Here is a 55,056-nt window from a genome sequence, read left to right as displayed (position 1 = left end):
CCCGGTCTTGAGCCGCATCTACGGCACCGCCTTTGCGAGCAAGGACGAGCTCGACGCCTACCTCACCATGATGGAGGAGGCCGAAAAGCGCGACCACCGCAAGCTCGGGCGGGAGATGGACCTCTTCCACCTGCAGGAGGAAGCACAGGGCAGCGTCTTCTGGCACCCGAAGGGCTTCGTCATCTACAATCAGATGGAAGCCTATATCCGCCGCCGCCTCAACGGGGCGGGGTACAAGGAGATCAAGACCCCGCAGCTCATCGACAACAAGCTGTGGGTGAAGTCGGGCCACTGGGGCAAGTTCCGCGAGAACATGTTCATCGTGCCCGACGAGATCCCCTCGACGGAAGGCGAGCAGCCGGAAATCTCGTCGGAGGTGAACTTCCTGGCATTGAAGCCCATGAACTGCCCCGCGCATGTCCAGGTCTTCAACCAGGGGATCAAGTCCTACCGCGATCTGCCGCTGCGGCTTGCCGAATTCGGCTGCTGCCATCGCAACGAAGCGCATGGGGCCCTGCACGGGCTGATGCGCGTTCGCCAGATGACGCAGGACGATGCGCACATCTTCTGCCGGGAAGACCAGATCCAGGAGGAGACGGAAGCGTTCTGCAACCTGCTGGACTCCGTCTACGAGGACATGGGCTTCACCGAAGTGAAGATCCTGCTCGCCACGCGTCCTGATACCCGGGCGGGTGACGATGCCGTGTGGGACATGGCCGAGAAGGGTCTCGGCGATGCCCTCGCGGCAACCGGCCGCAAGTTTGAGATCGCCGAGGGCGAGGGGGCGTTCTATGGCCCCAAGCTTGAGTTCCACCTCAAGGACGCCATCGGCCGATCCTGGCAGTGCGGAACGCTGCAGCTCGACTTCGTGATGCCGGAGCGGCTCGACGCTTCGTATGTCGCCGAGGACGGCTCGCGCCAGCGCCCGGTGATGCTGCATCGCGCGATCCTAGGATCGCTCGAGCGGTTCATCGCCATCCTCATCGAGAACCACGCCGGCAAGATGCCCATGTGGCTGGCACCCGTGCAGGTGGTGGTCGCGACCATCGTCTCGGATGCGGACGGGTATGCGCAAAAGCTCGTCGACCAGCTCAAGGCCGCCGGCATCCGGGCCGAGCTCGATACCCGTAACGAGAAGATCAACTACAAGGTGCGCGAGCATTCGGTCGGCAAGGTGCCGCTGATGTTCGTCGTCGGCAAGCGCGAGGCCGAGGAGGGCACCGTCTCGGTGCGCCGTCTCGGCAGCGAGGGCCAGGCGGTGCAGCCGTTCATGGACGCCATGGTGGCGCTGATGGCGGAAGCCGCGGCGCCCGACCTCAAGGCCAAGGCGGCCGCGGCCGCCTGACGCACACTGCCACGCCCCTCGTGGTTCGAGGGTCGCTGCGCTCCCGCCTCACCATGAGGGACTACTGATTGGTCACGAGATCTCAGTAGCCTCATGGTGAGGTGCGCCGGAGGCGCCTCGAACCACGAGGCGTGGCACTCTCACGAGAACGACGCATGACCCGCCCGTCCAACCGAGAACTCAAGGTCCTGACCCATCTGGGCGAGGAGAATGCCCTCGGCCCCGATGACTTCAAGGACGTCGGCGAGAAGGTGTTCTCGGGCATGCTGAAGAAGGGCTGGATCGTCCCGGCCGAAGGGCTGGACGGACGCTACCGCGCCACGATCAGGGGATTGACCGTCCACGAGGGCGAAATCATCTTCAAGGGGCGCTGGAAGCGCTGACCGGACCGGTCGGTCCATTTTCGATGAGGACCACCCATGGCCGACCCTATCGCTATCACCCGCACGATCGCCATCGATCCCGGTGAAATCGAGGAAAGCTTCATCCGCGCCTCCGGCCCCGGCGGGCAGAACGTCAACAAGGTGTCGAGCGCGGTGCAGCTGCGGTTCGACCTGATGAACTCGCCGTCGCTGCCCGAGCCGGTGAAGCGCCGGGTGGCGACGCTGGCGGGCAGCCGGTTGACCAAGGAGGGCGTGATCGTCCTCACCTCCAACAGCTACCGCACCCAGATGCAGAACCGCGATGCGGCCGTTGCGCGCCTGGTTGCGCTGCTGCGCGAAGGCGCGATCGTCCCCAGGCGCCGCATTGCCACCAAGCCGACGGCGGCCTCCAAGGAGAGGCGCCTGGCGGCAAAGGTGCGGCGCAGCGCGGTCAAGCAGATGCGGCAGGGGCCGGCGGGCGAGGAATAGGGGAGCCTATTCCAAAGCCGTGTCCGGTGGAATTTCAGCCGAGCAGGCAAGCACCACGCCATTCACCGCCTCGGTCTGCTCAGGAGTCGGCGTCAGCGTTTCCACCGCCTCCCACAGCCCGCGTGCTTCGACTTCGTCGCGGGCGCAGGCGCAATAGGCTGTGCAATAGGCATCGCTCGCGCCCGTATCCGTGCAGCCGATCTGGCACGTGCGGTTGAAGGAGTTGGTGGAGGCAGTGTGCGTGAACATGGTGTTGGCGGCCGGGTAGAGCACGGCCAGCAGCAGCGGCTGATGCACGAGATAGATCACGAGGCTCCAACGGCCCGCCGTGACCAGCGCGCGCGAGAAGGCGCCTTCGGCCCGCCACGCCCCGATGCGCTCCGCCCAGCCGCCGGCGAGGACGACACGGGTTATCCCCATGCCGGCGAGGGTGAGGCCGAACCAGGGGAAGATCGGCACCAGGTCGTTGGTCGGCGGCGGGACGGGCCAGAAACCGATCCACGACCAGATGCGCTCGGAAAATACCGGTGCGGTGAAGATGAGCGGCGCGCCCACGAAGAGCACCGCCAGAGCGAAGACGAGCCAGAGCGGCGCCCGCAGGAACGCGAGGCCCAGGACGCTGAAGAGCGTGATGGCGTGCAGGACGCCGAAATAGACGAAGGTCTCGGGAAAGGCGACGAGGGTGCCGGCGGTGACGAGGAGGGCTGCGCCGCCGATGATCGCCAGCCGCCGCCAGAAGGCCGGCCAGCGGATGCCCTTGCCGTGGGCGAGGACGAGGCCGACCCCGACGAGGAAGACGAAGCTGCCGAGGAGCGTGCGGGCGAAGGCGACCCAGACCGGCTGGGTGCTGACGTCGACGGGAATGAGCCAGAGATAGCTCAGGTCCCAGAAGAAGTGATAGACGACCACCCCGATGATGGCGACGCCGCGGACGGCGTCCACCAGGGCGAAACGGGGGCGGGCGGCGCCGCTTGCGTCAGGTGCGCGTGCGGCGCCGGCCACGGTCATTGCGAAACGGCGTCGATCTTGACTTTGCTCAGGAGCGTCGTCGGGTCTTCCTGGGCGGCCATCAGCTCGAAGAGCGACAGGCCCGCCTCGTCGAGGGCGGTTGCCGTCAGCGAAAGCGAGGTGTTGCCGCGCACGAACGCGGCGATGGCCGCACCGACGCTCGAGGCCTGCTCGTCGCCGCCAAGGACGCTCATCACCATGCCTTCGGCGACGCCCGCCATCATCGGGCGCATGCTGGCCGGATCGACGCCCTGCTCGGCGCCGGCGATCCCCAGGAGGATGTCGGAGAGCCCGGCATCGGTGAGATCGAGCCGCACGTCCTTGAGGGTGACACCGAGGCCGGCCATCGAGGCGACGGTGGTGTCGGTGGAGAAGAGCTCGGCGACCGCGTTGCCGACGGTGCCGGCGAGCTTGATCGTGGCGAGATTGGCGCCCTCGAAGGTGATGTCATTGACGGCGATCGTCTCGCTCGCCTCGTCCCATGCCAGGGCCAGGTTGAAGCCGACATCGAGCCGGTCGATGCCGGCGTCGATGAGCTGCTGGATCTGCGGGGCGCCACTGTCGGTCGGCAGGTCGATGATGACGTTGCTGGCAGAGCTCTGGATCGATGCCGGGATGCCGTTGACGTAGTTGGCGAGCGAAACGTCGAAGGCGCCGACATTGGCGGCGATGCGCGCGCCCGGATTTTCCGGATCGGGGATATCGAAATCCACGCCGGAGAACGAGAAACCCTCGAAGGCCGGGATGAGGCTGCGGGCGTTGGCCTCGAACCAGCTCTCGTCGACATCTTCGGGCGCATTGCGCAGGAGTTCGACCTGCCGCGAGAAATCGAAGCTCTTCAGCACCACCTCACCGATATTGAAGGTGCCGGCTTCCGGACCGCTTTCCACCGCGACCGCGATGTCGGAGATCGTGACCTGCGGATAGGTGCCGGGCACGAAGCCATCGACCGTCATGCTGCCGAGCGCGAAGGTCATCGGGCCCTCTTCGACCTCGCCCTCGCAATTGATCCCCTCGAAAGTCATGGGGGTGGATTCGAAGGCGGTGATCATGTCGGCATAGACCGTCAGGAACTTGGCGATCGTCGCCGGGGGCGGCTCCTCGCCGGAGGCTTCCATCTCGCTGGCGAGGGTCATGATCTCGGTGAGCGGGGTTTCGAGGGGACGGGCGCGGAACTCCTCGGCCGATGCGGCGCCGATATTGCAGGTCATGCCGTCGCCTGCGAAGGTTCCTCCCTCGAACGAGAGGTCGCGGTAGATGGTCTTGAACCCGGTATCGGCGCCGGGCTCGACGAAGCCGTAGAAGGCAAGGGTTGCGCCGATGTCGAAATCGGCGGCGCTCATGGCGCCGAACTCGATGGTGAAGTCCTGCGGACCCGTGCTCGTCAGGCCGCCGATGGTGGCCGAGGCGGCGATGCCGCCGGACACGTTCGAGAGCTCGACGTCGTTGTAGGAGAACTGCGTCGAGGCATCCGGATCGTCCGGAATCGTCACCGAAACAAGCACCTGCGGGATGACGATGCGGTCGGCCTCGAGGCGCGCCAGCTCCTCGGCATGGCCGGCGACATTGCCGGCGGTCAGGATATCGCGGATCGCGTCGGCGTCGAGGGTCGAACCTTCGGCGGTGATCTCGGGAATCTCGACCGCGATTTCCGGCGGGGCCGAGGGGGCGGACGTCTCCGCCGGCTCGGGGGTCTTGACCTTGTCCTGCGCGACTGCCGGCGCGGCGGCCAGCAGGAGCGCGCAGGCGATCGCCGGAAGGCGGCGCGTTCGGAACTCGAAGGTCATCTCGTCATCTCCTCTGCACGAGTTGCCGGCAATGTGTGTCATCGCGCCGGCGGCTGCAATAGCGGAACGCTGTACCTTCTCTCGCCGATCGAGGTGACAGAAGGGCGACAGCGGTGCGTCAATAAACGGCTGTCAGCACCTCGACCTCCTGGGGCGAGCCGGAGCGCACCTCGAAGTCGCGGTTGAAGACCGACTGGGCCTGTTTGGCGATCACCTGGTAGTCGCCGGCGGCGAGGACCGTCGAGGGAAAGGCGCCGAGGTCGGTGAAGAGGGTGGTGCCGTCCGGGGACTGCACGGTCCATTCGACGTCGGCGATGGCCTCGCCGCCCGGCTCGGAGACGAGCTTGAAGGAGATCTGGCTTGCCTGGTGGTAGAGGGTGGCGTCCGTCAGCTGGCCCGGCTCGACGCGCAGGTCCGCACGCACCACCGCATTGATGCGCCCGAAATGCGAGACGATGTGGTAGGTCCCGGCGTTGAGCGTGACGATGTCGTTGGGCGAAACGCCCTCGGCCACCAGCGTGCGTTCGGATTCCGATCCACCGGCGGTGAAGAGATCGAAACGCAGGAGATCGGAGGGTATCGGGATGTCGCCGGTCACCGCCGCGTTGAGGCGCAGCGCCCCGGCCTCGATGGCGATCGACTTGGCGTTGGCGCCGGGCGCGACCGTCATGGTGTCGCTGGTCTGGGCGCGGCCATAGGCGACGTGGACGACATACTCGCCCGGCGGCAGAGTGATGCTGGCGGTCGCATCCTCCGATTTGGCGACCATCGCGAGCTCGCCCTGGGCGTCGGGCGTGGTGTCGAACACGCGCCAGGTCAGGCCTTCGGTCACCTGCGCGCCCCCCGTCGAGATACTGGCGGTGAGCGTGACCGGCTGCGGCGCGTTGGTGAGGGCGCTGATGGCCTCGGTGGCGGTCGCGGCCGGGGAGGTCGTAGTGGGCGCGGCGGGCGCCGGCGCGTTCCGGTCCGGCCGGGGCCTCGGCAGCGGGGGCATCTCGCTCGCTTCCTGCGCCAGTACAGGAGCAGGCGATTCCAGCCCCGCCAGCAGCGCGCCGGCGACGAGGGCGACCATCAAGAACCCGAGACGCATGAACACTCCGCACACTCATCCTGCCCGGCGGAATTTGCCGCGCCCGCGCACGGCTTAGGCCGGGAATGGGGAAAACCTGTGTCACAGTCGTCGCCGGATTGGAACAGGGGTCGGCGCGGCAAACGCGGAAAAACTTGCGCTGCCATATGGGCGGCGCGGCGCAAACGTCGTATCCAGCGAAAAGCTGAATGCGAGGAGCAAGTTTATGGCCGAGAATACCGCCCTCAAGTCCTACCTGATGACCCGCCGCTCGGTGGGGCAGGCCTTTCTCAGGGAGCCGGGGCCGGACGCCGGGCAGCTCGAGGAACTGCTGACCATCGCCACCCGCGTGCCCGACCATGGCAAGCTCGCGCCCTGGCGGCTGGTGGTGTTCGAAGGGGCGGCGCGCGAGCGCGCGGGCGAGCGTTTGGCAGAGATCGTCGAGGCGCGCGAGCCGGCGGCGGACGCAGCGCGGCTCGATATCGAGCGCCGGCAGTTCCTGCCGGCGCCGCTCGTCGTCGGGGTCCTTTCGACGGCGAAGGAACATCCCAAGATTCCCCAGTTCGAGCAGCTGATCTCGGCGGGAAACGTGGCGTTCAACCTGGTGCATGCCGCCTATGCGCTGGGGTTCGCCGCCTCGTGGGTGACCCGCTGGTTCGCCTATGACGAGGAGGCCGCCGCGATGCTCGGGGCCGCGCCCGGCGAGCGGTTCGTCGGCTTCGTGCATATCGGCACGCCGGCTACGGCGATCGAGGACCGGCCGCGTCCGGTGCTTGGCGACATCGTGACGCGCTGGAACGGTTAACGTCACGTTAACCGTGGGTGGGGTTTGTTAATTCAATGTGAATCATTGGGGCATCCTGCTCGATGGGCGTCCAGCCGATAGCCGTGCCGCAGAGCCTCGCCCGCGTCCTCGACGCGGCGGGAACGCGCAGCGGCGTCGACTTCGGCTATCTGCTGCAGACGGCGATGCGCGAGAGCAGCCTCAATCCCCAGGCCAAGGCGCAGACGTCGAGCGCCGTCGGGCTCTTCCAGTTCCTCGAGGGCACCTGGTTGCAGGTGGTCAAGGAGGAGGGGCCCCGCCTCGGCTATCAGCGCTATGCCGACGCGATCTCGGTCGACCGCGAGGGCAACTACTATGTCGCCGACCCGCAGGCGCGCGCGCAGGTGCTCAAGCTGCGCGAGGATCCGCAGATGGCCGCCGACATGGCCGCGGCCTTTACCCGCTCCAACGGCGAGTACCTTCGCACCCGGTTCGGGCGGATGCCGAGCGCGGGCGAGCTCTACATCGCGCACTTCCTCGGAGCTTCGGGCGCGGAGCGGATGTTCAACGCGGGATTGCAGAACCCCGACCAGATCGCGGCCGAGCTCTTCCCGCGCCAGGCCGCGGCAAACCCGGCGATCTTCTATGCAAACGGGCAGCCGCGCACGATCCGCCAGCTCTACCAGGCGCTGGTCGCCAAGCATGAGGGCGTGACGCAGAGTCCGGCATTCGCGGCCCAGCAGATGGCGAGCCAGCCGACGGCGGCGCAACCGCAACCCGAAGTCGTTCCTTCGCGTTTCTCGCCGGCCGACATGTCATTCACCGGCCTCTTCCGCACCGAGCCGGAAGCCGCCGCTACCAAGCTGCCTGAGCTTGCCCCGCCGGGGGAAACCGCGGCAGACGTGCTCTTCACCACGCTTTTTGCGCGTTAGCTGCAAATCGCGGCATCGTTTTAATGGGCCATTAAAACGAGATGACGCAAATGGGCGACGCGGCAGAAGCCGCCAGAGAGGTGCGACATGGCCACCACCCGTTCCGAGAACCGGAGCGTCACGCAGTCCTTGCCGAAAGGCTGGATGATCATTGGCCTCGCCGGGCTATCGTGGGCAGGACTCATCGTCATCGCCCAGGGCGCCTCGGCACTCTTTCAATACATTGCCGCCACTCTTTGAATCGACCGCCATTGCCGCCGCGATGAGCGATCGATGGGTTTTGCCGTGAATACATGCCTCTGCCTTCGGGGATTCTCGCGAAATCGGGAATCCCCGCTTTTTTAGCGTCGAGAGAGCGGGCGGCGCTCAGGCGCAGCGCCATCGTTATGGTGAACCGTTCCTTAACGGCTTGCGGATAGCTTGACCGTCAATGGGGCCGGAGCGTGCGATGGTTGGTTACGACGAGTTCATTTGCCTGTCCCGGTCTCCCGACAGCGGAGAGCGGGGGATGGCGGCGCATCTGGCCGCGCTCGCCTATCTGCGCCATGACGGTCCGGCCGACGAGCATGCGGCGCTCTATGCATCGCTTTTCGGCTTCCTCGAGGACCGCTCGGTCAAGGTGCGCGCCTCCATGGCCTATGGCCTGCTGCACGCGCGTGAGGCGCCACGGCCGATCATGCTGGCGCTGCTGCACGACAGCGCGGTGATCGCGCGGGCGGTGCTGCAGTATTCGCCCGTGCTGGTCGATGCCGATATCCTGCCGCTCATTCCCGGATTCGACGAGGCGATGCTGCTCTGCGCAGCGCAACGCGCCCTGGTCAGCCAGCGCTTTGCGGCGGCGCTGATCGGGCGGGGGATGTGGGCCGTGACGATAAAACTCCTGCGGCGGGGCGAGGTCGCCATCGGCAGCGAGATGCTGCGGCATCTGGCGCGGGAGCAGGGCGGTGACGCCGAGATACGCGGGGCGTTGCTGAAACGCGCCGACCTGCCGGCCGACGCACGCCTCACGCTGGTGCGTATGGCGGCGGCGGCGCTGCGCGGGGCGCGGGTGGTCGCGGGGGCCATAGCGCCCGAACGGCTCGAGCGCCTGCTGCGCGACGCGACCGATACGGCGCTGACTGGCATCGGCGAGCGGGAAGCTGCCGGCGACGGCTCCACCTACGCGGCGGGGCTGGTCTCGGGCGATGCGGTCAACACCCGCGTTCTGCTCCACGCCATGGTCAACGGCCACGTGCTGTTCTTTGCCGCCTGTTGCTCCGAACTTGCCGAGATGCCGGAAGGCAAGGTGCTGACCATCCTCGAAAGCGGCAGCCGCGCCGCGCTCAACGCGCTCTTTGCCCGTTGCGGGCTTGCCGAGGGCGTGCGCAACCTTCTCGCCCGGCTCATCGGGCATGCCCGATCGGTGGACCTGGCCGACGACATCGCTGCCCGCCACTACGTGGTGACAGCGCTGACCGAGGAGCTGATCGGCGAGCACGAGGGCGACATTCCGGACGACCTTGCCGAGGCGTTCGCCTATCTCTGCGAGCAGAACGTGCTGCTGGCCCGCCGCGCCGCACGCGGCGTGATGTCGACCTTCGCCGGGGAAGCGTCGACAGCGCTCACCATCGACGTCGAGGAACGCCTGGCGCTGCCGGCGGCTTAGAGCTCTTCAAAGATGAATAGAATCAGCGGCTCTGGCGCCTCCCTCCCCCTTGAGGGGAGGGATCGAAGGTGGGGGTCGTTCAATGGGTCACCGATGGACCCCCACCCCCAGCCCCTCCCCTCAAGGGGGAGGGAGGCCGACCGGTGGGACAAGCCTGCCTGGGGTCAAAGCCGCCAGGGCATCTCCGCCCGCGCCAGTCTCGGTCAATGCGCTCGCTCTCCAACCGTATCAGGATTGTCTCTTAAACCTCCAACCTTGAAGGCGAAGAAGCCCGCGGTAAGGACAATGGCCAGCATCCCGATATTGTGCAGGTATTTGGGCAACGGCTCTACCTCGCCAACAAGCGGAAAATAGGTGAAGGCCAGCACGCCACGGCTGAGCAGGTAGCCCAGTGCTACAGCTGCAGAGTGCCTCACTGTCCAGACATCCCGCTTCCTTATCCGGATGATCATGCCCAGGATGATGATTGCCGAACCCAGCCCGACCGCCACGCCGATCCAGCCCTCCGCGAAATTGCCCGGCACAGCCACAGCGAACGTCATTGCCAGCACCACAAAAGGGTTCATACGGCCGGTTGGTATCGACCGGGCGCCCACTTTGCGGCGGCCTATCAGGACGGCCGCCAGAAAACACGCCGCGACCAGGAGCCATGAAACAACCAGTTGGGTCTGCGAGGCACTTTGCGATCCGGGGTCCGAGATGATCAATGCAGCCGATCCCACGTAGGAGATGGCTGCAACGATCGTTCCGAAGGGACGCAGCCAAGGCGCTTCCGCACGCTTGGGCCACCAGGCTTCCGCCACCGCCATGGGACCGGCGAAGCTGAAGATGATATGGCCGACGATGAAGTTGTAGGCGTTGTACGCGCTGATGCCGAGCGGGGCGATGAAGGTCGCCGATCTGTTCTCTTGCCAGCCGGCGTATCCGCCATACTGATCGGCAAACATGGACTGGTCGATTATGCAGGCCTGGAGTATCCCCAAAGCGGCGCAGAGCATCAACAGCGAAGGCCAGCCCCATCCGAAGCGCCGGGCAAGCTCGCGCACGAGCAAGGCGGGCGCCCCATAGAGCGCCATGAAAAAGACCAGGGCGAACAGGATAGCGCCGATATCGCCCGTGCTATCGGAGTATGCGGCCAGAAGCTCAGCGCCGATGGCGCAAAGAGCTGCCAAGGCCAGGACCTGGGCGCTGCCGAAAATCCAGTCCCTCACGCCACTCGCCTCCCCCTGTTTGTACTCCCCTCTGTCGCAGCGACGACTGCACTTGGCGTTCGGCGCAACGAGGCCGAACATTTGCCGGCGCCGCCATTTCCGCCGCCTCGTCCCCGACGCGGGCCATGCCCTCAGTACCTGAACTGTTCGATCAGCACGCGCTCTTCGAGGCTGGTGCCCGGATCGAAGAGCAGGGTGACCCCGGCCGCGCGGTCCTCGCGCACATGCACTTCGATGACGTTCTGGAACTCGACGTTATCGGCGACGGCGCTGACAGGGCGCTTGTCGGCCTCGCGGGTGCGGAAGGTGACGACGGCCCGGTTGTTGAGGATCGCGCCCCGCCAGCGGCGCGGACGGAAGGGCGAGATGGGCGTCAGCGCCAGGAGCGGCGAGCCGATGGGCAGGATCGGTCCGTGGGCGGAAAGATTGTAGGCGGTCGAGCCTGCCGGGGTCGAAAGCAGCACGCCGTCGCAAATCAGTTCGTCGAGCCGCGTCTCGCCATCGACGAGGATCTGGATCTTGGCGGCCTGGTAGGTGGAGCGGAAGAGCGACACTTCGTTCAGCGCCAGCGCCTTCTGGCGGTGCCCGGAGGCATCGATGACCTCCATGGCGAGCGGGTAGATCTGGGTCGCCTGGGCGGCGGCGAGGCGCTGGGGCAGGTCCTCGCGGGCGAAGTTGTTCATCAGGAACCCGACCGAGCCGAAGTTCATGCCGTAGACCGGGAGCTTGCGCTGCATGACCTTGTGCAGCGTCTGCAGCATCAGGCCGTCGCCGCCGAGTGCGACGATCGCTTCCGCCCCGTCGAGGCCCGCCTCTCCATAGACGGAGCGCAGGTCCGCTAGGGCAGCCTCCGCTTCCGGCGTGCCGCTGGCGACGAAACTGATCTTGCGGGGGGCGGTGCTCAACAGGTCCACTCCTCGTTGGCCCAGGCGGTCGTCGCGGGCGGCATCGGCGCGGACGCGCCGCGCTCTGCGCTTATCACGCCGGGGCGCGGGTTGCCAGACAGGCCAGTCGCGACTGGCGATCCTTGCAGCCGGACCGATGTGCGCCGAGATTGCAGTCGGCGTCATGTTTTCGAGGTCGGCCGGAAGTCGTTAACCGTCGAACAAAGTTGTTCCGAAAGAGATTTGCGTATCAACAATTTCTGATAGAAGTTGACGTTGTTGGTTAAACGCTCATTAATCACGTTTTCACCGGGTGCATGAGTGCGCGGATGAGCAGTTTCAGCGGGCCTGGCGAGGCCGGACTCTACCAGCCTGAACGAGGCGCCGCCCAAGCGGTGTGGCCTGTCGGCGGGCCAGCCGGCAGGGCTCGGGTGCGCAGTCACATCGATGCGGGCGGCAGTCCGCTCCATCTGATGAACGGGCAGCCGACGCCCGTGTTTCCCTCGCGCGACCGCATTCGGCAGCTGGCGCTGAAGCGCCTGTTCGATATCGCAGTCGCGCTCGCGGCCTTGATGGTGCTGGCGCCGTTGTTCTGCCTCGTTGCGGTCGCCATCCGGCTCGGCAGCCGCGGGCCGGTGTTCTTTCGCCAGACGCGCGAGGGATACGAGGGCAGGGCGTTCCGCATGTTCAAGTTCCGCACCATGCACGTCGAGGACTGCGACGTCTCCGGGGTGTCGCAGACGATCGAGGGCGATCCGCGGGTGACGGCCGTCGGCCGTTTCCTGCGCCGCACGAGCATCGACGAGCTGCCGCAGCTCATCAACGTGGTCCTCGGCGACATGTCGATCGTCGGCCCGCGCCCGCACGTTTCCGGGATGATGGCCGGCGGCATGCTCTATACCCAGCTCGTACCTTACTATTCCGCCCGGCTCGACATGCTGCCGGGCATCACCGGGTGGGCGCAGGCCAACGGGCTGCGCGGCACCACGCAGGATTCCGCCGTCGCCAAGGCGCGCATCGACTACGACATCGCCTATATCCAGAACTTCTCGCTGATGCTGGATCTGCGCATCATCTGGATGACGTTCCGACGCGAGTTCATCAGCGGCACCGGAAGCTGAACAGGCGCGGCGTGAAATCCCGGTCATGCCCCTGAATTTCCTCAGCCGGGCAAAACTCTTGCTCTTGCCGTATATCGCAGGAACCGTTGCTCGCAGGCGAGCGATGCGCGGAAAGCGCTTGCTCGCCAAGCCCTTGAGCGCATGCGCGCACGCCTCTATTTCACTAGGGTCCGCATTCGATCCACAAAAGGCGCCAACGCCGGGCTCGACCTGCCGGGCGTATCGGCACCATTTTAGGCTATTAGGCTCAAAGATCGGCGCCTGCATTCCATGTCGGCCCAGCCGACATTCGACGGAGTTCGTCCCTGATGGGTCAAGTCACCGCGCAGCCCCAGCTCAGCCACCTGCGTTTGCTGGAATCGGAGAGTATCGAGATCCTGCGCGAGGTGGCGGCGAGCTTCGACCGCCCGGTGATGATGTATTCCATCGGCAAGGACTCGAGCGTGCTGCTGCACCTGGCGCGCAAGGCCTTCTATCCTTCAAAGATCCCGTTCCCGCTGCTCCATATCGACACGACCTGGAAGTTCCGCGAGATGATCGCATTCCGTGACCGGATGGCGGAGGAGTACGGGTTCGATCTCATCACCCACACCAATCCCGATGGCCTGCGCGACAACATCAATCCGTTCGACCACGGTTCGTCGCGCTATACCGACATCATGAAGACGGCGGCGTTGCGCCAGGCGTTGACTGCCGGCAAGTACGACGCGGCGATCGGCGGGGCGCGGCGCGACGAGGAGAAGAGCCGCGCCAAGGAGCGCATCTTCTCGCACCGCAACGCCAGCCACGCCTGGGACCCGAAGAACCAGCGGCCCGAGCTCTGGCGGCTGTTCAACACGCGGCTCAATCCAGGCGAGAGCATGCGGGTGTTCCCGATCTCCAACTGGACCGAGCTCGACATCTGGACCTACATCTACGCCGAGGACATCCCGATCGTGCCGCTCTACTTCGCGCGGCCGCGCCCGGTGGTCGAGCGGCAGGGGACGCTCATCATGGTCGATGACGACCGGCTGCCGCTAGCCAAGGGCGAGACCCCGCGCGAGGAAATGGTGCGGTTCCGCACGCTCGGCTGCTATCCCTTGACCGGCGCGATCCGTTCGGACGCGGCGACGCTCGCCGAGATCATCATGGAAATGCAGGCGAGCCGAACCTCCGAGCGGCAGGGGCGGCTGATCGACAGCGACCAGGCCGGCTCCATGGAAAAGAAGAAGCAGGAAGGGTATTTCTGATGCTGCGGGCCACCACTCCGGCGCTGGAGGCAAGCGCCGACACGGACATCGCGCTCTGGCTCGAGCAGCAGACGGGCAAGTCGCTGCTGCGGTTCCTGACCTGCGGCAGCGTCGATGATGGCAAGTCGACGCTGATCGGGCGGCTGCTCTACGACAGCCAGCTGATCCTCGACGACCAACTCGCCTCACTCAGGAACGAAAGCCGCAACCGGCATGTGGGCGAGGAAGGGATCGACTTTTCGCTGCTGGTCGACGGGCTGACGGCAGAGCGCGAGCAGGGGATCACCATCGACGTCGCCTACCGGTTCTTTTCGACCGACAAGCGCAAGTTCATCGTCGCCGACACGCCCGGCCACGAGCAGTACACCCGCAACATGGCGACGGGCGCCTCCAATTCCGACCTGGCGCTGCTGCTGGTCGACGCGAGGAAGGGCCTCCTCACGCAGACGCGGCGGCACAGCTTCATCCTCTCGCTCATCGGCGTGAAGCACATCGTTCTGGTGGTCAACAAGATCGACCTCGTCGACTACTCGCAGGAGGTCTTCGAGACGATCGTATCCGATTACCGCGCATTCGCGCAGGAGCTGGGCTTCAAGACGCTCAATGCCGTGCCGGTCTCGGCCCTGCGCGGCGACAATATCGTCACCAGGAGCGAGCGCATGCCCTGGTACAAGGGCGAGCCGCTGCTGCCTTATCTCGAGGCCATCGAGGTCTCCGAGGATCGCGCAGTGCAGCCGCTGCGCTTTCCGGTGCAGTGGGTCAATCGGCCGAACCTCGATTTCCGCGGATTCTCGGGCACGGTCGCCTCGGGCGTCGTCGCGGTGGGTGACGAGGTGCTGGTGGCGGCCTCGCGCAAGCCGGCGGTGGTCAGGCGCGTCGTGACCATGGATGGGGACCTCGACCGCGCGGTGGCGGGGCAGGCGGTGACGCTGGTGCTCGACCGCGAGGTCGACATCTCGCGCGGCGACATGCTGGCGCATCCGGGCGCGGTGCCGGAGTTCTCCAACCAGTTCCAGGCGCGGCTCATCTGGATGAACGACGAGCCGGCTTATCCTGGGCGTTCGTATCTCCTCAAGATCGGCACGCAGCTGGTGCCGGCGACGATCACCGGGCTCAAATTCCGCACCAACGTCAACACGCTGGAAAAGAGCGCGGCCAAGACGCTGGAGCTCAACGAGGTCGGCACGGTGACCGTGGCGACGGACAAGCCCATCGCTTTCGATCCCTACACCGAGAACGGGCTGACCGGCGGCTTCATCCTCATCGACCGCATCTCCAACCGCACGCTCGGTGCCGGCACCATCGACTTCGGACTGCGGCGGGCGCAGAACCTCACCTACCAGACCTTCGACGTCAACCGGCAGGTGCGTGCGCAGATGAAGGCGCAGACGCCGCGCATCGTCTGGTTCACGGGGCTTTCGGGCTCGGGCAAGTCGACCATCGCCAACCTCATCGAGAAGCGCCTGACCGCCGAGGGCCGGCACGCCTATATCCTCGACGGCGACAACGTGCGGCACGGGCTCAACAAGGATCTGGGCTTCACCGATACCGACCGCATCGAGAACATCCGCCGGGTGGCGGAAGTCGCCAAGCTGATGGCCGATGCCGGGCTCATCGTCCTCGTCTCATTCATCTCGCCGTTCCGCAACGAGCGGCGCATGGCGCGCGAGATCGCGGGAGATATCGACTTCCTCGAGGTCTATGTCGACACGCCCCTCGAAGTCTGCGAGGCGCGCGACCCCAAGGGGCTCTATGCCAAGGCGCGGGCCGGCCAGATCAAGAACTTCACCGGCATCGACAGCGCCTTCGAACCGCCCGAGCGGGCCGATGTGGTGCTGAACGGGGCCGAGCACGATCCGGTCGAACTGGCGGACGAGCTTTATGGGCGGCTGACGGGGTAGGGGGCCGACGCTTTCCTCCACCAGATCCCCTAGGGGCGGATTGGGAGTGGGCACCCAAACACCCCAATCCCCCGGCTGTCATCCCGGCGAAGGCCGGGATCCAGCCCTGAACACATCAGCGAGCACAGGAGGAGCGGCCAAGCACGACCTGCCCGTTTCACACCCCTTGCGGAAGGAGCGGCATCTCAGGATGGGCCCCGGCCTGCGCCGGGGTGACATCGGAGTGGTGGTGGGGCTGGTGCATAAGCCGCAGGCCGTGCAGGTATTGGTCCCGGTCTTCGCCGGGTTGAAAACCCGTGGGGCTATCCTAAGCCTCCTGATAGTACCCGCCATACTTGCGGTAGTAAGCCGTCTTCGGTTCGTCCTGCTGGTTGAGGGCGGTGACGATGGGCGTTTCGGGCCGCTTGGCCTGGGTAAGGCTTTCGATGGCCTTGCGGGTGTCGTTCTGTGCGGTCGAGGCCCATTTGGTCACGAAGACGATGCTGTCGGCGAAGGGCGCCACGTAGAGGCCGTCGACGATCGGGTCGATGGGCGGGGTGTCGAGGATGATGATCTCGAAACTCGACCGGGCAGCCTCGATCAGCTTGCCGAAGGAGGCGCCGGCGAGGAGTTGGTCGGTCGGAACGTCGCTCTTGCGGGCGCCGACGATCACTGTCGCGTCGGTCAGTTGGTCCCTGGAGACGACGGAGATGAGGTCCATCGGCCCGGAGCCCGAGGGGCTGAGGTAGTCGTGCAGCCCGTGCGACGGCTCTATGCCGAGCTGGCGGTGGATGCTGGGCTTGCGCAGGTCGCAATCGATGAGGAGCGTGCGCCGGCCCGAAAGCGCATAGGAGCGGGCGAGCGCCAGTGAAAGCGTCGACTTGCCCTCGCCGGGCGCGGTCGAGGACACCATGATCACCCGCCCGCCTTCGCCAGCCGGAGCGGCTCCCGCGCGCGCCTGCTGGTCGACGACGGTGCGGATACGCCGGATCGCCTCGGCGAAGGCCGAGAGCGGCGCGTTGACCATCAGATCGGACGGGCCGCCTTCCGGCTGCGGTTTGGCGCGCGGGACGGCCGAGGCGACGCGGAACCTCAGCACCGACTCCATCTGCGCCTCGGTGGTGAAGCCCCCGATGAGGTTCTCGTAAAGGAACGCCAGCGCGACGCCGAACCCGAGCGCGCCCAGAGCGGCCAGCGCCAGGATCAGCGTCTTGTTGGGGAAGGACGGCAGTTGCGGGGCGAGCGCGGGCGAGACGATGCGGCTGTCGGCGATCTGCAGGTTGATCTGCGCCTCGAGGTTCCGGGAGCGCGATAACAGCTGCTGGTACTGGCTGCGGGCGATCTCGGCGTTCTGCTGCAACGCGTAGAGTTCGGCAAGCGTCCCGGCGGGGAGCGCGGAACCCAGTACGTCCCGACGCAGATCCAAAGCCGTGGGCGACGTTTCCTCCAGTCCCGGAAGCTGGGGCTCGATCGCCTCGCGGCGCGCTTCGGGGACCGGCTGGATGTGGGTTTCGACGAAAGCATCGAGGGCGCCTTTGGACGCGGCGATCGCGTCGCGTGCCTCGATGATGCGCGATTGCAGGATGTCACGAGAGGCCTGCGTGCTCGCGATCTTGGCGGAGAGCTGATCCTCGATATAGGCGCCGGCAATCGCATTGGCGAGGCGGGCCGCCATCTCCGGGTCCTGTGAGCGCGCCTGCACGGCGATGAGGTAGGTCATGCCCCGGCGCTGGACCGAGAAGGCGTCACGCAGCTTGCCGAGGGTTGCGTTGAGTATGTCCTCTTCGCTCGGCCGGGGCGGTTCGCCGAGGCGCAGCAGGTTCATGAGGCGCGTTCGCAAGCCGGCGGAGGCGCCGAATTCCTCGTTTAAGAGCAGGTTCTGCGAAGCGATGACCTTCAACAGGATGCTGTCGGAGCGCAGGATTTCGACCTCGCTGTCGATGCGGGCATTGTCGGCCGATGTCGCGTTGAGCTGCGCTTCGGGTTGCAGGAGATTCTTGTGGCTGGGGTCGACGAGGATGAGAGCGGCGGCCGAATAGATCGGCGTCAGCGTGAAGGCGACGATGCCGGCAGCGCCCACGACCACCAGGAACGTCAGCGCGATCAGCCGCAACCGCCGTCTCAGGAACCCCAGAATGCCGCGGATATCGATCTCGCTGTCGTCCATGGGGGCCTCGGAGGAGATATGCTCTAGGTGCCGGTCTCGGCGGCGGTGGCGTAGATGAACTGGGCCTGTCCGTCCTCGGTCAGGCGCAGCGCCGTCAGGGTGCCGGTAGCAAAGGCGGCGGTATCGACGCAGACGCGCTTTTCGGTCACCACAGGCCGCGAGGAGGGAGTGTGGCCGTGGACGACGAAAGTGTCGAGGTCGGCTTCGCCGTCGAAGAACTCGTCGCGGATCCAGAGGAGGTCGTCCTCGGATTGCTCGGCGAGCGGCAGCCCGGGCCGCAGGCCCGCATGGACGAAGCACGTGCGCGGCAGCACCAGTGCCGCCGGCAGGCTGCGCATCCACGCCACATGCTCGCCCGGGACATGGCTTTCGAGCAACGCCAGGCGTTCGCGCGCCGTGCGGGTGACGAACCGGTTCACATCGATGCCGTAGGAAGCGAGCGTCTCGACGCCGCCGTACTGGAGCCAGGACGATTCCGGCACGGGGTTGTCGAGGAACGACAGCATCATCACCTCGTGATTGCCGGCAAGGCAGATGCGACGGAAGTCCTGCGGCAGGGGCTTGCCGAGATAGTCCAGCACGCCCGATGAATCCGGGCCACGATCGACGTAGTCCCCCAGGCAGACAATGAGCTTGTCGCCCTCGATGCCGCGGGCATCCTCGAAAATCCTGTCATGCAGCAGGCGCAATTGCGCGAGGCAGCCATGCACGTCGCCGATGGCGTAAACGACCGCCGGCCAGCTCGCGCTCGCGAGGCGCTGGCGGGGTTGAGGCGGGGGAGCCGGCTGGCCGCCCCCGCCGAAGAATCTGCCGAGCACGGCAATCATCGGGCGAGTATCCCGCGTCCGGCGCGCGCCGTGGCGGCGCTATCAAGCACCAGGCCGGCAAGAGCCGGGGCAATCCGCGTGCCTGCCTGCGGCATGCTCTTCAATACCCCCAAAAACACGAACCGCCGCCCCAAACAGGCGTTCCACAAGCGTTGTGGCCGGTCTCGGCCCTTCGGGCAAGAGGATTGCGGCCGGGTCCAGGCAAAAAAGGCGGGAACGGTGAATCCCACAAGGCCTTGCCCCGCAGACCGACCAATGTTAGCCAGCAGGGCGAGCCGGTATAGCTCAGTTGGTAGAGCACCTGATTTGTAATCAGGGGGTCGCGGGTTCGATCCCTGCTGCCGGCACCAGACATCCGCGCTATTTGGCGCGCGGAATTTCCCCAACATTGCTAGGAAAGGCCTTGAGCATGATTCATGCCGGCGAGAGGCTGTTCATCGTCACCGGTGGGCCGGGGTCGGGTAAATCGACCCTGCTCGCTGCGGCGGCGGCAGCTGGATACATCACGGTTCCCGAGGCAGGGCGGGCGATCCTGCAACTGCAGGTCGCCATCGGCGGCACGGCCGTTCATTGGGCGGACCGGGCGACCTATGCCGAGCTGATGCTCGACAGGGAGATGCAGAATCACCGGGTTCATGCGGAGACGGGGCGGGTGACCTTCTTCGACCGGGGCGTGCCCGATCTTCTCGGCTATGCGCGCCTCTGCGATCTTGTCCGGCGCGATCATTTCCGCAAGGCGGCCGAGCTCTTCCGCTATAACCGCAAGGTGTTCATTGCGCCGCCCTGGCGCGAGATCTATGCCAACGATACGGAACGCAAGCAGGATTGGAACGAGGCGGTGCGCACCTATGAAGCGATCGGAGCCGGCTACGACGAGGCAGGATACGACCTTGTGGAGCTGCCATGCGTGCCGGTTGCCGAACGGCTCGCCTTTCTCGTCGAGCATGTGACGTATGGATGAGCCGGAGCGCCTGCCGATCGTCTATGTCGATGCCGACGCCTGCCCGGTCCGCGAAGAAACGATCCGCGTCGCCGGCCGGCACGGGCTGATGGTCGTGATGGTGTCCAATGGCGGCATCCGTCCCTCGCGCGATCCGATGGTGCGGGTGGTGACGGTGCCGCAGGGCGCCGATGCGGCGGACGACTGGATCGTCGCCGAGGCGCGGGCCGGCGACATCGTGGTCACAGCCGATATCCCGCTTGCCGGCAGGGCGCTGGACAAGGGCGCTCTGGTGCTGGCGCCGACGGGCAAGCCGTTCACGCCCGCCTCCATCGGCATGGCGCTGGCGATGCGCGATCTCAAGCAGCACCTGCGCGAAACCGGCGAGATCAGGGGGTTCAATCCCTCGTTCTCGGCGCGGGACAGGTCTGCGTTCCTGGGTGCGCTGGACCTCATGGCGCGGCAGGCGAAATCGCACGCGCAGCAGGCGCGGCGAACCGATTATTAACCATAATCGCAAAATGTGGACACGCCCTTTCTTGAGAGCGAGTCCTCCCGGTGTCCTGTGCGCGTCTTGCGGTTGCGTTGTCGGTTTTGGCGATGATTGCGGGAGGGTGCGCCAAGGCTCCCGAACAGCGCGATCTGGAACTGGCGGCAGCGCCGCCGCTCAGGGCCTACCAGCCGATTGACGCAACGCTTGCCACAGCTAGCATCGGCGTGACGCCACCGAGGGTTCCCGGAATGCAACCCATGCCTCCCAAGGTCTTCACGCACAGCACGCTCGCCGGACGTACCCTGTCGGTCGCCTCGGCCAGCGAGATCGCGCTCGTGCCGGGCGAGGTGATCCTCACCTTCGATGACGGCCCGCGTCCCGGCAAGACGGAGGCCATTTTGGATACCCTCGACACCTTCGGGATCGGCGCGACGTTCATGATGCTCGGCACGTCCGCCGAACGGCATCCGGACCTCGTGCGTCTCGTCGCGCAGCGCGGTCACACCATCGGCACGCACACTTACGACCATGCCGATCTCTCGCAGTTGAGCAATGCCGAGGCGATGGCCGAGATCGCGGCGGGCGAGGAGGCGGTGGCAAAGGCGCTGGGACGTGCGCCGTCGCCGTTCTTCCGCTTCCCATACCTCGCGCAGACCGGCTTTCTGCGCACGAGCCTCACGCAATCGAACGTCGTCGTGCTCGACGTCGATATCGACAGCAAGGACTATTTCTCCGAGACGCCGGCCAGGGTAATGGAGCGCACGCTGGCGCGGCTCGATGCGCGCGGCAGCGGCATCATCCTCTTCCACGATATCCATGCGCGAACCGTCGCCATGCTCCCCGATTTTCTCGCCGAACTCGACAGGCGCGGCTATTCGGTGGTGCGGCTGACGGCCAAGCCGCAGGGTGTGTTCGGCCGTGACGTGATCACTGCGCAGGGCCCTCAGGAGCCGTCGTCGTTCCTGCGCCTGAACTAGGCATTGCATAGCTGATCAACTATCCGATTTTCGGAGTAAGGGCTGTTTACGCGCTCATATGAAGCGTGAGAATTCCCCAGCGCTGGGAGCATGCTTATTTTCGTCTTGACCGATGCATAGCTCTCCGGCTATACGTTTACTCATAGCCAGCGGGGTATCGGTTTGGAAATGTCGAACGCGCCCGACGTGCTCTTCAGGACTTTGGCTGACCCGACGCGGCGGGCTCTCTTCGAGCGCCTGTGCCGTGAGGGGGAAAAGACGGTCGGGGCGCTGACGTCGCGGGCAGGGGTCTCGCAGCCGGTCGTCTCGAAGCACCTCAAGGTGCTCAAGGAGGCGGGGCTCGTGCGCGACCGTCACGAGGGACGGCAGACGCATTACAGCGCCCAACTCGGTGCCCTGGCTCCGCTCGTCGATTGGACGAGCGAGATGGCGGGGTTTTGGCAGAGCCGGTTCGACGACCTCGAGGACCTGCTGAAGAGAATGGACCAATGAACGAAACCGGCCCGGCCGGCGTAAGCGCGGGCGATCGCTCCGCTCCGGTCCCCGGCCCAAGGAGACGCAAATGAACTGGAACAAGTGGATACGGCAGATTCACCGCTGGCTGGCCATCGCCTTCACCGTGACCGTCATCGTCACGTTCATCGCCCTGTCGCAGGAGGATCCCGTCGTCTGGATCTCCTACGTGCCGCTGCTGCCGCTTGCCCTGTTGCTGTTGACGGGTCTCTATATGTTCGTGCTTCCCTATGCTCTCAAATGGCGCGCGAGCCGCGCCGGCGAATAGGAGCGGATGATGGCCGCAGCAGCAAAGAAGTCGAAGACGCCCGCAAAGCAGGCCGAATGGAAGGCGCCGACCGGGGAGCCCGTTCTCCTCTCGGGCGGCAATCCCCAGATCCCGAAGGGGGACGGCGACGCGCCGGTGCAGGCCTATATTGCGGCCATGCCGGGGTGGAAGAGCGACATCGGGCGGCGCATGGACGCGATCATCGAGCTCGTGGTTCCGGGCGTCGAAAAGGCGGTCAAATGGAACACGCCGTTCTACGGCGTCGAGAACCCTGTCTGGTTCCTCTCCTATCACTGCATGACCAAGTACATAAAGGTCACGTTCTTCGATGGTTCGTCTCTGGAGCCCATGCCGCCCGTCACGTCCAAATACGAGAAGGTGCGCTATCTCCACATCTTCGAGGACGAGCCGCTTGACGAAGCGCAGTTCGCCGACTGGGTGAAGCAGGCCAGCAAACTGCCGGGCGAGCGGCTGTAGGTGCGTTCGGGCGGCCGGTCCGCACCGAAGGCGCAGATACGCAAGAGGTTGGAAATGGGAAAGATGGACAAGGCAGCAGGCCCGGCCTCCGAACTTATCGACGCAAGGATCGCAGAGTTGGAGGATTGGCGCGGCCAGACGCTCGCCAGGCTCCGCAGCCTCATCAGGCAGGCCGATCCCGACGTCGTCGAGGAGTGGAAATGGGGTAAGCCCGTATGGTCGCACGACGGTCTCATCTGCACCGGCGAGACGTACAAGAGCGTCGTAAAGACGACCTTCGCCAGGGGCGCGGCGCTCGAGGATCCGTCCGGCCTCTTCAATTCCAGCCTCGAGGGTAACACCAGGCGTGCCATCGATTTCCGCGAGGGCGAGGCGATCGACGAGGACGCGTTCAAGGCGCTCGTTCGCGCCGCCGTGGCGCTGAATACGTCGGCGTAGCCGCCACCAGATACCGCAGGGGAGCAGAAGTCCATGACCGAGGCCGAGACGCGTTCCGCCGTTGTCGAGCGCGAGATCCCGCATCCGGCGGAAAAGATCTGGCGCGCCCTCACGCAGCCGCACCTCATGGAGGAGTGGCTCATGAAGAACGATTTTCAGCCGAAGGTCGGCCACCGTTTCAATCTGCGCGGGGAGTGGGGCGGCGTGCTGGACTGCGAGGTTCTGACCATCGAGCCGAACAGGACGCTCGCCTACACCTGGAACTTCGCGCACGAAGACGCGGCCTATGCTCTCAAGAGCGTGGTGACCTTCACGCTGACCCCGACGGGTACGGGCACCCGCCTGCGCGTGGAGCAGGCAGGCTTCCGGCCGGAGCAGAAGCAGGCTTTCGGCGGCGCCAGGGCCGGATGGCAGCAGTTCCTCGCCAATCTGGAAGAGACCCTGGCGCGCATCGACTGAAGCTTGTCGAGCACGGGCGGCAGGCGTTCGCGCCTTAACCTTACCCAATTCGAAATCCCCCGCCGCCCATTTCGCTCAAATCGCGGCGGTTTTAAGTTCGCTTTTACCTTACGCGTTTAGTGTCTCATTCGTGTTGAGTACCTGCGTACGAGTGAGCTTATGAGTATCCGCGTATCCCGTAGGACGTCCAAGACCGTCGTGGCGATCGCCAGTCTGATGGTCGGCGCCGTGACCTTGTCGGGGTGTACCGCTCTCGGCAGCCGCACCTTCGGCGACCCGGTGACCACCGGCTCGAGTGCGCAGTCCACCCCAAGCAATCTGGGCCAGCCCATGCCATCGAGCCTCGGCGCACCATCCATGCAGGTGGCCGAGAGCCAGTTCCTGCCGCCTGCCTATGTGGGTGGGGGTGGCGGCATGGTGCAACCCGGATTTGCCGCTCCCATGGCGCCCTCGGCGCCATTCGCGACCGGGGCGGGCGCCGCGCCGTCCGTCTCAACCCAGGACCTGCCAGCATTGAGTTCATCCAACACGGGATTTCCGCAAGCCATGCCCGCACAGCAGCCTCTTGCGCCGGTCGCAGCCCAGCCTCAGTCCGCTGCTCTCGGCGCCCCTCCGTCCGCCCTCGGTTCGACTCCGTCGAGCCTCGGCGCTCCGCCCTCCAATCTCGGGACCCTCCCGGTCAACAGCTCGGTTCCGCAGGCGGCCACGCCCAGCGCCACCACCGCGCCGGGTGGCACCTATACCCACACCATCCAGAGCGGAGAGTCGCTCTACACCATCGCGCGCCGTTACGACGTGACCACGCAGGCGCTGGTGCAGGCCAATGCGCTCTCCTCGCCGGATCGGATCGTGGTCGGCCAGAAGATCGTCATTCCGGGGCGGGCAGATCTCCTCGCCACGCGCGCTCCGGCTCCCGCCGCTGCGACGACCGAGGTGGCGACCGCCAGCCCGATCGTGACCCCGACGCCGGCCCAGCCGTCGACGGCGGCGGTCTCCGATGCAAGCGTCCTCAACTCGGCCGCAACGCCCGCCCCGGCGGCGACTGCTCCCGCCCAGCCGACGCAGGTCGCGTCCGCGCCGGCCGGAGAGCCCGCCATGTCGGGCGCCGACAAGTTCCGCTGGCCGGTCAGCGGCCGCGTCATCACCGACTTCGCCGGTTCCAAGGGCACGGGCATCAACATCGAGGTGCCGGAAGGCACCGCGGTCAAGGCCGCCGAGAACGGCACCGTCATCTACACGGGCTCGGGCGTTGAGGGCTACGGCAACCTCGTGCTGGTGCGCCACCCCAACGGGTACGTCTCGGCCTATGCCCACCTGCAGTCGATCAGCGTCAGCCGGGGCGCGGTCATCAACCGCGGCGACACCATCGGCGCCGCCGGCATGACGGGCTCGGTCAGCCGTCCGCAGCTCCACTTCGAACTGCGCAGGGGCGCGACGCCCGTCGATCCGGTGCCGATGCTGGCGGGCTAAAAGGCCGAGCACTCTTTTGCGAATTGCGGGATCCCCGGTCGAAAGGCCGGGGATTTTCGTTTTGGAGTTGACATGTCGGTGGTGTGGCATACGTTACATGTAACGATGGGGTGAGCCATGACCAATTCTGCTCGCGAGAGAGTCCAAAAGCATAGGGAAAAGTTACGCGCCGCAGGATTGAGGCCAGTGCAAATATGGGTGCCCGACACCCGCCGGCCAGGATTTGCCGAAGAGGCCCGCCGGCAGGCGCGCCTTGTTGCCAAGGCGGATGCCGCCGACCGGGACCTGCAAGACTTTATGGACGCAGCGCTCGATGACCTCCTGGATGATCACAAGCCGTGAGGCGAGGTGATCTTGTCACCGTCGTTGTGCAGGGGGACTTCGGCAAGCCGCGGCCTGCGCTCGTCATTCAGTCGGATGCCTTCGGCGAGGACATCACGTTCAATGTCACCGTTCTGCTGATCACCAGCACGTTGATCGAAGCCCCGGTGCTCCGCATAACCGTCGAACCAACGCCCGGGAACGGATTGCGAGAGATCTCCCAGATCATGATCGACAAGGTCATGACAGTGAGGCGGGACAAGATCGGTCCGGTCATCGGAAGAATGGATGGACCGACCATGTTTGCCGTCAATGGAGCCCTCAGCGTGTTTCTCGCTATTGCCTGACGCTAGACCGCCTTGCCCATCTCGCCCGCCAGCGAGCGGATGAGCTGGATCGCCACCCGGCCGGAGCGGGCGCCGCGGGTCTGGGACCATTCGATGGCGCGCGCGTTGAGGGTCTCGTCGTCGATATCGAGCCCGTAGTGGTCGGCATAGGCGCGCACCATGGCGAGGAACGTCGGCTGGTCGCAGTTGTGGAAGCCGAGCCAGAGGCCGAAGCGGTCCGAGAGCGAGACCTTCTCCTCGACCGCCTCGCCGGGATTGATCGCCGTCGAGCGCTCGTTCTCGATCATGTCGCGCGGCATCAGGTGGCGACGGTTGGAGGTCGCGTAGAAGATCACATTTTCGGGACGACCCTCGAGACCGCCGTCGAGAATGGACTTCAGCGACTTGTAGGTCGCTTCGCCGGCATCGAAGCTGAGGTCGTCGCAGAAGACGATGAAGCGGGCAGGGTGCCCGGCAAGGAGCCGCATGAGAGCGGGCAGGGATTCGATATCCTCGCGGCTGATCTCGATGAGAATCAGACGCTCGAAACCTTCGTTGCGGCGCTCGGCGATGTCGGCATGAACGGCTTTGACCAGCGAACTCTTGCCCATGCCGCGTGCGCCCCAGAGCAGGGTGTTGTTGGCGCCGTGCCCGCGGGCGAATTGCTCGGTGTTCCTGAGGAGGATGTCCTGCACCCGGTCGATGCCCTTGAGCATGGCCAGCGGAACGCGCGCCACGCGGCCGACCGGCAGGAGGCGTGCGTCCTGCGCGTCCCAGTGATAGGCGTCGGCTTCGCCGATCTGCAAACCTTCGGGAGCGGCGGGCGGAGCCAGAGCCTCGAGGGACTTGGCGATGCCGGCCAGAGCCGCGGCGATTTCAGCAAGATATCGTTCGTTGGACACGCGGTTTTCCTTGGAGTACGCGGCAATTTGCGGCGCTGTTATTGCCTTTGCAATCGCCGGAGGCCAACTGTATAGTCCGCGCGATTTTGAACGGGGTAGGCCGAAAAGGCCCCATCCGTCCACAATGCCGGCTGGACCGGCGGGCGGACCCCACAGGCAACCCTCCGATAATCAATCCCAATAAGGAGCCCTCACGAATGTTCGTTACCCCCGCTTATGCGCAAGCTGCCGGAGCACCCGCTGGTGGCGGCATGGCCGATATCTTCATCCAGCTCATGCCGATCCTGCTGCTGGTGGTGATCTTCTGGCTCCTCATCTTCCGCCCGCAGCAGAAGCGCATGAAGGCCCAGCAGGCCATGCTCTCGGCCATCCGGCGTGGGGATACGGTGGTGACGACCGGCGGGATCGTCGGCAAGGTGACCAAGGCCGTCGAGGGCGAGGATCTCGAGGTCGAGGTTGCCCAGGGCGTCAAGGTCAAGGTCGTGCGCGGGATGGTGGCGGACGTGCGCAGCAAGGCCGAGCCCGTCAACGACAACGCCAAGTAAGGCCGGAAGGCCGTCAAGTTAAGGCCAGAAGGCCTGGAATTCCTCGACCGGACCAGTTCGACCATGCAGTTCTCCCCGTTTCGGACAGTGATCATCGTGTTGGTTGCCCTTTGCGGCATCCTCTTTTCGCTGCCGAACATCTTCACCAAAGAGCAGTTGGCGTCCTGGCCGGACTGGGTTCCAAAACAGCAGGCGGTTCTCGGCCTCGACCTGGCGGGTGGCTCGCACCTGCTGCTGCAGGTCAACCAGGAGAGCATCGTCACCGAGCGGCTGACGAACCTGCGTCGTGAAGTGCGTGCGTTGCTGGCCAACCAGAACGGCATCGGCAACATCATCACCACCGACCAGGCGACCAACTCGCTGGTGATCGAGCTGACGGACCCGAGCCAGAAGGCGACGGCGCAGGCGCAGCTGCAGACGATGCAGAATACGCTCTCCAACGCGCTCATCGGCGGGTTGGGCGTCAACGAACTGGCGTTCGGGGAAACGTCGGACGGCAAGCTCACGGTCAGCCTCACTCCCGAGGGCATCGCGCAGCGTATGAGCGCGCTGGTCGCACAGTCCATGGAGGTCATCCGCAACCGCATCGACGAGCTCGGCACGACCGAGCCGGTGATCCAGCGCCAGGGCGACAGCCGCATCTTGGTGCAGGTGCCGGGTTTCGAGGACTCCGAGCGCCTCAAGAACATCATCTCGCAGACCGCACGCCTGACCTTCCACATGGTCTATCCCGGCATGAGCGCGGCGCAGGCCGAAGCGCAAGGCCTGCCGGCGGGCACGATGATCCTGCCCAGCCAGGATGGCGGCAACGAGCTGATCTATGACGAAGTCTCGCTTGGCGGCGAATCGCTCGTCGACGCGCAGCCGAGCTTCGACCAGCAGTCGGGCCGGCCGGTCGTGACCTTCCGGTTCGACACCCGCGGCGCCATCACCTTCGGCGAGATCACTTCGCGCAATGTCGGCCAGCGCTTCGCGATCGTCCTCGACAACCGGGTCATCACCGCGCCCGTCATCCAGCAGCCGATCACCGGCGGTTCGGGGCAGATCAGCGGTACCTTTACGCCCCAGTCGGCCAACGACCTCGCCGTGCTCCTGCGCGCGGGCGCATTGCCCGCCAGCCTCGACATCATCGAGGAGCGGACGGTCGATGCGAGCCTCGGCGCCGACTCCATCCAGGCGGGCCTGACGGCCGGTATCGTCGCCGGCGTGCTGGTCATCGGCTTCATGGTGCTCGCCTACGGGCTATGGGGCGTCTTTGCCAACATTTCGCTCATCCTCAACATCACGCTGATATTCGCGGCCCTCTCGCTGCTTGGAGCCACCCTGACGCTGCCGGGCATCGCCGGCATCGTGCTGACGATCGGCATGGCGGTCGACGCCAACGTGCTGATCTACGAGCGCATGCGCGAGGAACAGCGCTCGGGCAAGAGCCCGATCCAGTCCATCCAGGCCGGCTTCTCGCGCGCCTGGGGCACGATCATCGACTCGCACCTCACGCAGCTCATCGCGGCCATCGTCCTTTACTTCCTCGGCTCCGGCCCGGTGCAGGGCTTCGCGGTGACGCTCGCGCTCGGCATCCTCACCTCGCTCTTCACCTCCTATACGGTCACGTCGTACCTGGTGAGCATCTGGTTCAAGCGGGTGCGGCCCAAGGTCCTCAAGATCCAGCACTTCCGCTTCATTCCGGATGGGACGACGATTCCGTTCATGAAGATCTCGCGCTACGTCATCGCGTTCTCGATCGTGGCGTCGCTGGCTTCGGTCGGGTCGGCCTGGTTCAAGGGCTTCAACCTCGGCATCGACTTCGTCGGCGGCACGGCGATCGAGGTGCAGCATGTGGGCGGACCGGCCGACGTCGGCGAGGTGCGCACGTTGCTCGACGGTCTCGGCCTCGGCGAAATTCAGGTGCAGGGCTTCGGGCCTCCCGAGGACGTGCTGGTGCGCGTGCAGGCGCAGGAAGGCGGGGATGATGCCGATCAGATCGCGGTCGCTCAGGTTCGCGACGCACTTGCCGCCGAAAACTACGAGATCCGCCGCACGGAGGCGGTGAGCGGCACCGTTTCGGGTGAGCTCGCGTGGGCCGGCACCATCGCCGTCATCATCGCGCTCGTCGCCATTCTCATCTACATCTGGTTCCGCTTCGAATGGCAGTTCGCGCTGGCGGCGGTGACGACCACCACGCACGACATCATCATGACCATAGGCCTGTTCTCGTTGACGGGGCTGGAGTTCAATCTCTCATCCATCGCGGCGGTGCTGACGCTGGTGGGCCTGTCGCTCAACGAAACGGTGGTGGTGTCCGACCGCATCCGCGAGAACTTGCGCAAACACCGAAAAATGCCGTTGCCGGAATTGATCGACCTTTCGATCAACCAGACCATCGTGCGAACCTCGCTCACGCAATTCACCGTGTTGCTGGCGCTGGTTCCGCTGGTGTTGTTCGGGGGCGAGGTCATCCGCAGCTTCACCATCGCCATGACGTTCGGCTCGCTGGTGGGCATGTACTCGTCGATCATCATCAACGGCCCGATCCTCATCAATTTCGGATTGAAGCAGAAATCGGATACGGACGAGCCGGCTCCGAGAAGCAAAACGCCCGACAAAGCGGCTGTCTGAGCCGTGCCGAAGGCTCCCGAGACCGGGTACTATCCGCAGCAGGCGCCTATCGACGCCTACGGCAATGGCGGGTTCCGGTTCGCGAGCATGTCGCATCGAGGCTCTCTTCTCTGCCTGCCGACCGGCATGCACGCATGGAGCGTCGGATCGCCCGGCGAGCTGACGTTCGACAGTCTTGCGCCGGTGCTCGATGTGGCGGATCGGCTCGACGTGCTGTTCATCGGTCTTGGAAACGAGATCTCCGCGATCGATCCTGCCATCCGGCAGGCGCTGCGTGAGCGCGGGGTGATCGTCGAGGCGGTGGCGACGGGCAGCGCCGTGCGCACCTACAACGTGCTGCTCGCCGAAGAGAGGGCGGTGGGCGCGGCGCTCATCGCCGTCGAGAACGCGCGATAGGCCGGGCGATGGCGCGCGAAAGCTTTGCCCATGCCGAAACGTTCCTGCGTGACCACGACCGTGACCGCTATCTCTCGACGCTGGTGCTGAAAGGCCCCGCACGCGAAGGCATCGTCGCGCTTTATGCCTTCAACGCCGATGTGGCGATGATCCGCGAGCGCGCCAGGGAACCGGCGCCGGGGGAAATCCGCCTGCAATGGTGGAACGACGCGCTGACGGGCGAGGAGCATGGCGAGGTGCGCGCCAACCCGCTCGCCGATGCACTGCTCGAGACCATCGAGCGCTACGCCATTCCCCTCGGCACGCTGCAGCGCCTGATCGGCGCGCGGCGCTTCGACCTCTATGACGACCCGATGCCGGATATCGAGAGCTTCGAGGGCTATGCAGGCGAGACCAATTCAACGCTTCTGCAGCTCGCCGCGATGCTCCTCAACGATGGCCGGCCCGTCGAGACCGGGGATGCGGCGGGGCATCTGGGCGTCGCCCAAGCGATGACCGGGCACCTGCGGGCCTTCGGATACAATGCCGCGATGGGCCGGATTTTCCTGCCGTGGTCGATCCTCTCGGCCAACGGCGTGCGCGAGAGCGAGGTTTTCTCGGGCACGGAGAGCGAAGGCCTGGTCGAGGCGCTGGGGCAGGTGATGGATTTGGCCGGCGAGCACCTCGCCAAGGCCGAGGCTGGGATCGCCGCGCTGCCACGCGAGCTGCGTCCGGCGTTCGCGGGGATCGCCGTAGCCCGGGCCCAGCTCAAGGCATTGCGCAACAGTGCCGCAGGACCGTTTGCGGCAGCACCGGATCTGCCTGACTGGCGCAAGATCGCGCTGCTCAGCTGGTGGACCTGGCGGAACAATTTCGTTTGAGCAACAGAGCTTAGCGGCTCCATCGCCTCCCTCCCCCTTGAGGGGAGGGAATGAGGGTGGGGGTAGTGTGGTGATCCACTGATGAACCCCCACCCCCACCCATCGAGGGGGAGGGGAGCACGAGTTCTCAGCCTGTCGTGAACGCCACGAACTCGCCGTGGAGGCGACCGGCGACGATGCCCTCCTGCTCGAGCACTGCCTCGACGGCGATGCGGGAGCGGCCGCGGCGCGAGAGCATGCGGGCGAACGCCGCCCAATCCGCGTCGGGCGCGAAACTGGACGTGGCGATGAAGTCGCCGGTGGGCGCCAGGTACTCCATGCTGTTGCGCTGGATGACGACGCGGCTCGGCAGCCCTTCCGCCGTCAGCCGCAGGTGGAGCAACGACCAGGCCGAGAGGATGGCGACCGCGGAGGCCGAGCCGCCGAACACCGTCTCGCGGTGATTGATGTTGGGCGCGAGCGGAGCCGCCAGCGTCACGCCATTCTCGCCGATAGCCATGACCCGCACGCCCATGGCGCGCGAGAGCGGGATATGGTCGTGCAGGTAGGTTTCAAGCTCGGCGGGACTCATGAGGCGAGTTTACGCCCAGGTTTTGAGGTCCTCCAATGCCCGCGTGGTGATGGCCTTGCGCTTGGCGATCACCTTGTCGTTGCCGCGCCAGCGCTTGACGCCTTCCGGCTTCGCTATCTCGACGGGCGGGAAGAGGCCGAAGTTGACGTTCATCGGCTGGAAACTGCGGGCGCCGGAATAGGCTTCGGCTTCGAGGTGGCCGCCGGTGATGTGGTCGATCAGCGCGCCGAGCGCGGTGGTGCGCGGCGGAGTCTCGATGGTCTTGCCCAATGCCTCCGCTGCCGCCAGCCGCCCGGCGACGAGGCCGATGGCGGCGCTCTCCACATAGCCCTCGACGCCGGTGACTTGGCCGGCAAAGCGCAGGCGCGGATCGGCCTTTAGTTTCATGTCCGCCCGCAACACCTTGGGCGAGTTGAGGAAAGTGTTCCGGTGCAGGCCGCCGAGGCGGGCGAACTGGGCGTTCTCGAGGCCCGGGATCATGCGGAAGATCTCGGTTTGCACGCCGTAGCGCATCTTGGTCTGGAAGCCGACCATGTTCCAGAGGGTGCCGAGCGCATTGTCCTGCCGCAGCTGCACGATGGCATAGGGCTTGACCAGCGGATCGCGCGGGTTGGTGAGGCCGACCGGCTTCATCGGCCCGTGCCGCAGCGTCTCGCGGCCGCGCTCGGCCATGACCTCGATGGGCAGGCACCCGTCGAAGTAAGGCACCTTCTCCCACTCCTTGAACTCGTGGAGAGGCGCGGCCAGCAGGGCATCGACGAAGTCGTTGTACTGCTCCTGCGTCATCGGGCAGTTGAGGTAGTCGGCCCCGGTGCCGGCGGGGCCGGGCTTGTCGTAGCGCGACTGGGCCCAGACGATGTCATGATCGATGGAGTCGTGGTGGACGATCGGCGCGATGGCATCGAAGAAGGCAAGAGAGTCCTCGCCGGTCAGCTCCTTGATGGCCTCGGCAAGCGCGGGGGAGGTGAGGGGGCCGGTCGCGATGATGACGTTGCCCCATTCGGCGGGCGGGAGCCCCGCGATCTCGCCGCGCTCGATGGTGATGTTGGGATGCGCGGCAAGCGCGGCGGTGACAGCGTCGGAAAAGCCGTCGCGGTCAACCGCGAGCGCGCCGCCGGCGGGGAGGGCATGCGCATCGGCGCTCTTCATGATGAGCGAGCCGGAACGGCGCATCTCCTCATGGAGAAGCCCCACGGCGTTCTGCTCGTGGTCGTCCGAGCGGAAGCTGTTGGAGCAGACGAGCTCGGCAAAGCCGTCCGTCTGGTGGGCGTCGGTCATGCGCATGGGGCGCATTTCGTGCAGCACGACCTTGGCGCCAGCCTGCGCCGCCTGCCAGGCGGCTTCGGAACCGGCGAGCCCGGCGCCGACGATGTGAATGGGTTCTGTTGACATGGCCGGGCTGATAGCAGCCCGGCCGGCCGTGCGCAATCGACGGATCAGGCCGCCTGGCGCTGATGGCGGCCTTCGTTGATCTCCTCGGCGATCTTGTCGCAGAAGGCGTCGAGGTCGCCGGGATTGCGGCTGGTGACGAGGCCCTGGTCGGCGACCACGGGGCTATCCTCCCACTTGCCGCCGGCGTTGATCACGTCGGTCTTGATCGAGGCGAACGACGTGACCTTGCGGCCCTTGACGATGCCGGTCTCGACCAGCAGCCAGGGGGCGTGGCAGATGGCGGCGACGACCTTGTTCTGCTTCCAGAACTGCACGATGAGGTCCAGCGACTTCCTGTCTAGCCGGAGCTTATCCGGGTTGATCTGGCCGCCGGGCAGCACAATGGCGTCGTACTGGTCGGCCGAGGCTTCCCCGACCAGCCGGTCGACGCCGACATAATCGCCCCAGTCGGTCTTGTTCCAGCCGCGGATGCGCTCGCGCTCGGGCGAAATGACCTCGACCGTGGCGCCGGCATCCTTGAGCTTCAGATGTGGAATGGTCAGCTCCGACTGCTCGAAGCCGTTGGTGGCAAGGATAGCGATCTTCTTGCCGGAAAGGTCTTGCATGACGGGCTCCTTTCGTTGGGTGTACTCGACCAACGTATGAGGATTCCGCCGTGTTCCCGTGATTGACCGGGGACGATTGCCGCCGACAATGGCTCGCCTTTTCATGGAGTTGAGTCGTGGGCAAGATCACGCTTTGGGGCCGGGCGAATTCGGCCAATGTGCAGAAGACCATGTGGGCGCTGGAGGAGCTCGGGCTCGACTACGAGCACGTTCCGCTCGGCGGTTCCTACAAGGGTCTCGACAATCCGGCCTATCTCGCGCTCAACCCCAATGGCCTGGTGCCGACGCTGCAGGACGGGGACCTGACCGTTTGGGAAAGCCACGCGACGGTCCGATACCTGGCGGCCGCCTACGGGGCCGGCACGCTCTGGCCGCAGGACGTGCGCGAGCGCGCCATCGCCGACCAATGGACGGACTGGACGGCGACGACCTATCAGCCGGCCTGGGTGAAAGTCTTCTGGAGCGCGGTGCGAACGCCCGTCGAGCAGCAGGACCTGGTGATTATCGCCGACGGGCTGGCGGCGACGGGCAAGTGCCTCGCCATCCTCGACCGGCAGCTCGATGCGCGGCCGTTCCTGGCCGGCGGGAGTCTGACCTATGCCGATATCGTCGCCGGCGTTTCGCTTTATCGCTGGTTCACCATGGAGATCGAGCGGCCGGCGGCGCCGAACGTCGCGCGCTGGTACGAGCGGCTGTCGGAACGCGAGGCGTTCCGGAAGGCGGTGATGGTGAGCTATGCGGAATTGGTGGGGCGCCTGGCGTTCTGAGCGAGGGCGGCTCGCGGTCCACTCATCTGTCATCCTGGCGAAAGCCGGGAACCGGTGGACGCTGGACCGAGGGTGTCTTCAAATCACCTCGTTTCCACCGGGTCATTCCCGCGAAAGCGGGATTCTCTGTTTGCTTACTAGGTCCAGTAACGGAGGTCCCCGCTTTCGCGGGGATGACTCGGGGGGTAGTGGGAGTTGTTGTGCCGATTCGCGGCTTTCGCCGGGATGATAGCCGGAGGTGGGAAACTTATGGAGACAAGGCCCTGCCTAAAAACAGAACACCCGCTTCCGTCAGAGGAAAGCGGGTGTTCGGTGTTTGCTCGTGGGAGCGGCCGGCGGCCGGGTCTTAGAGCGACGAAACATGATCGCGGGCAATGCGATTGATATCGGCGCGCGAGATGCCCAGGTCGCTGAGCTGACGGTTGTCGAGCGAGGCGAGCTCGCGGACGGTCTGCTGGTAGGCGGCCCACTTACGGAGCGTAGTGCGAATACCCATTTGGAAGTCTCCTTTCGTTTACGAGGCATATTTAGGTCCGAGCCGAAAAGATGAGCAGTGGGGAAAAGCTCAAACAAGCCATGCGTGAATCGCAGGGCTTTAACCGTGCCCGTTCAGCTCTCGTTCACCACGGCGAAGCGTGTGGCGATGGACGGAGCGTCGCGGCGCGGCCGCGGGCGGATCTTGAGAAGGGTTGAGCTTCAGCGATCGAACAGGCCGCGCGTCATCTTGGAGAAGTCCGGGCCGGAAATCCCCAGGAGATCGGCGTCACGCGTGGTCGGGACGTCGAGCTCGCGCAGCTGCTGCTTGATGTCGACAAGGCGCTTGATGCGCCATACTGCACGGACGAACATGGCTTCGTCCCCCATTCTTGGGTTGCACCAGATCGAACACATGCGCCGAATCCGTCCGCTATTCCATGGCGGAAAGCTCAAGCCCGACATGCAATGGGCGCATGCCATAATTCATGCGCCCTTCACGGTGGTCTGCGACCAAAGTCTAAAGGCTGCCGGCGTGCGATTTGGGTGGCACCTTGCGACCATCCACCGGGTCATCCCCGCGAAAGCGGGGACCTCCGTTTGCAGAGCCGGTAGGGATGAACAGAGGTTCCCGCTTTCGCGGGGATGACCCGGTGGATGGGGCGGTTTAGTGCCCCTATGAGGGCCTGCGGTAAGTGCCCGATGGGCCTTAAGTGGGAAGGTCTGAAAGACCCCGTCAGCTCTTATTCGGCCGCTTCGCGCTCGCCAGAATGCCGGCGGCTCATCACTTCCTTGAGGAAGGCGCCCGTATGGGAGCGGGTATTTTCCGCGATATCCTCGGGCGTGCCGACCGCGACGATCTCGCCGCCGCCGTCGCCGCCCTCCGGGCCGAGGTCGATCACCCAGTCGGCGGTCTTGATGACCTCGAGGTTGTGCTCGATGACGATGACCGTATTGCCGCCCTCGACCAACTCGTGCAGCACTTCGAGAAGCTTGGCGACGTCATGGAAGTGGAGCCCCGTCGTCGGCTCGTCGAGCATGTAGAGGGTGCGGCCGGTGGCGCGTTTGGAGAGCTCCTTGGAGAGCTTGACGCGCTGCGCCTCGCCGCCCGACAGGGTCGTCGCCGGCTGGCCGATCTTGACGTATCCGAGGCCGACGCGCTGGAGCGTCGCGAACTTGTCGCGGATCGAGGGCACTGCCGAAAAGAACTCGACGCCCTCGTCGATGGTCATGTCCAGGACGTCGGAGATCGACTTGCCCTTGAACTGCACTTCCAGCGTCTCGCGGTTGTAGCGCTTGCCCTTGCATACGTCGCAGGTGACGTAGACGTCGGGCAGGAAGTGCATCTCGATCTTGAGGACGCCGTCGCCCTCGCACTTCTCGCAGCGCCCGCCCTTGACGTTGAAGGAGAAGCGCCCCGGGCCGTAACCGCGCGCCTTGGCTTCCGGCAGGCCGGCGAACCACTCGCGCAGCGGCGTGAAGGCGCCGGTGTAGGTTGCCGGGTTGGAACGGGGCGTGCGCCCGATGGGGCTCTGGTCGATGTCGATGACCTTGTCGAGAAACTCGAGGCCGGTGAGGCTCTCATGTGGGGCCGGGATCACACGGGCGCCGTTCAGCCGCCGGGCGATCGCCTGGTACATGGTGTCGATCATCAGTGTCGACTTGCCGCCGCCCGAAACGCCGGTGATGGCGACGAACATGCCGAGCGGCACGTCGACCGAGACATTCTTGAGATTGTTGCCGGTGGCGCCGGTGAGCGACAGTTTCTTGGTCCTGGAAGGCTTGCGCCGTTCGGCGGGCAGGGGGATGCCGAGCCGGCCGGAAAGATATTTGCCGGTGAGGCTGTCGGCATGTTCGAGGATGTCCTGCGGGGTGCCTTCGGCGACGATCTCGCCGCCGTGGACGCCGGCTCCGGGGCCGATGTCGACCACATAGTCGGCCGAGAGGATCGCATCCTCGTCGTGCTCGACGACGATGACGGTGTTGCCGAGATCGCGCAGGCGCCGCAGCGTTTCGAGCAGGCGCGCATTGTCGCGCTGGTGGAGGCCGATCGAGGGCTCGTCGAGGACGTAGAGCACGCCGGTGAGGCCCGAGCCGATCTGGCTGGCAAGCCGGATGCGCTGGCTCTCGCCGCCCGAGAGCGTGCCCGAGTTGCGCGAGAGGGTGAGGTATTCCAGCCCCACGTCGTTGAGGAAGTTCAGCCGCTCGCGGATCTCCTTCAAGATCCGCTCGCCGATGGCGCGCTGATTGTCGTTGAGGTGGTTGGGCAGGTCCGCGAACCAGTCGAGGCTCAAGCGGATCGATTTGTCGGTCACCTGGCCGATGTGGTGTCCATGGATCTTGACCGCGAGCGCTTCGGGCTTGAGGCGGTAGCCGCCGCAGGCGACACACGGCGACTGCGACATGTAGCGCTCGATCTCCTCGCGCATGCCGGCGCTCTCGGTCTCCTTGTAGCGGCGCTCCAGGTTGCCGATGACGCCCTCGAAGGGCTTGGTGGTCTTGTAGGTGCGCAGGCCATCGTCATAGACGAAGTTGATCGGCGTCTTGTCGGTGCCGAAGAGCACCGCGTTCTGTACCTCGAGTGGCAGGTCGTTCCAGGCGGTGCCCGTCGAGCCGCCATAGTGGCGCACGACGGCGTTGAGCGTCTGCTGATAATAAGGAGCCGAAGTCTTCGACCAGGGCAGGACGGCGCCGTCGCGTAGCGACAGGGTGCCGTCGGGCACGACGAGATTGGCGTCGATCTTCATCTCGGTGCCGAGGCCGTCGCAGACCGGGCAGGCGCCGAAGGGATTGTTGAAGGAGAAGAGCCTCGGCTCGATCTCGGAAATGGTGAAGCCCGAGACCGGGCAGGCGAACTTTTCCGAAAAGGTGATACGGCGGGGTTCGCCCTTGTCGTCCGTCTCGTCGGCGAACTCGACGAGGGCGATGCCGTCGGCGAGCTTCAGCGCCGTCTCGAAACTCTCGGCCAGGCGTCCGGAGATATCGGACGAGACGACGACGCGGTCGACCACCACCTCGATGTCGTGCTTGATCTTCTTGTCGAGGGCGGGGGCGTCCTCGATCTCGTGGTACTGGCCGTCGATCTTGACGCGCTGGAAGCCCTTGCGCAGCAGGTCGGCCAGCTCCTTCTTGTACTCGCCCTTGCGGCCGCGCACGATCGGCGCAAGGAGATAGAGACGGGTGCCCTCGGGCAGCTCCAGGGTGCGGTCGACCATCTGGCTGACGGTCTGGCTTTCGATCGGCAAGCCCGTGGCGGGCGAATAGGGGATACCGACGCGCGCGAACAGCAGGCGCATGTAGTCGTAGATCTCGGTGACAGTGCCGACCGTCGAGCGGGGATTGCGGCTCGTCGTCTTCTGCTCGATGGAGATGGCAGGCGACAGGCCTTCGATATGCTCGACATCGGGCTTCTGCATCATCTCCAGGAACTGGCGGGCATAGGCCGAAAGGCTCTCGACATAGCGGCGCTGGCCTTCGGCATAGATGGTGTCGAAGGCCAGCGATGACTTGCCCGAGCCCGACAGCCCCGTCATCACGATGAGGCTGTCGCGCGGCAGGCGCAGGTCGATGCCCTTGAGGTTATGCTCGCGCGCGCCGCGGATGACGATCTCGCGATTGTGGGAGTGGCTGTCGGGCATACTCATCGTTCCATGTTCATTGCGCCCGGCAGCGCCGGAGAAGTGCCGCAATCGAAAGTCGGGTCTGGCTCGGGAGGTAGAGCGCCAGAGATAGGCGCATCCACCCGCCACCGCAAGCAGGCTCGCGCGCCGGGCCGTCGTCCCGAAGCTCGATCAGCGCGAGGCTAGCAGACCTCATAAGAACATAAAAGGAACAAATCGGATTCGGGTCAAGGGTCTCCTGACAGGATCTGTCAGTGAACGTCGGAGGAGGGGCGGTGAAGCGCCGGCGAAAGCCGGGAACCAGTGCACACCGAAATCGTCGCTCCCGCACAACCCCAACCACTCCCACCGGGTCATTCCCGAGGAAGCGGGAACCTCTGTTTTGCGCTGCCGATTCCGAAACGAAGGTCCCCGCTTCCGCGGGGATGACCCGGCGGTGGAGGTGATCTTGGTGCATCGTCCTCCGGTCTGTGTACTGGGCCCGGTTCTCGCCGGTGACAGTGGGAGGTGGGGAAGCGCTGTGCTCACTGCGCAACCTCGGCTTGACACTCCCCTGCCATTAGAACATATAGAGAACAAGTTCACAATAGATGTGGGCAGCGTACGGAAAGCTTGGGCGCGGGGACGCCAAGCGATTAAGGTGCGTGCCCAAAGCGGGCGGACCCGCACACGACGTCAAGGAAGGAATTCGCCATGGCAGGCAGCGTCAACAAAGTCATCCTGGTCGGCAATCTCGGCGCGGACCCCGACGTGCGCACCCTGCCGAGCGGCGGCAAGGTGGTGAATCTCTCGGTCGCGACCTCCGAGCGCTGGAAGGACCGCAATTCGGGCGAGCAGCGCGAGCGCACCGAATGGCACCGGGTGGTGATCTTCTCGGAAGGCCTGGCGCGCGTGGCCGAGCAGTATCTGCGCAAGGGCTCGAAGGTCTATCTCGAGGGACAGCTCCAGACCCGCAAGTGGCAGGACCAGAGCGGGCAGGACAAGTACTCGACCGAAGTCGTGCTGCAGGGCTTCAACTCGGCGTTGACGCTCCTCGACGGGCGCGGCGAGGGTGAGGGCGCCGGCGGCGGCTACCAGTCGGGCGGATTCCAGGGCGGTCGCCCCGAAGGCGGCGGCGCGCGACGCCCGGCAGCCAACGCCCCGGCGTTCGAGCCGGGCGGGATGGACGACGATATTCCGTTCTGATGATGCATTGGTGATCGGATCGACCCCGCGCGGGTAATCCGGTTTGTCCGCTCTTGAGCTGAACCCCTGGGTCATCCCCGCGAAAGCGGGGACCTCCGTTAGCGTGCACGCCACAAGCGCCACAAGCAGAGGTGCCCGCTTTCGCGCGATGACTTGGCTTTCCTACCTCGAGAACGGGACGGCCGCGTAGAGGCTTTCGCCGGTTTCGTCGAAGATGGCGTTGAACTCGACGGTGATCCTGCCGTCGGCGAGGACGATGCGGGCGGTGATGGTCAGGTCCTTGCCCTCGGAGCGCTCGCGCTCGTGCAGGTTGAACACCACGCCGTTGCCGCGCTTCTGGCCGATGGCGATGCCGCTGAAGGCGGCGTTGGTGGTCATGGCGGCCTCGTAGCGCTCGAGCGCGTCGATATAGGCGAGAGTGCCGTTGAGCGAGAGGTTCGCGCCGGCAAAGGCGCAGCGGCCCGAATAGTTGATCTTGTCGGCGTTGCCGCGCTTGACGGTCATGTGGCAATCCACCCGGTGCGAGCGCGCGCCGTGGAGCGTGCCCTGGCCGCGCCAGTTGCCGAGATAGGAGTGCAGGAGCGCTATGTCCTCGGGGGCAGCGAGGGCGGGACCCGCCGCGGAAACCGCCAGCCCGACGCAGGCGACGATGCGCGACAAGAAACGGGTCAAACTCATCGATGCGTCTCCGGCGGGGGCGCTGCGCCCGTTCGATTCCGCTTCTGATAGCAGACTCGAACCATCCGGACATAGACCGGCTCGGCGTTTCGTGAACGCCGCGCCGGTTGTCCGTCGTCAGCCGGCGAGCACGGTACGATTGGCCTCGAGGAAGCTCTCGAGGGACTGCGGCTTGCGGCCGGAGAGCTGCTCGACGACGTCGGTGACGATGGCGTGGTAACCCTGGGCGGCGTCGACGTCGAAGCTGACCATCACGTCGGCCATGAACTCCGGAACGCCGGCCGAAATCATGCCGGCGCGCAGGCCGGCGGGCGCCAGGCCGATGCGGGTCACCGGCTTGCCGGAGACCCGCGAGAAGAGGTCGGCGACCTCCTCCTGCGTCACGGCCGCCGGACCGGTGACGTCGAGGACCTGCTTGCCGGTCGCGGTCAGCAGTGCGCCGGCGGCCGCGCGGGCGGCGTCGGTCCGGGTGACGTAGCTGCGGCCCTCGCCATTGGTGGCATCGAACAACTGGCCGGACGCGATGGCCGGCCCCGCGCCCATCAGCGCGATCTCGGCATAGATGTGGTTGCGCAGGATCGTCCAGTCCGTGTTGCCGCGATAGAGGCGGAGTTCCGTCGCGAAGTGGTCGTTGCGCACGAAGCTGCCGGGGTTAGGGCTGGCGGCGGGAGCAGAGGTGTAGACGAAGTGCCGCACGCCCGCGGCCTCGCCCGCATCGATGGCGGCAGCCTGCTGCTCGGCGCGTACGCCCACCGCATCGGTCGAGATGATGAGGGCGCGCTCGATGCCGGCGAAGCCGGCCGCGAGGCTTGCCGCGTCGGCGAAGTCGAGCTTGCGCACCTCGACGCCGCGGGCGGCCAGGTCGGCGAGCTTGTCGGGCGAGCGGGTGCCGGCGACGACGCGGGTGGCGCCGCGGGCGAGGAGCTCCTCGACGACAAGGCGACCGAGATGGCCGGAGGCGCCGGTCACGAGCAGGTTGCTGTTGCGGAAATCGTTCATTCTTGTCTCCTGAGTTCTGCGGCGGATGATGCCGCGTGCCCATCGGTACCCGCTCTTGAGAAACACTCTGCAAGAGAGTAAGTATCGAATGGAGACTGCCATATAGAGACACGGATTTGGTGGCGAAAGGAGGCACTTTCGCCGCATAAGGGCACCCGGAGGTGACTTGTGAGCGAACGGATGGATTGGGATGCGGTGATGGACGCCTGGCGCGCGGGCACGACGATGTCGGTGCCCCTGATTGGTTGTCCCGTGCGCGGCGTTCTCGACAAGATTAGCGACAAGTGGAGCATGCTGCTGATCATGTATCTTGCCATGAAGCCGATGCGATTCAATCAGTTGCGGCGGGAAGTTCCGGATATTTCTCAGAAGATGCTGACCCAGACCCTGCGCCAGCTGGAGCGCGACGGGCTGGTCATGCGCACCGTGTTTCCCACCAAGCCGCCATCGGTCGAGTATGCGCTGACCGAGCTCGGCAAATCGCTGGTCCTGCCCTTCGGGCATCTGATCGAGTGGGCCAACGCCAATCACGCCCGGATCGACGAGGCGCGGGCGCAGTTCGATGGAGCGGAGGCGGCTTGAGCGTCGGCGGCGCCCCGGTGGCCGATGGGCGGACCTCGATGCCACGTGGGTGTTCGTCGTGCCGTTCTGCGGCGCTGCGCCGGCGGCGCCTCTCCACAGGATACGCGCCGCAGAATTAGCAATTTTGCCTGAGATCGCCTATCTATAGGGCACCACGAACGGACAAGAATCACCGAGTGACCGATACGCCAGACAACGCGATGCCGTCCTCCGACATCGCCCCGATTTCAATCACCGATGAGATGCGCAAGTCCTATCTCGATTATGCCATGAGCGTGATCGTGAGCCGGGCTTTGCCGGACGTGCGCGACGGGCTGAAGCCCGTGCATCGGCGTATTCTCTTTTCGATGAACGAGAACGGCTACGAGTGGAACAAGCCTTACCGCAAGTCGGCGCGCGTGGTCGGCGACGTGATCGGTAAGTACCATCCGCATGGCGACGCATCGATCTACTACGCATTGGTGCGCATGGCCCAGCAGTTCTCCATGGGCCAGACGCTGATCGACGGACAGGGCAATTTCGGCTCGGTCGACGGCGACGAGCCGGCGGCCATGCGTTACACGGAAGTGCGCATGGAACGCTTGACCGGCGCGCTGCTCGACGATCTCGACAAGGATACGGTCGACTTCAAGGACAACTATGACGGCTCCGAGAAGGAGCCGGTGGCGCTGCCGGCGCGCTTCCCCAACCTGCTCGTCAACGGGGGCGGGGGCATCGCGGTCGGCATGGCGACCAATGTGCCGACCCACAATCTTGCCGAAGTGATCGACGCCACGCTTCTCATGCTCGACAGGCCCGAGGTGACGATCGAGGAGCTGATGGAGGTGCTGCCGGGGCCGGACTTCCCGACGGCGGCCGTCATCCTCGGGCGCTCGGGCATCCGCCAGGCCTACGAGACCGGGCGCGGCTCCATCCTCATCCGCGGGCGCGTCGCCATCGAGGAGGTGCGCAAGGAGCGCGAGGCGATCATCATCACCGAGATCCCGTATCAGGTGAACAAGAAGGTGATGGTCGAGCGGATCGCCGAGCTGGTGCGCGAGAAGCGCATCGAGGGGATCGCGGACCTGCGCGACGAATCCGATCGCTCAGGCATGCGCGTCGTCGTCGAGATCAAGCGCGACGCCGTGCCGGACGTGGTGCTCAACCAGCTCTACCGCTTCACGCCGCTGCAGTCCTCGTTCGGCTGCAATTTCGTGGCGCTCAACGGCGGCAAGCCCGAGCTGATGGGCCTGAAGCAGATCCTCACCGCCTTCATCGATTTCCGCGAGCAGGTGGTGACGCGTCGGGCGCGGTTCCTCCTCAACAAGGCGCGCGACCGCGCGCACGTGCTGGTGGGCCTCGCGGTCGCCGTCGCCAATATCGACGACGTCATCCACGTGATCCGCACGGCGCCGGATCCCGCCTCGGCCCGCGAGACGCTGATGACGCGCAACTGGCCGGCGGCGGACGTCGCGCCGCTGATCGCGCTCATCGACGATCCGCGCCACCGCATCAACGACGACGGCACCTTCAACCTCTCCGAGGAGCAGGCGCGGGCGATCCTCGAGCTGCGCCTCGCGCGCCTCACCGCGCTCGGGCGCGACGAGATCGGCGACGAGCTCAACGGGCTCGGCGCCGAGATCGAGGAGTACCTCGCTATCCTGCGCTCGCGTCAGCGCGTGATCGACATCATCCGCACAGAACTCACCGAGATCAAGGAGCAGTACGGCTCGCCGCGCCGCACCGAGATCAGCGACAGCGCCGCCGACTTCGAGGACGAGGACCTCATCGCGCGCGAGGATATGGTGGTGACCGTCACCCATGGCGGCTACATCAAGCGCGTGCCGCTCTCAGCCTATCGGGCGCAGAACCGCGGCGGCAAGGGTCGCACCGGCATGGCGACGCGCGAGGAGGATTTCGTCTCGCGCCTGTTCGTCGCCAACACGCATACGCCAGTGCTGTTCTTCACCTCGCGCGGCATCGCCTACAAGCTCAAGGTCTGGCGCCTGCCGCTTTCGGCGGCCAATGCGCGCGGCAAGGCGCTGATCAACATCCTGCCGCTCGAGCAGGGCGAGCGCATCACCTCGATCATGCCGCTGCCCGAGGACGAGACGACCTGGGCCGACCTTTACATCATGTTCGCGACGACCCGCGGCACCGTGCGGCGCAATTCGCTCGCCGATTTCGTCGAGGTCCGGCAGAACGGCAAGATCGCCATGAAGCTCGACGAGGGCGAGGCGATCGTCGGCGTCGAGACGGCGACGGCCAACGACGACGTGCTGCTGACCACCGCGCTCGGACAGGCGATCCGCTTCCCGCTCGAGGAGGTGCGCGTCTTCAAGGGCCGCGACTCCATGGGCGTGCGCGGCATTGCGCTCGCCGAAGGCGACCGGGTCATCTCCATGGCCGTCATCAACCACTCGGACGCGAGCGCCGAGGAGCGCGCCGCCTACCTCAAGATGAGCCGTGCCGTGCGCGGCGAGGAAGAGGCCGAAGAGAACGGCACCGACGAGGCCGATGTCGTTGCCGGCGCGCTCGACCAGGAGCGCTACGCGCAGATGAGCGCCATAGAGCAGTTCATCCTCACCGTCTCGGAGAACGGCTACGGCAAGCGCACCTCCAGCCACGAGTACCGGATCACTGGGCGCGGCGGCAAAGGCATCGTCGCCATGGCCGTCAACAAGCGCAACGGCAGCCTCGTTGCTTCCTTCCCGGTCAGCGAGGACGACCAGATCATGCTGATCAGCGACGGCGGGCAGACCATCCGCCTGCCGGTCGGCGGCGACAAGCCCATCCGCATCGTCTCGCGCGGCAGCCAGGGCGTCATTGTCTTCGATACAGCCGAGGACGAGAAAGTCGTCTCGGTCGAGCGAATCAGCGAGGCCGAAGGCGAAGAGGACGAGAACGGGGACACCGGGCAGGGCGACGAAGGCGTGGTGGAGTAACGCACTCCGATTTGCTCTCCTTGATAGTTATGTCCAAAATGAAGGGGGTACCCGCATGCGGGTACCCCCTTTTTGATTTGCGCCCGACTTATTGGGCAGGCGGTGCCTCGGCAGGCGCTTCGGCGGGGGCCTCTGCGGGCGCCTGGCCGCCTTCACCTGGAGCGGGCGGGCAGGCGCCGTCGATCATGGTCTCGGGCGGGCAGGGCAACTCCTCTGGAGCCGCCGGTGCAGATTTCTGCGGCGCCGCTTCAGGTTCGGCAGGCGGTTCGGCTGGCTGAGCCGCCGGTTCCTCGGTAGGCGCTGGGACCGGTTGCTCTGCAGGAGCCTGGGCCGGTTGCTCGGCAGGAGTGGGTTCTTCAGCTGGAGCAGGTTCTTCAACCGGAGCAGGCTGTTCGGCTGGAGCGGGTTCCTCGGCTGGGGCAGGTTGTTCAGCTGGGGCAGGCTCCTGCTCCTGGCCTTCCGGCGGGCAGGCGCCGTCCACCATGGTTTCGGGGGCACACTCCTGCTGCTCTGCAGGCGCGGCCGGGGAGGCTGGAGCGGCTTCCTCGCCTTCCTCCTGTGCTTCAGGCTGGGCTCCCTCTTCGGCGGGGGCTTCCCCGGTGGCGGGCGGTTCGGCGCCGTCCTGGGTCTCGCCTTGCGGCGCTGGAGCGGCTTCCTCGCCTTCCTGCACCGCAGGCGGCTGGTCCTCGGGCGCCGGAGCCTCGGCGTCAGGGGTTGCCTCCTCGCCCTCGGCGGCCGGCTCCTGCTGGTTGGTTATCACCTCCTCGGCCGCCTGCTCGGGCTCCACCGCCTCGGGCGGCTCGACGGTCTCCTCGGGCTCGGGAATCTCGGCCGCGAACACCTGAATGGTATCGGTTTCCGTCGAAACGGTCGCGGTCGTCGGCTCGCTCGTTTCCTCGATCTGGTAAGCGATCACCTCCTGACCGGTCGTCTGCTCGACGAAGTCGATATCGATGATGTTGTTGACGACGACGTTGTTCTCAACGAACACCGGCCCGACAAGCTCGGTCCTGGTGAAGAGATCGGGCTCCTCGGTGCCGAAGACGACCGAGACGCTGAGATCGGGCTCGACGAACCGCGTTACGGGCACGAAGATCCAGGCCGGCTCGGGCGGATCCTCGACCGATACCTCGATGGTGACGACGAAACCGTCGTCTTCGGGCGGAAGCGGTGCCCAGCCGATATAGTCGTCGCTGCGCCGCCAGCTCACCCATGCCGGCGCCCAGTGCGTGCCCGGCACCCAGCACCAGCCCAATCCGTCATCGTCGAACCAGCGGCCGTAGTGGTAGGTGGCCCAGGCGAAGGGCTCGTCGGACGCGAAATACCAGCCTCTATCGGCCAGATAGAGCCAGCGGCCGACGGTATATGGCCGCCAGCCGGCGTTGACCTCGGTCGGACACCAGACATAGCGGTATTGCGGGTGCCGCACCCAGATGCCGTGCGGCTGGAGCTCCTCGAAGAACAGGTTGAAGCTGACTTCGGCCGTCTGGGCCTGGACGGTCGTGACGGCGAACGGACCGACCGGTACGATGCTGGTCGATGTCAGCAGCGCGATTGCGGCGATGCCGCTGAGAATGCGTGACGTTTTCATCTTTTCCTCGCGGTTGGCCGCCCCTTGCGGCGGCAATAGCGAGCGCAGCCCGAAGTTCCGGTGGTGGGCTTGGACCTCGGCTTCGGGGGATCGGGTTAGTGCGTTGACTTCCAATGGATTGAATCACTTCAGGAAGTAGGGATCGACTAACCTGTGTAAGTTGCATGTCGTCCGGTCCGCCGGCGTGCCAGCCTCCGCCGGAGGCGGCTCCCGCGATTGCGGCAGGGGAGCGACCGCCGCAACATGCCTCTTGCCACCAGGCCACCTTTTGTGGCTGCCTTGCCTGCCAATGCCTGGAGCGCCACCATGATCGACCCCGCCATCATCCTTCCCTATCTGCTCGCCTGCCTGCTCTTTTCCATCGTGCCCGGTCCCTCGGTCTCGGTGGTCGTCGCCAATTCGCTGGGCGGGGGCACGCGGGCGGGGCTGCTCACCATCCTCGGCACGGAGCTGAGCATGCTCTCGATGGTGGTGATCGTCGCGCTTGGGCTCGAGGCGGTGATGTCGCTGGTGTCGGAGGCGTTCGAGATCATCAAGCTCGTCGGCGCCGCCTATCTCGTCTGGATCGGCTGGAAGATGTTCACCTCTTCCGGCAAGCTCCATATCGAAGCCGCGGACGGCCGTCTTCCGGTCGGGCGCTATATCTGGCAGGGCGCGCTGGTCAACTGGTCGAACCCCAAGACGCTGCTCTTCCTCTCGGCGTTCCTGCCGCAGTTCGTCGATCTTTCCCGGCCCGCCTTCGGGCAGATCATGGTCCTCGGGCTCCTCGTCATGGCGGTCGCGACCTCGACCGACGCCGTCTACGCGGTGGCTGCCGGACGGGCGCGCGGCTTCCTCACGGCGGCGCGGGTGCGCATGGTCAACCGCGTCTCCGGGGTTGTCCTGATGATCGGGGGCGTATGGCTGGCCCTGCAGAAACGGGCCTGATGGTCGATATCGTCGATCTTCGGGCTGCCCGCTGGTTTCGCGATATCGTCGCGGAGCGCATATGGAGGGCATGGTGGGCGCCCTACGGCGCGGCATTGTCGGACGTTGAGGCCGCGCTGGACGAGTGTCTCGCGCCCGGAGATCCGCCGTTCACCTTGGTCGCCCGAGCGGGCGAGCGGTTTCTCGGGACTGTCAGCGGCATCACCTCCGATCTCGATGCGCGTCCTCAACTCTCTCCCTGGATCGCCGCCCTCTGGGTGGAGCCCGACGAGCGAAGCCGGGGGATAGGTGGAGCATAGATGGAGGCGGCCGGAGAGCGACTCTTCGAGCTCGGAAAAACAGAGGTTTTCCTCTGCGCCCGGCCGACGTTGCGCAACTACTACGGGCACCGCGGGTGGCATCGTATGGAGGAGGGGGTCGGACCCGACATGCTCGACGTCTGGAAACGCGAACCTGCCGGTGAACGTCGGCCGATCTTGCCCTGACTCGCCTCGCGTGCCACAACCGCTCGAAAAGGGGAGCGGCAATGACCAGACTCGTCGGATTCTATCCCGGTTCGTTCGACCCGGTGACCAATGGGCATCTCGATGTCATCGAGCGGGCGTGCAAGCTCGTCGATCGGCTGATCGTGGGAGTGGGCGTCAGCGCCACCAAGAAGCCGCTCTTTGCCCATGCGGACCGCATCGAGCTCCTGAAGCAGACGCTGGCGCCCGTCGGCAGGCGCACCGACACCGAGATCGAGATCATCGATTTCAAGGGACTGATGGTGCAGGCGGCGCGCGAGCACGGGGCCAAGCTCATCATCCGGGGCCTGCGCGACACCACCGACTACAACTACGAGATGCAAATGGTGGGCATGAACGCGCAGATGGCGCCCGACCTGCAGACCGTCTTCGTGCCCTCGAGCCCCCATGTGCGGCACATCTCGGCCACATTGGTGCGCCAGATAGCCGAGATGGGCGGAGACATTTCCGCTTTCGTTCCCCAGATCGTCCTGAAGGCCTTGAAACCCTGATGAATAAGACCTTTACGCAACGCCGTCGCCTCATCGGCGCGCTCGCTATTGCCTTCGCCGCCGTGCTCGCGACCGCGTTCGCTTTCCCTGCCGCCGCCCAGGATCGGGCGGGGACGCCGCATTTGATGCTCGAGCTGCCGGCGGGCACCGTCGACATCGAGTTGCTGCCCGATCTTGCTCCGCAGCATGTCGAGCGTATCGTGACGCTCGCGGAGGACGGGTTCTACAACGGCCTCGTCTTTCACCGCGTGATCGATGGTTTCATGGCGCAGACGGGCGATCCGACCGGCACGGGCGCGGGTGGCTCGGACCTGCCGGACCTGCCGGCCGAGTTCACCAGCGAGCCGTTCGCGCGCGGCGTCCTCGGCATGGCCCGCACCAATGATCCCAACAGCGCCAACTCGCAGTTCTTCATCACCTATGCCGACACCCCGCATCTCAACGGGCAGTACACGGTGTTCGGGCGCGTGGTCTCGGGCATGGAGTTCGTCGATGCGCTGAAGAAAGGCGATCCGGCGACCAACGGCATGGTCGATGGGCCGGATGCGATCGTTTCGGCAAGCATCGAGTATCGGTAGGCCTTGTAGCCGGCCTCGCCACCCATCGCTTTCGCCGGGGTGACATCGCAGGTGAGGCAAGCTAAAGCGAACGCCACCACGTTTCGTACAACAACTGAAAGTTTCTCCAGATGGCCGAATACGCCGATCCCGAAAACACCCTCGTCATCGAGACCACCAAGGGCACGGTGGTCATCGCCATGCGGCCGGACCTGGCGCCGAACCACGTTGCGCACATCAAGAAGCTGGCGCGGGAGGGGTTTTATGACGGCATCGTCTTCCATCGCGTGATCGAGGGCTTCATGGCCCAGACCGGATGCCCCAACGGCACCGGCACGGGCGGGTCGCAGTACCCGAACCTCAAGCAGGAATTCAACGCCGAGCCGCATGTGCGCGGCACCGCCTCCATGGCGCGCGCGCAGAACCCGGACAGCGCCAATTCGCAGTTCTTCATCTGCTTCGACGACGCGCGCTTCCTTGACCGGCAGTACACCGTCTGGGGCAAGGTCATCGAGGGCATGGAGAACGTCGACCAGATCAAGCGCGGCGAGCCGGTGCGGGATCCCGATCAGATGATCTCGGTCAAGGTCGCGGCTGATATTGCGGCTTAGTTCTAACGACTAAAACCCCGATGTCATCCCGGCGAAGGCCGGGATCCATCCTGAGATATAACCGCTGCCGCAAGGTGTATGAACGAGGCATCTTGCGGCATCTTGCGGTATCTCAGGATGGGCCCCGGCCTTCGCCGGGGTGACATTCGGTGGGCGATTGCACCATGCGCGTCGATCTCTTCGATTTCGAGCTTCCCGAGGACCGGATCGCCCTTCACCCGGCTGAGCCGCGCGACAGCGCGCGGCTGCTGGTGGTCGATCCGCGCGATGGGCTGGAAGACCGCAATGTGCGGGACCTGCTCTGGCTCCTGCGGCCCGGCGACGTGCTGGTCGTCAACGACACGCGCGTGCTGCCGGCCGAACTGCGGGGCGAGCGGGTGCGCGGCGAGCACCGGGCGAGCGTTTCGTTCAACCTTCACAAGCGGGTGGATGCCAGGACCTGGCGCGCGTTCGCGCGGCCGGCCAAGCGCCTCAAGGTCTTCGACCGGCTTGAGCTCGGGTCCGATGGCATGGAGCCGCTGCTGGCCACCGTCGCCGGCAAGGGCGACACGGGCGAGGTGACGCTGGAATTCGATCTCTCGGGCGCCGCGCTCGACGAGGCGATCAAGTCGCACGGGGCGATGCCGCTGCCGCCCTATATCGAAGCCAAGCGCAGGCCCAGCGAGCGCGACCGCACCGACTATCAGACGGTCTACGCCGCCGAGGACGGCGCCGTCGCCGCGCCGACGGCGGGCCTGCATTTCACCGAAGACCTGCTCGTCGGCCTGCAGCAGAAGGGCGTCTCCATCGAGCGGGTGACGCTGCACGTAGGGGCAGGGACCTTCCTGCCGATGAAGGCCGAGGACACCGACGACCACGTGATGCACGCCGAGTGGGGCGAGATCGAAGCCGACACCGTCAGGCGCATCCTTGCGGCCAGGCAGAAGGGCGGAAGGGTCGTCGCGGTCGGAACGACCAGCCTGCGTCTCCTCGAGACCGCCGCGCGCGCCACCGGCACGCTCGCGCCGTTCGTGGGCGAGACCGACATCTTCATCACCCCCGGCTTCCGCTTCCGCGCCGTCGACGTGCTGATGACGAACTTCCACCTGCCCAAATCGACCCTCTTCATGCTGGTTGCTGCCTTCAGCGGGCTCGATGTGATGAAGCGGGCCTATGCGCATGCGATAGCGAACGGTTACCGGTTCTATTCCTATGGGGATTCCTCGCTTCTCTACCGCGCCTCGCCGCGCGATGACGAGGACGGCGCGTGACGGCCCCCACGGCCCCGGTCACGCGCTACACCAATCGTATCGTCGCCGTCCTGCGGCGCGTCGCAGCCGATACCGATGCGTCGCACCTGACCTTCGACAGGCTCATCGAGGCGATGGGGCAACATGCGCATCGCCTGCTTATCCTCATGCTGACGCTGCTCAACATGATCCCGGGGCCGCCCGGTTTCGGCGGCACTGTTGCCTGGACGACGTTCGCCGTCGCCCTCGCCATGGTGCTCAATCGGCCCATCCGTCTGCCGGGCATCATCGGCCGGCGCAGGCTCCCGCTACGGCCTCTGCTGAAGGCCAGCGAGCAGGTGGCGCGGGTCACGGCGATCATCGCGCGCTTCTCGCGCCCGCGCATGCGCTGGCTGACCGGGGCGGCAGCCACGGTCCCCTATGGGATTTTCGCCATGGTCATCAGCGTGGGGATGACCATCCCGATTCCCTTCGTCAACGCCGTGCCCAATGTGGGCCTCTGCGTACTTGCATTTTCCATGCTGAACCGGGACGGCGTCGGCGCCGTGCTGGGCACCATCATCTGCCTTGCAGGCCTGGTGATCGAGGCGCTGCTGATCTTCGGCGTCGTCAACCTCGGCATGGCCGCCGTCGACGCCATCACGTGAGGTTCGCCGGGGCATGAGGTGCATTGTCCGCGGCCCGGCGACGGGCTAGAACCCGCGCCATGAACAAGACGATGAAGCAGGTCTCCTTTTCCCTTGCCGCCACCGATGGCATGGCCCGGCGCGGGCGGATCGATACTCCGCGCGGCGATATCCAGACGCCGGCCTTCATGCCGGTCGGCACCGCCGGCACGGTCAAGGCGCTCTATCCCGAGCAGGTGCGCGAAACGGGCGCCGACATCCTTCTCGGCAACACTTACCACCTGATGCTGCGGCCGGGCGCCGAGCGCGTGGCAAAGCTTGGCGGGCTGCATGTCTTCATGGACTGGCCGCGCCCGATCCTCACCGACAGCGGCGGCTTCCAGGTGATGAGCCTGTCGAAGCTTCGCAAGATCACCGAGCAGGGCGTCACCTTCCGCTCGCATCTCGACGGCTCGGCCTATGAGCTGACGCCCGAGCGTTCCATCGAGATCCAGACGCTGCTCGACAGCGACATCATCATGCAGCTCGACGAGTGCATCCCGCTGCCCTCCGAAAAGAAGGAGATGGAGCGGGCGATGGAGCTGTCGCTGCGGTGGGGGGATCGTTCCAAAACCGCGTTCGACAGCCAGATGAACCGCGCCCTCTTCGGCATCGTGCAGGGGGGCGACGATGCGGAGCTGCGGGGGAAGTCGGCGGCGGGGCTCAGGTCCATCGGCTTCGACGGTTATGCCGTGGGCGGCCTTGCTGTCGGCGAGCCGCAGGAGGTGATGTTCCGCGTGCTCGGCGAGATCACGCCGGAGCTGCCGGTCGACCGGCCGCGCTATCTCATGGGCGTCGGCAAGCCCGACGACATCCTCGGCGGCATCGAACGCGGCATCGACATGTTCGACTGCGTGCACCCGACCCGCGCCGGCCGGCACGGCCACGCCTATACGCGCTTTGGCGTCATCAATCTGAAGAACGCCCGGCATAAGGATGACCCGCGCCCGTTGGACGAGGCTTCGCCCAACCCCAACTGCCGGCGCTTCTCGCGAGCGTACCTGCATCATCTCGTTAAGACAGAGGAGATTTTGGGCGCGATGATCCTTTCGCAGATCAATCTCTCCTATTATCAAGAGCTGGTTTCGGGCGCCCGGGGTGCGATCGAGGCGGGGCGCTTTTCGGATTTTGCGGCGGAAACCCGCGCCCAGTGGGCGGCAGGGGATTTGCCGGTGATCGATGGGTAGAAGGATGCGTCGAATTGCCCTTTTGCTTCAATTACCCACCGGGTCATCCCCGCGAAAGCGGGGACCTCTGTTTGGTGCGCCCGCTGTGAAACGGAGGTTCCCGCTTTCGCGGGAATGACCCCGTGGGTGTGGATGTAATCGAGCACTACAGCCCGCTATGCGGTTAACTGATCGAAGGATGAAACCAATGGCCAAGACCGGACGCAAGGCGACGTTTGCCGCGCTCGAGAAGCAGGCGGAGCGCATGGCCGACAGGCCCATGCGGCTGCTGTTCGCCGAGGACCCGAACCGCTTCCAGCGGTTCTCGGTCAAGGCCGGCGACATCCTGCTCGACTATTCCAAGAACCGGGTCGACGAAGAGGTGATGGACGCGCTCTTCGCCTTCGCCCGCTCGGTCGATGTCGAAGGGCGGCGGGACGCCATGTGGGCGGGCGAGCCGATCAACAGCACCGAGCACCGCTCGGTCCTGCACATGGCGCTGCGCTACCAGGGCGACCAGCCGGTCAAGGTCGGGGGCGAGGACGTGATGCCGGGCGTGCGCGAGACGCTCGCCAACATCAAGGTGTTCTCGGACATGGTGCGCGACGGCTCGATCCGCGGCACGGCCGGCGAGCAGTTCACCGACATCGTCAACATCGGCATCGGCGGCTCGGACCTTGGCCCGGCGATGGTGACGCTGGCGCTCGAGCCCTATACCCGCGCGGACCTACGTGCGCACTACGTCTCCAACGTCGACGGCGCGCACATGCACGATACGCTGAAGCGCCTCGACCCCAGCCGCACGCTCTTCATCGTCGCCTCCAAGACCTTCACCACCGACGAGACCATGACCAATGCGGCGAGCGCGCGCAAATGGATCGCCGATGCGCTGGGCGAGGCGGCGGTCAACGACCATTTCGCGGCCGTTTCGACCAATATCGCGGCTTGCCAGGCCTTCGGCATCAAGCAGGACCGCATCTTCGGCTTCTGGGACTGGGTCGGCGGGCGCTATTCGGTCTGGTCGGCCATCGGCCTGCCGGTGGCGATCGCCGTCGGCTTCGAGAACTTCGAGAAGTTCCTCAAGGGCGCGGCCGAGATGGACGCGCATTTCCTCTCCGCTCCCCTCGAGAAGAACCTGCCGGTGATCATGGGGCTCATCGGCGTCTGGTATCGCAACGCCTGGGGGTTTGCGACGCACGCGGTGCTGCCCTACGACCAGCGCCTCAGCCGCTTCACCGCTTACCTGCAGCAGCAGGACATGGAGAGCAACGGCAAGTCGGTGACGCTCGCCGGCAAGGCGGTCAACTGGTCGACGGGGCCGATCGTCTGGGGCGAGCCCGGCACCAATGGCCAGCACGCCTTCTACCAGCTCATCCACCAGGGCACCGACGTCATCCCTTGCGACTTCCTCATCGCCGCCAATCCGCAGGAGGATTTGCCGCCGCATCACGCCAAGCTCGTCGCCAACGTGCTGGCGCAGTCCGAGGCGCTGATGCTCGGCAAGACCGAGAAGGAAGTCGAGGCTGAGCTCGAGGCGCAGGGCCTCGGCGAGGATGAGATCGCGGCACTGACCCCGCACAAGGTTTTTCCGGGCAACCGGCCGTCCAACACGATCATGTACGGCAAGCTGACGCCCGAGACGCTCGGCGCGCTCGTTGCGCTCTACGAGCACAAGGTTTTCGTGCAGGGCACGATCTGGAACGTCAATTCCTACGACCAGTGGGGCGTCGAGCTCGGCAAGCAGCTCGCCAAGGCGCTGCTGCCCAAGGTCGAGGGCAAGGCCGAGTGGAAGGACCACGACGCCTCGACGCAGGGCCTGCTCGCCTACTACCACGAGCTGCGCAAGTAGGCATGCCCGGCAAGCCGCAGGACATAGCTCCCTTCCTGGAACGCATCGCAGAGGTCGCGCCGGAGCTGAAAGGCGCGCCCTATGAGGTGCTGGGCGAGGGCTGGGACAGCGTCGCTCTCGACGTTGCCGGCGAATGGATCTTCAAGTTCCCGCGCTCGGCGGATGCCGAGGCATCGCTGCTGCGCGAGGCTGGCTTCCTCGACGCCATTGCCCCGCACGTGCGCATGAACGTTCCGCGGCTCATCGTCCACGATCGTGGCGGGCGTCCGTTCAGCCAGCACCGCAAGATCGCGGGCGAGCACCTGCTGGCGGAGGGGTATCGCAAGCTCGGCGACACGCAGCGCGATCGGCTGGCGTGGCAGCTGGCCGAGCTCTATGCCGATCTCCATGCCATTCCGCTGGAGGTCATGGTCGCGGCCGGCGCCGAGCCGGTGGAAGCCTTTCCGAGCCCGGAGTGGATCGAGGAGCGGCTGCACCGGTTGCCGGCGCATCTGCAGGCCTATGGCCGCGATGTCGTTGCCCGCTGGCGTGACGAGATCGCCCGCCCGGCGGACCTCATCTTCGGTCAGTTCGACGGCCATGGCTGGAACATGGCCTTCGACCATGCGACGGGCACGCTCAACGGCGTCTACGACTTCGCCGACGCTGGGATCGGCGAGCGCCACCGCGACTTCGCGCTGCCCAATCTCATCGATCCGGAGCTCACCGGACGCGTCATTGCGCATTACGCCGACCTCACCGGCATCGCCATCGATCCGGCCCGCGTCGATCTCAACACCGCCGTGCAGCGCTTCTGGGAGCATCTGACGGACGACGAGATCGATCAGTCCTGGCTCGATGCATGGGCGGAGTACGAGGCTGCGCTGCGCTAAACACTTTCAGGTTTTGACGGAAGAATGCGCCGGTCGGCTCCCCTCCCCCTTGAGGGG

Annotated in this window: 56 protein-coding genes and 1 tRNA gene (1 of these 57 only partly in view); 40 read left to right on the top strand and 17 right to left on the bottom strand. The window is 65.7% G+C overall.

The window, feature by feature from the left end; genetic code table 11:
* From thrS to arfB, 3 genes are all read left to right on the top strand, one after another.
* Positions 1–1,345, top strand: the 3' portion of a protein-coding gene (thrS, locus tag VE25_RS09625; protein ID WP_046108394.1) for a threonine--tRNA ligase. 635 nt of this gene lie to the left of the window's left edge; 1,345 of the gene's 1,980 nt are visible here — the last part of the coding sequence; its start codon lies off the left edge, out of view; the stop codon is at positions 1,343–1,345.
* A gap of 155 nt (positions 1,346–1,500) precedes the next feature.
* Positions 1,501–1,728, top strand: a complete 228-nt coding sequence (locus VE25_RS09620; RefSeq protein ID WP_046108393.1) for a hypothetical protein — start codon at positions 1,501–1,503, stop codon at positions 1,726–1,728.
* Positions 1,729–1,764: 36 nt separating this feature from the next.
* Complete coding sequence (gene arfB, locus VE25_RS09615) at positions 1,765–2,196, top strand: alternative ribosome rescue aminoacyl-tRNA hydrolase ArfB (RefSeq protein ID WP_046108392.1); 432 nt, start codon at positions 1,765–1,767, stop codon at positions 2,194–2,196.
* Between the two features lie 6 nt (positions 2,197–2,202).
* On the opposite strand, the gene VE25_RS09610 is transcribed toward arfB, so the two are convergent.
* The 3 genes from VE25_RS09610 to VE25_RS09600 all read right to left on the bottom strand — a co-directional run bounded on the left by VE25_RS09610 (position 2,203) and on the right by VE25_RS09600 (position 6,081).
* Positions 2,203–3,204, bottom strand: a complete 1,002-nt coding sequence (locus VE25_RS09610; protein WP_052731860.1) for a heparan-alpha-glucosaminide N-acetyltransferase — start codon at positions 3,202–3,204, stop codon at positions 2,203–2,205.
* Positions 3,201–4,991, bottom strand: coding sequence for an aq_1923 C-terminal domain (locus VE25_RS09605; protein ID WP_046108391.1), 1,791 nt, complete (start codon positions 4,989–4,991; stop codon positions 3,201–3,203). Before VE25_RS09605 ends, VE25_RS09610 begins: the two co-directional genes overlap by 4 nt.
* 118 nt (positions 4,992–5,109) lie before the next feature.
* On the bottom strand, positions 5,110–6,081 hold the full coding sequence (locus VE25_RS09600) for an RgsD C-terminal domain-containing protein (RefSeq protein WP_152664574.1): 972 nt from the start codon (positions 6,079–6,081) through the stop codon (positions 5,110–5,112).
* 205 nt (positions 6,082–6,286) lie between these two features.
* Between VE25_RS09600 and VE25_RS09595 the strand changes: the two genes are divergently transcribed.
* From VE25_RS09595 to VE25_RS09585, 4 genes are all read left to right on the top strand, one after another.
* Positions 6,287–6,865 carry a nitroreductase family protein gene (locus tag VE25_RS09595; protein WP_046108390.1) on the top strand — a complete coding sequence of 193 codons (579 nt, stop codon included), beginning with the start codon at positions 6,287–6,289 and terminating at the stop codon, positions 6,863–6,865.
* Positions 6,866–6,927: 62 nt separating this feature from the next.
* Entirely contained in the window at positions 6,928–7,755 is an 828-nt protein-coding gene (locus tag VE25_RS09590; RefSeq protein ID WP_052731858.1) for a transglycosylase SLT domain-containing protein, read from the top strand.
* Between the two features lie 87 nt (positions 7,756–7,842).
* Positions 7,843–7,995: a hypothetical protein gene (locus VE25_RS22970; RefSeq protein WP_160299974.1), complete on the top strand. Its 153-nt coding sequence runs from the start codon at positions 7,843–7,845 to the stop codon at positions 7,993–7,995.
* 268 nt (positions 7,996–8,263) lie between these two features.
* Entirely contained in the window at positions 8,264–9,400 is a 1,137-nt protein-coding gene (locus tag VE25_RS09585) for a DUF2336 domain-containing protein (RefSeq protein ID WP_046108389.1), read from the top strand.
* A 203-nt stretch (positions 9,401–9,603) separates the two neighbouring features.
* Here VE25_RS09585 and VE25_RS09580 read toward each other — a convergent pair whose 3' ends face one another.
* Positions 9,604–10,692: a hypothetical protein gene (locus VE25_RS09580; RefSeq protein WP_201776069.1), complete on the bottom strand. Its 1,089-nt coding sequence runs from the start codon at positions 10,690–10,692 to the stop codon at positions 9,604–9,606.
* 50 nt (positions 10,693–10,742) lie between these two features.
* On the bottom strand, positions 10,743–11,516 hold the full coding sequence (locus VE25_RS09575; RefSeq protein ID WP_244466897.1) for an NAD kinase: 774 nt from the start codon (positions 11,514–11,516) through the stop codon (positions 10,743–10,745).
* A gap of 308 nt (positions 11,517–11,824) precedes the next feature.
* Between VE25_RS09575 and VE25_RS09570 the strand changes: the two genes are divergently transcribed.
* The 3 genes from VE25_RS09570 to cysN all read left to right on the top strand — a co-directional run bounded on the left by VE25_RS09570 (position 11,825) and on the right by cysN (position 15,746).
* Positions 11,825–12,616, top strand: coding sequence for a sugar transferase (locus tag VE25_RS09570; protein WP_244466896.1), 792 nt, complete (start codon positions 11,825–11,827; stop codon positions 12,614–12,616).
* Between the two features lie 308 nt (positions 12,617–12,924).
* Entirely contained in the window at positions 12,925–13,845 is a 921-nt protein-coding gene (cysD, locus tag VE25_RS09565; RefSeq protein WP_046108387.1) for a sulfate adenylyltransferase subunit CysD, read from the top strand.
* Positions 13,845–15,746, top strand: coding sequence for a sulfate adenylyltransferase subunit CysN (cysN, locus tag VE25_RS09560; protein ID WP_046108386.1), 1,902 nt, complete (start codon positions 13,845–13,847; stop codon positions 15,744–15,746). The genes cysD and cysN overlap by 1 nt, the downstream gene beginning before the upstream one ends.
* A gap of 307 nt (positions 15,747–16,053) precedes the next feature.
* On the opposite strand, the gene VE25_RS09555 is transcribed toward cysN, so the two are convergent.
* Positions 16,054–17,892 (bottom strand): polysaccharide biosynthesis tyrosine autokinase, encoded by a 1,839-nt coding sequence (locus VE25_RS09555; protein WP_046108385.1) that lies wholly within the window; start codon positions 17,890–17,892, stop codon positions 16,054–16,056.
* 23 nt (positions 17,893–17,915) lie between these two features.
* Entirely contained in the window at positions 17,916–18,719 is an 804-nt protein-coding gene (locus VE25_RS09550; protein WP_046108384.1) for a metallophosphoesterase family protein, read from the bottom strand.
* A 274-nt stretch (positions 18,720–18,993) separates the two neighbouring features.
* On the opposite strand from VE25_RS09550, the gene VE25_RS09545 reads away from it, so the two are divergent.
* From VE25_RS09545 to VE25_RS09490, 12 genes are all read left to right on the top strand, one after another.
* Positions 18,994–19,069, top strand: a tRNA-Thr gene (locus tag VE25_RS09545).
* A gap of 59 nt (positions 19,070–19,128) precedes the next feature.
* Entirely contained in the window at positions 19,129–19,680 is a 552-nt protein-coding gene (locus VE25_RS09540) for an AAA family ATPase (protein ID WP_046108383.1), read from the top strand.
* A complete protein-coding gene (locus tag VE25_RS09535) occupies positions 19,673–20,167 on the top strand; it encodes a YaiI/YqxD family protein (protein WP_046108382.1) in 495 nt (164 codons plus the stop codon). Before VE25_RS09540 ends, VE25_RS09535 begins: the two co-directional genes overlap by 8 nt.
* 242 nt (positions 20,168–20,409) lie before the next feature.
* On the top strand, positions 20,410–21,129 hold the full coding sequence (locus VE25_RS09530; RefSeq protein ID WP_083988839.1) for a polysaccharide deacetylase family protein: 720 nt from the start codon (positions 20,410–20,412) through the stop codon (positions 21,127–21,129).
* Between the two features lie 168 nt (positions 21,130–21,297).
* Positions 21,298–21,621, top strand: a complete 324-nt coding sequence (locus VE25_RS09525) for an ArsR/SmtB family transcription factor (RefSeq protein ID WP_046108381.1) — start codon at positions 21,298–21,300, stop codon at positions 21,619–21,621.
* Between the two features lie 70 nt (positions 21,622–21,691).
* Positions 21,692–21,910: a hypothetical protein gene (locus VE25_RS09520; RefSeq protein WP_046108380.1), complete on the top strand. Its 219-nt coding sequence runs from the start codon at positions 21,692–21,694 to the stop codon at positions 21,908–21,910.
* A 6-nt stretch (positions 21,911–21,916) separates the two neighbouring features.
* Positions 21,917–22,387, top strand: a complete 471-nt coding sequence (locus VE25_RS09515) for a DUF1801 domain-containing protein (protein ID WP_046108379.1) — start codon at positions 21,917–21,919, stop codon at positions 22,385–22,387.
* A gap of 63 nt (positions 22,388–22,450) precedes the next feature.
* Complete coding sequence (locus tag VE25_RS09510) at positions 22,451–22,825, top strand: DUF1801 domain-containing protein (protein WP_439328900.1); 375 nt, start codon at positions 22,451–22,453, stop codon at positions 22,823–22,825.
* A gap of 33 nt (positions 22,826–22,858) precedes the next feature.
* A complete protein-coding gene (locus VE25_RS09505) occupies positions 22,859–23,284 on the top strand; it encodes an SRPBCC family protein (protein ID WP_046108377.1) in 426 nt (141 codons plus the stop codon).
* Between the two features lie 159 nt (positions 23,285–23,443).
* A complete protein-coding gene (locus tag VE25_RS09495; protein WP_083988838.1) occupies positions 23,444–24,754 on the top strand; it encodes a peptidoglycan DD-metalloendopeptidase family protein in 1,311 nt (436 codons plus the stop codon).
* Positions 24,755–24,871: 117 nt separating this feature from the next.
* Positions 24,872–25,096 (top strand): antitoxin MazE family protein, encoded by a 225-nt coding sequence (locus tag VE25_RS22310; RefSeq protein ID WP_083988837.1) that lies wholly within the window; start codon positions 24,872–24,874, stop codon positions 25,094–25,096.
* A complete protein-coding gene (locus VE25_RS09490; RefSeq protein ID WP_046108375.1) occupies positions 25,093–25,422 on the top strand; it encodes a type II toxin-antitoxin system PemK/MazF family toxin in 330 nt (109 codons plus the stop codon). The genes VE25_RS22310 and VE25_RS09490 overlap by 4 nt, the downstream gene beginning before the upstream one ends.
* A gap of 2 nt (positions 25,423–25,424) precedes the next feature.
* On the opposite strand, the gene VE25_RS09485 is transcribed toward VE25_RS09490, so the two are convergent.
* Positions 25,425–26,345, bottom strand: a complete 921-nt coding sequence (locus VE25_RS09485; RefSeq protein WP_152664575.1) for an ATP-binding protein — start codon at positions 26,343–26,345, stop codon at positions 25,425–25,427.
* A gap of 155 nt (positions 26,346–26,500) precedes the next feature.
* Between VE25_RS09485 and yajC the strand changes: the two genes are divergently transcribed.
* From yajC to VE25_RS09465, 4 genes are all read left to right on the top strand, one after another.
* Positions 26,501–26,848 (top strand): preprotein translocase subunit YajC, encoded by a 348-nt coding sequence (yajC, locus tag VE25_RS09480; RefSeq protein WP_046108373.1) that lies wholly within the window; start codon positions 26,501–26,503, stop codon positions 26,846–26,848.
* A 63-nt stretch (positions 26,849–26,911) separates the two neighbouring features.
* Positions 26,912–29,464, top strand: coding sequence for a protein translocase subunit SecD (secD, locus tag VE25_RS09475; RefSeq protein WP_046108372.1), 2,553 nt, complete (start codon positions 26,912–26,914; stop codon positions 29,462–29,464).
* A 3-nt stretch (positions 29,465–29,467) separates the two neighbouring features.
* Positions 29,468–29,860, top strand: coding sequence for an Mth938-like domain-containing protein (locus VE25_RS09470; protein WP_046108371.1), 393 nt, complete (start codon positions 29,468–29,470; stop codon positions 29,858–29,860).
* An 8-nt stretch (positions 29,861–29,868) separates the two neighbouring features.
* Positions 29,869–30,720: a phytoene/squalene synthase family protein gene (locus VE25_RS09465; RefSeq protein ID WP_046108370.1), complete on the top strand. Its 852-nt coding sequence runs from the start codon at positions 29,869–29,871 to the stop codon at positions 30,718–30,720.
* Between the two features lie 127 nt (positions 30,721–30,847).
* Here VE25_RS09465 and VE25_RS09460 read toward each other — a convergent pair whose 3' ends face one another.
* From VE25_RS09460 to VE25_RS09450, 3 genes are read right to left on the bottom strand one after another with little or no spacing between them, the layout of a single operon-like run.
* Complete coding sequence (locus VE25_RS09460; RefSeq protein WP_046108369.1) at positions 30,848–31,291, bottom strand: YiiD C-terminal domain-containing protein; 444 nt, start codon at positions 31,289–31,291, stop codon at positions 30,848–30,850.
* A 9-nt stretch (positions 31,292–31,300) separates the two neighbouring features.
* Positions 31,301–32,683 carry a methylenetetrahydrofolate--tRNA-(uracil(54)-C(5))-methyltransferase (FADH(2)-oxidizing) TrmFO gene (gene trmFO, locus VE25_RS09455; protein ID WP_046108368.1) on the bottom strand — a complete coding sequence of 461 codons (1,383 nt, stop codon included), beginning with the start codon at positions 32,681–32,683 and terminating at the stop codon, positions 31,301–31,303.
* A 44-nt stretch (positions 32,684–32,727) separates the two neighbouring features.
* Entirely contained in the window at positions 32,728–33,288 is a 561-nt protein-coding gene (locus tag VE25_RS09450; protein ID WP_046108367.1) for a DJ-1/PfpI/YhbO family deglycase/protease, read from the bottom strand.
* Between the two features lie 116 nt (positions 33,289–33,404).
* On the opposite strand from VE25_RS09450, the gene VE25_RS09445 reads away from it, so the two are divergent.
* The gene (locus tag VE25_RS09445) at positions 33,405–34,055 is read left to right on the top strand and encodes a glutathione S-transferase family protein (protein ID WP_052731856.1); all 651 of its coding nucleotides are present in this window, start codon (positions 33,405–33,407) and stop codon (positions 34,053–34,055) included.
* A gap of 346 nt (positions 34,056–34,401) precedes the next feature.
* Here the strand turns inward: VE25_RS09445 and VE25_RS22305 are convergent, their stop codons facing one another.
* The 3 genes from VE25_RS22305 to uvrA form a co-directional block, all read right to left on the bottom strand.
* Entirely contained in the window at positions 34,402–34,551 is a 150-nt protein-coding gene (locus VE25_RS22305; RefSeq protein WP_083988835.1) for a DUF1127 domain-containing protein, read from the bottom strand.
* A 200-nt stretch (positions 34,552–34,751) separates the two neighbouring features.
* Positions 34,752–34,904, bottom strand: coding sequence for a hypothetical protein (locus VE25_RS22965; protein ID WP_160299973.1), 153 nt, complete (start codon positions 34,902–34,904; stop codon positions 34,752–34,754).
* 368 nt (positions 34,905–35,272) lie between these two features.
* Complete coding sequence (uvrA, locus tag VE25_RS09440) at positions 35,273–38,167, bottom strand: excinuclease ABC subunit UvrA (protein WP_046108366.1); 2,895 nt, start codon at positions 38,165–38,167, stop codon at positions 35,273–35,275.
* A 675-nt stretch (positions 38,168–38,842) separates the two neighbouring features.
* On the opposite strand from uvrA, the gene ssb reads away from it, so the two are divergent.
* The gene (ssb, locus tag VE25_RS09435; protein ID WP_046108365.1) at positions 38,843–39,334 is read left to right on the top strand and encodes a single-stranded DNA-binding protein; all 492 of its coding nucleotides are present in this window, start codon (positions 38,843–38,845) and stop codon (positions 39,332–39,334) included.
* Between the two features lie 162 nt (positions 39,335–39,496).
* Here ssb and VE25_RS09430 read toward each other — a convergent pair whose 3' ends face one another.
* Positions 39,497–40,012 (bottom strand): hypothetical protein, encoded by a 516-nt coding sequence (locus tag VE25_RS09430; RefSeq protein ID WP_046108364.1) that lies wholly within the window; start codon positions 40,010–40,012, stop codon positions 39,497–39,499.
* Positions 40,013–40,129: 117 nt separating this feature from the next.
* Positions 40,130–41,011: an NAD(P)H-binding protein gene (locus tag VE25_RS09425; RefSeq protein WP_046108363.1), complete on the bottom strand. Its 882-nt coding sequence runs from the start codon at positions 41,009–41,011 to the stop codon at positions 40,130–40,132.
* Between the two features lie 198 nt (positions 41,012–41,209).
* On the opposite strand from VE25_RS09425, the gene VE25_RS09420 reads away from it, so the two are divergent.
* Positions 41,210–41,593 carry a winged helix-turn-helix transcriptional regulator gene (locus tag VE25_RS09420; protein ID WP_046108424.1) on the top strand — a complete coding sequence of 128 codons (384 nt, stop codon included), beginning with the start codon at positions 41,210–41,212 and terminating at the stop codon, positions 41,591–41,593.
* Positions 41,594–41,793: 200 nt separating this feature from the next.
* Positions 41,794–44,517: a DNA gyrase subunit A gene (gene gyrA, locus VE25_RS09415; protein ID WP_046108423.1), complete on the top strand. Its 2,724-nt coding sequence runs from the start codon at positions 41,794–41,796 to the stop codon at positions 44,515–44,517.
* An 88-nt stretch (positions 44,518–44,605) separates the two neighbouring features.
* Here gyrA and VE25_RS22960 read toward each other — a convergent pair whose 3' ends face one another.
* A complete protein-coding gene (locus tag VE25_RS22960; RefSeq protein ID WP_160299972.1) occupies positions 44,606–46,108 on the bottom strand; it encodes a DUF6600 domain-containing protein in 1,503 nt (500 codons plus the stop codon).
* Between the two features lie 306 nt (positions 46,109–46,414).
* Between VE25_RS22960 and VE25_RS09405 the strand changes: the two genes are divergently transcribed.
* From VE25_RS09405 to VE25_RS09360, 10 genes are all read left to right on the top strand, one after another.
* Positions 46,415–47,035, top strand: a complete 621-nt coding sequence (locus tag VE25_RS09405) for a LysE family translocator (protein ID WP_046108361.1) — start codon at positions 46,415–46,417, stop codon at positions 47,033–47,035.
* On the top strand, positions 47,035–47,334 hold the full coding sequence (locus VE25_RS22720; protein WP_052731855.1) for a GNAT family N-acetyltransferase: 300 nt from the start codon (positions 47,035–47,037) through the stop codon (positions 47,332–47,334). The genes VE25_RS09405 and VE25_RS22720 overlap by 1 nt, the downstream gene beginning before the upstream one ends.
* 227 nt (positions 47,335–47,561) lie before the next feature.
* The gene (gene coaD, locus VE25_RS09395) at positions 47,562–48,050 is read left to right on the top strand and encodes a pantetheine-phosphate adenylyltransferase (protein ID WP_046108360.1); all 489 of its coding nucleotides are present in this window, start codon (positions 47,562–47,564) and stop codon (positions 48,048–48,050) included.
* Positions 48,050–48,628: a peptidylprolyl isomerase gene (locus VE25_RS09390; RefSeq protein ID WP_046108359.1), complete on the top strand. Its 579-nt coding sequence runs from the start codon at positions 48,050–48,052 to the stop codon at positions 48,626–48,628. The genes coaD and VE25_RS09390 overlap by 1 nt, the downstream gene beginning before the upstream one ends.
* 110 nt (positions 48,629–48,738) lie before the next feature.
* Positions 48,739–49,218: a peptidylprolyl isomerase gene (locus VE25_RS09385; RefSeq protein ID WP_046108358.1), complete on the top strand. Its 480-nt coding sequence runs from the start codon at positions 48,739–48,741 to the stop codon at positions 49,216–49,218.
* Between the two features lie 164 nt (positions 49,219–49,382).
* Entirely contained in the window at positions 49,383–50,468 is a 1,086-nt protein-coding gene (queA, locus tag VE25_RS09380; RefSeq protein WP_046108422.1) for a tRNA preQ1(34) S-adenosylmethionine ribosyltransferase-isomerase QueA, read from the top strand.
* Positions 50,465–51,094, top strand: a complete 630-nt coding sequence (locus VE25_RS09375) for an exopolysaccharide biosynthesis protein (protein ID WP_046108357.1) — start codon at positions 50,465–50,467, stop codon at positions 51,092–51,094. Before queA ends, VE25_RS09375 begins: the two co-directional genes overlap by 4 nt.
* Positions 51,095–51,153: 59 nt before the next feature.
* The gene (gene tgt, locus VE25_RS09370) at positions 51,154–52,299 is read left to right on the top strand and encodes a tRNA guanosine(34) transglycosylase Tgt (protein WP_046108356.1); all 1,146 of its coding nucleotides are present in this window, start codon (positions 51,154–51,156) and stop codon (positions 52,297–52,299) included.
* A gap of 187 nt (positions 52,300–52,486) precedes the next feature.
* Positions 52,487–54,127 carry a glucose-6-phosphate isomerase gene (gene pgi / locus VE25_RS09365; protein WP_046108355.1) on the top strand — a complete coding sequence of 547 codons (1,641 nt, stop codon included), beginning with the start codon at positions 52,487–52,489 and terminating at the stop codon, positions 54,125–54,127.
* Positions 54,128–54,129: 2 nt separating this feature from the next.
* The gene (locus tag VE25_RS09360; RefSeq protein ID WP_046108354.1) at positions 54,130–54,999 is read left to right on the top strand and encodes a phosphotransferase family protein; all 870 of its coding nucleotides are present in this window, start codon (positions 54,130–54,132) and stop codon (positions 54,997–54,999) included.
* Positions 55,000–55,056: the final 57 nt, after the last annotated feature.

Origin of the sequence: Devosia geojensis (genome assembly GCF_000969415.1) — a bacterium.
In the GTDB taxonomy this organism is placed as follows: domain Bacteria; phylum Pseudomonadota; class Alphaproteobacteria; order Rhizobiales; family Devosiaceae; genus Devosia; species Devosia geojensis.
The sequence above is the reverse complement of the archived record's forward strand: the minus strand, read 5'-3'. Positions and strand labels throughout refer to the sequence as shown.

Excerpts from the sequence above, each read along its gene's own strand:
- VE25_RS09620 (WP_046108393.1), top strand. The coding sequence starts at position 1,501 with ATGACCCGCCCGTCCAACCGAGAACTCAAGGTCCTGACCCATCTGGGC.
- arfB (WP_046108392.1), top strand. The coding sequence starts at position 1,765 with ATGGCCGACCCTATCGCTATCACCCGCACGATCGCCATCGATCCCGGT.
- VE25_RS09610 (WP_052731860.1), bottom strand. The coding sequence starts at position 3,204 with ATGACCGTGGCCGGCGCCGCACGCGCACCTGACGCAAGCGGCGCCGCC.
- VE25_RS09605 (WP_046108391.1), bottom strand. The coding sequence starts at position 4,991 with ATGACCTTCGAGTTCCGAACGCGCCGCCTTCCGGCGATCGCCTGCGCG.
- VE25_RS09600 (WP_152664574.1), bottom strand. The coding sequence starts at position 6,081 with ATGCGTCTCGGGTTCTTGATGGTCGCCCTCGTCGCCGGCGCGCTGCTG.
- VE25_RS09595 (WP_046108390.1), top strand. The coding sequence starts at position 6,287 with ATGGCCGAGAATACCGCCCTCAAGTCCTACCTGATGACCCGCCGCTCG.
- VE25_RS09590 (WP_052731858.1), top strand. The coding sequence starts at position 6,928 with ATGGGCGTCCAGCCGATAGCCGTGCCGCAGAGCCTCGCCCGCGTCCTC.
- VE25_RS22970 (WP_160299974.1), top strand. The coding sequence starts at position 7,843 with ATGGCCACCACCCGTTCCGAGAACCGGAGCGTCACGCAGTCCTTGCCG.
- VE25_RS09585 (WP_046108389.1), top strand. The coding sequence starts at position 8,264 with ATGGCGGCGCATCTGGCCGCGCTCGCCTATCTGCGCCATGACGGTCCG.
- VE25_RS09580 (WP_201776069.1), bottom strand. The coding sequence starts at position 10,692 with ATGTTCGGCCTCGTTGCGCCGAACGCCAAGTGCAGTCGTCGCTGCGAC.
- VE25_RS09570 (WP_244466896.1), top strand. The coding sequence starts at position 11,825 with ATGAGCAGTTTCAGCGGGCCTGGCGAGGCCGGACTCTACCAGCCTGAA.
- cysD (WP_046108387.1), top strand. The coding sequence starts at position 12,925 with ATGGGTCAAGTCACCGCGCAGCCCCAGCTCAGCCACCTGCGTTTGCTG.
- cysN (WP_046108386.1), top strand. The coding sequence starts at position 13,845 with ATGCTGCGGGCCACCACTCCGGCGCTGGAGGCAAGCGCCGACACGGAC.
- VE25_RS09555 (WP_046108385.1), bottom strand. The coding sequence starts at position 17,892 with ATGGACGACAGCGAGATCGATATCCGCGGCATTCTGGGGTTCCTGAGA.
- VE25_RS09550 (WP_046108384.1), bottom strand. The coding sequence starts at position 18,719 with ATGATTGCCGTGCTCGGCAGATTCTTCGGCGGGGGCGGCCAGCCGGCT.
- VE25_RS09540 (WP_046108383.1), top strand. The coding sequence starts at position 19,129 with ATGATTCATGCCGGCGAGAGGCTGTTCATCGTCACCGGTGGGCCGGGG.
- VE25_RS09535 (WP_046108382.1), top strand. The coding sequence starts at position 19,673 with ATGGATGAGCCGGAGCGCCTGCCGATCGTCTATGTCGATGCCGACGCC.
- VE25_RS09530 (WP_083988839.1), top strand. The coding sequence starts at position 20,410 with ATGCCTCCCAAGGTCTTCACGCACAGCACGCTCGCCGGACGTACCCTG.
- VE25_RS09525 (WP_046108381.1), top strand. The coding sequence starts at position 21,298 with ATGTCGAACGCGCCCGACGTGCTCTTCAGGACTTTGGCTGACCCGACG.
- VE25_RS09520 (WP_046108380.1), top strand. The coding sequence starts at position 21,692 with ATGAACTGGAACAAGTGGATACGGCAGATTCACCGCTGGCTGGCCATC.
- VE25_RS09515 (WP_046108379.1), top strand. The coding sequence starts at position 21,917 with ATGATGGCCGCAGCAGCAAAGAAGTCGAAGACGCCCGCAAAGCAGGCC.
- VE25_RS09510 (WP_439328900.1), top strand. The coding sequence starts at position 22,451 with ATGGACAAGGCAGCAGGCCCGGCCTCCGAACTTATCGACGCAAGGATC.
- VE25_RS09505 (WP_046108377.1), top strand. The coding sequence starts at position 22,859 with ATGACCGAGGCCGAGACGCGTTCCGCCGTTGTCGAGCGCGAGATCCCG.
- VE25_RS09495 (WP_083988838.1), top strand. The coding sequence starts at position 23,444 with ATGAGTATCCGCGTATCCCGTAGGACGTCCAAGACCGTCGTGGCGATC.
- VE25_RS22310 (WP_083988837.1), top strand. The coding sequence starts at position 24,872 with ATGACCAATTCTGCTCGCGAGAGAGTCCAAAAGCATAGGGAAAAGTTA.
- yajC (WP_046108373.1), top strand. The coding sequence starts at position 26,501 with ATGTTCGTTACCCCCGCTTATGCGCAAGCTGCCGGAGCACCCGCTGGT.
- secD (WP_046108372.1), top strand. The coding sequence starts at position 26,912 with ATGCAGTTCTCCCCGTTTCGGACAGTGATCATCGTGTTGGTTGCCCTT.
- VE25_RS09465 (WP_046108370.1), top strand. The coding sequence starts at position 29,869 with ATGGCGCGCGAAAGCTTTGCCCATGCCGAAACGTTCCTGCGTGACCAC.
- VE25_RS09460 (WP_046108369.1), bottom strand. The coding sequence starts at position 31,291 with ATGAGTCCCGCCGAGCTTGAAACCTACCTGCACGACCATATCCCGCTC.
- trmFO (WP_046108368.1), bottom strand. The coding sequence starts at position 32,683 with ATGTCAACAGAACCCATTCACATCGTCGGCGCCGGGCTCGCCGGTTCC.
- VE25_RS09450 (WP_046108367.1), bottom strand. The coding sequence starts at position 33,288 with ATGCAAGACCTTTCCGGCAAGAAGATCGCTATCCTTGCCACCAACGGC.
- VE25_RS22305 (WP_083988835.1), bottom strand. The coding sequence starts at position 34,551 with ATGGGTATTCGCACTACGCTCCGTAAGTGGGCCGCCTACCAGCAGACC.
- VE25_RS22965 (WP_160299973.1), bottom strand. The coding sequence starts at position 34,904 with ATGTTCGTCCGTGCAGTATGGCGCATCAAGCGCCTTGTCGACATCAAG.
- uvrA (WP_046108366.1), bottom strand. The coding sequence starts at position 38,167 with ATGCCCGACAGCCACTCCCACAATCGCGAGATCGTCATCCGCGGCGCG.
- ssb (WP_046108365.1), top strand. The coding sequence starts at position 38,843 with ATGGCAGGCAGCGTCAACAAAGTCATCCTGGTCGGCAATCTCGGCGCG.
- VE25_RS09430 (WP_046108364.1), bottom strand. The coding sequence starts at position 40,012 with ATGAGTTTGACCCGTTTCTTGTCGCGCATCGTCGCCTGCGTCGGGCTG.
- VE25_RS09425 (WP_046108363.1), bottom strand. The coding sequence starts at position 41,011 with ATGAACGATTTCCGCAACAGCAACCTGCTCGTGACCGGCGCCTCCGGC.
- VE25_RS09420 (WP_046108424.1), top strand. The coding sequence starts at position 41,210 with ATGGACGCCTGGCGCGCGGGCACGACGATGTCGGTGCCCCTGATTGGT.
- gyrA (WP_046108423.1), top strand. The coding sequence starts at position 41,794 with ATGCCGTCCTCCGACATCGCCCCGATTTCAATCACCGATGAGATGCGC.
- VE25_RS22960 (WP_160299972.1), bottom strand. The coding sequence starts at position 46,108 with ATGAAAACGTCACGCATTCTCAGCGGCATCGCCGCAATCGCGCTGCTG.
- VE25_RS09405 (WP_046108361.1), top strand. The coding sequence starts at position 46,415 with ATGATCGACCCCGCCATCATCCTTCCCTATCTGCTCGCCTGCCTGCTC.
- VE25_RS22720 (WP_052731855.1), top strand. The coding sequence starts at position 47,035 with ATGGTCGATATCGTCGATCTTCGGGCTGCCCGCTGGTTTCGCGATATC.
- coaD (WP_046108360.1), top strand. The coding sequence starts at position 47,562 with ATGACCAGACTCGTCGGATTCTATCCCGGTTCGTTCGACCCGGTGACC.
- VE25_RS09390 (WP_046108359.1), top strand. The coding sequence starts at position 48,050 with ATGAATAAGACCTTTACGCAACGCCGTCGCCTCATCGGCGCGCTCGCT.
- VE25_RS09385 (WP_046108358.1), top strand. The coding sequence starts at position 48,739 with ATGGCCGAATACGCCGATCCCGAAAACACCCTCGTCATCGAGACCACC.
- queA (WP_046108422.1), top strand. The coding sequence starts at position 49,383 with ATGCGCGTCGATCTCTTCGATTTCGAGCTTCCCGAGGACCGGATCGCC.
- tgt (WP_046108356.1), top strand. The coding sequence starts at position 51,154 with ATGAACAAGACGATGAAGCAGGTCTCCTTTTCCCTTGCCGCCACCGAT.
- pgi (WP_046108355.1), top strand. The coding sequence starts at position 52,487 with ATGGCCAAGACCGGACGCAAGGCGACGTTTGCCGCGCTCGAGAAGCAG.
- VE25_RS09360 (WP_046108354.1), top strand. The coding sequence starts at position 54,130 with ATGCCCGGCAAGCCGCAGGACATAGCTCCCTTCCTGGAACGCATCGCA.